Genomic DNA, 57,223 nt, shown 5'->3' with positions numbered 1-57,223 from the left:
GTCATGATCCGGGTGACCGGGACGGCCAGCAGCGCCCCGCCGACCACGGCGGCGCTCTGCGCCAGACCGGCCACCGCGGTGCCGGCGATCCGGGCGGCGAGCAGCGCGCCCACGGCGATGCCGATGGTGACGCCGATGCCGCCGATGATCTGGGTGGCGAAGAGCAGCCGCAGCGTCCGCCGCTGGATCGGCGCGACGTCCGGCCGGGTGTGGGCCGGGGCGGTCAGGTCAGTGGCCATCGGGGGCTCCTCGGTAAGGGGTGACCCATCCTCTCGCACCCGACCGGGTCACCGGCACCCGGTTTCCCTACAAGCCCAACCCTCGCCCGATGATCTCCTTCATGATCTCGGTGGTGCCGCCGTAGATGGTCTGCACCCGCCCGTCCAGCCAGGCCTTCGCCACCGGGTACTCGAGCATGAAGCCGTAGCCGCCGTGCAGCTGGACGCAGCGGTCGGCGACCTTGTTCTGCAGTTCGGTGGTCCACCACTTGGCCTTCGCCGCGTCGGTGACCGACAGCCGGCCGGCGTTGAACTCCGCCACGCAGTGGTTGACGAAGGTGCGGGCGATGGTGACCTCGGTGTCCAGCTCGGCCAGGAGGAACCGGTTGTGCTGGAACTTCCCGATCGGCCGGCCGAACGCCTTTCGGGAGCGGGCGTAGTCGAGGGTGACCGCGAGCAGCTTCTCCGCCGCCGCCACCGCGGCGACCGCGATGCTGAGCCGCTCCCGGGGCAGGTTGGCCATCAGGTGGTAGAAGCCGTGGTTCTCGGTGCCGATCAGGTTCTCCGCCGGCACCCGGCAGTCGTCGAAGAAGAGCTCGGCGGTGTCGTTGGCCTTCAGCCCGACCTTCGCCAGCCGCCGACCGCGGCTGAACCCGGGGGCGCCGGTCTCGACCGCGATCAGGCTCACCCCGTGCGCGCCCTGGTCGGTGGCGGTCTTGGCGACCACCAGCACCAGGTCGGCCATCTCGCCGTTGGTGATGAACGTCTTCTGCCCGTTGAGGACGTACGAGTCGCCGTCGCGGACCGCGCTGGTGCGGACGCCCGCCAGGTCGGAGCCGGCCCCCGGCTCGCTCATCGCGATCGCGGTGACCAGCTCGCCGGAGCAGAAGCCCGGCAGCCACCGCTTGCGCTGGTCGTCGGTGGTCAGCTCGGTCAGGTACGGCGCCACCACGTCGTTGTGCAGCCCGAAACCGAGGCCGGAGCAGCCCGCCGCGATGATCTCCTCGTCGAGCACCGCGTTGAACCGGAAGTCCCGCTGCCCGCCGCCGCCGTACTCCTCGTCGACATCCATGCCGAGCAGCCCGGCGGCCCCGGCCTTGCGCCACACCTCGCGGTCGACGATGCCCTCGGCCTCCCAGCGCTCGTGGTGCGGGACGGCCTCCCGGGCCAGGAACTCGCGGCAGAGCGCCCGGAACTCCTCGTGCACGGGCTGGTAAAGGTGCTGCTCCATGGCGATGAGTGTGCCCTGCCGGGCCGGAGGCGGGAAGAGCCGATGCCAAGGAAGCAGCGGTGAGGTCTTGACGACGGTATCCGTGCCGCCTTTATTCTCACGGCACGATTTCCGTGGACCTTGGTCCGCCCGCGCAACGTTAACCGTAGGACTGAGGAGCGCCCATGTCAGCTGGGCCGGCTACCCCCGCCATCGCCCTTCGTGGCCTGCGCAAATCGTTCGGCCCGGTGGAGGCGGTGGCCGACGTGGATCTGGAGATCGCCGACGGCGAGTTCTTCTCCATGCTCGGGCCGTCCGGCTCGGGAAAGACGACCGTGCTGCGCATGATCGCCGGGTTCGAGCCGCCGACCGCCGGGACGGTTCTGCTCGGCGGGCGCGACGTCACCCGGCTCGCCCCGTTCGAGCGGGACGTCAACACCGTCTTCCAGGACTACGCGCTCTTCCCGCACATGACGGTGCAGCAGAACGTCGAGTACGGCCTGCGGGTGCGGAAGCTGGGCCGCGCCGAGCGGCGCGAGCGGGCGGCGGAGGCGCTGCGCAGCGTACGGCTCGAGGGCCTCGCCGACCGGCGGCCGGCGGCGCTCTCCGGCGGGCAGCGCCAGCGGGTGGCCCTCGCCCGCGCCCTGGTCATCCGCCCGAAGGTACTGCTGCTCGACGAGCCGCTCGGCGCGCTCGACCTGAAGCTGCGCGAGCAGATGCAGGTCGAGTTGAAGGCCCTCCAGCGAGAGGTCGGCATCACCTTCGTCTTCGTCACCCACGACCAGGAGGAGGCGCTCACCATGAGCGACCGGGTGGCCGTCTTCGACAACGGACGGATCGCCCAGGTAGGGACGCCCGCCGAGGTCTACGAGCGGCCGGCCACGCCGTTCGTCGCCGGCTTCGTCGGCACCTCCAACCTGCTCACCGGCGCCGCGGCCCAGGCCCTGCTCGGCCGCGACGGCGTCTTTTCCGTACGGCCGGAGAAGATCCGGCTCGACGGCCCGCCCGCCACCGACGAGGAGACGGCGGCCACCGGACGGGTGGCCGAGGTCGTCTACGCCGGGGCGACCACCAGGTTCGTCGTCGACCTCGACGCCGGCGCCCGGCTGGTCGTGACGCAGCAGAACCTGACCACCTCCTCGGCCGACGTGGCGGCGCTCCGCGGCACCCCGGTCCGCCTGGCCTGGCGCACCGAGCACGCCGTGGCCGTCCCCACCCCCGTCGTGCCAACCCCTTCCGCTAAGGAGAGCGCACATGCGTACCGGTAGAACCCTGACCGCGCTCGCCGCCGTCGGCCTGCTCGCCGTGGCCGGCTGCGGCGACGGAGGCACCGACGCCGGTGGTTCCGGCCCCGGCGGCATCAAGCCGCCCAAGATCGACAAGCTTGCGTCACTGGGCTCCGGCGAGGGGCAGGTCAACATCGTCGCCTGGGCCGGGTACGTCGAGGACGGCTCCACCGATCCGAAGGTGGACTGGGTCACGGAATTCGAGAAGCAGACCGGCTGTCAGGTCAACGTCAAGGTCGCCGGCACCTCCGACGAGATGGTGACCCTGATGAAGACCGGCGAGTACGACCTGGTCTCCGCCTCCGGGGACGCGTCACTCCGGCTGATCTACGGCGGCGACGTCGCCCCGGTCAACACCGACCTGATCACCAACTACAAGGACGTCTTCGACGGGCTCAAGCTGAAGCAGTGGAACTCCGTCGACGGGGTGGCCTACGGCGTGCCGCACGGGCGCGGCGCCAACCTGCTGATGTACCGCACGGACGTCGTGAAGCCGGCGCCGACCTCGTGGGGGGCGGTCTTCGACGCCAACTCGCCGCACAAGGGCAAGATCACCGCGTACGACTCGCCGATCTACATCGCCGACGCGGCGCTGTACCTGATGAAGCACCAGCCGGACCTCGGCATCAAGAACCCGTACGCCCTGGACGACAAGCAGTTCGCCGCCGCGGTGGACCTGCTGAAGAAGCAGAACGAACTGATCGGCGAGTACTGGTCGGACTACACCAAGGAGGTGCAGGCCTTCAAGACCGGCAACTCCGTGCTGGGCACCACCTGGCAGGTCATCACCAACCTGGCGCAGGCCGACAAGGCCCCGGTCGAGGCGATCCTGCCCGAGGAGGGGGCGACGGGCTGGTCGGACACCTGGATGATCTCGTCGAAGGCGAAGCACCCCAACTGCGCCTACCGGTGGATGGACCACATCATCTCCCCGAAGGCCAACGCCGCGGTGGCGGAGTGGTTCGGTGAGGCGCCGTCCAACCGGCTCTCCTGCGCCCAGACGGCCGACAAGAACCACTGCGCGACCTTCCACGCCGAGGACGAGGCGTACTTCGAGAAGGTCTGGTTCTGGAGCACGCCGGTGGCGCAGTGCCTGGACGGACGTACGGACGTCAAGTGCAAGGACTACGCGGCCTGGACGCAGGCCTGGACGACCGTCAAGGGCTGAGGGTGAGCATCTCGACCCTGGACCGGCCCGCGGGCCCGGCGAAAGCCGCCCGCGGGCCGGTCCGCCGCCTCTCGGCGTGGCTGCACCGCCACGCCGGGGTCCGGCTCGCGGCCCTGCTCACCGCGCCGCTGCTCTGGCTGGTGGTCGCCTACCTGGGTTCGCTGGCCGTGCTGTTCGTCTCGGCACTGTGGACGGTCAACGGCTTCACCGGGGAGGTCGTGCGGCAGCCGACCCTGGCCAACTTCCGCACCATCGTCACCGACGAGGTGTACCGGGCGGTCGCGCTGCGCAGCCTCGGCACGGCCGCGGCGGTGACCGCGATCGACGCGCTCATCGCCCTGCCGATGGCCTACTACATGGCGAAGGTCGCCCGCCCCCGCCACCGGCGCTGGCTGGTGGTCGCCATCCTCACCCCGCTCTGGGCCAGCTACCTGGTCAAGGCGTACGCCTGGCGGGTGCTGCTGGCCAACGGCGGGCCGGTGGACTGGCTGCTCGGCGGACCGGGCAGCGGCCCGGGCTACGGGTTGACCGCGACGGTGCTGGTGCTGGCGTACCTGTGGTTGCCGTACATGATTCTGCCCATCTACGCGGGCCTGGAGCGCCTGCCCGACTCGTTGCTGGAGGCGTCGGCGGACCTGGGCGCCCGGGCGGGCCGGACGTTCCGGGCCGTGGTGCTGCCCGTGATCGTGCCGTCCGTGATCGCCGGGTCGATCTTCACGTTCTCGCTCTCGCTGGGCGACTACATCACCGTGCAGATCGTGGGCGGCAAGACCCAGCTCATCGGCAACCTGGTCTACGCCAACATCGGTGCCGCCAACAACCTGCCGTTCGCGGCCGCGCTGGCCACCATCCCGGTCCTCATCATGGTCATCTACCTGGTCGCCGTCAGGCGCTCCAAGGCTCTGGAGGAGTTGTGACGCTGTCCCGGTCGGCGCGCTGGCTGCTGCGCGGCGCGATGGCGCTCGGCCTGGCCTTCATCTACCTGCCGCTGGCGGTCGTACTGATCAACTCCTTCAACGCCGACCGCACGTTCACCTGGCCGCCGCCCCGCTGGACCACGGACTGGTGGGTTCGCGCCTGGGACAACGCGGGCGCGCGCGACGCGCTGTGGATGTCGGTCAAGGCGGGGCTGGGTGCCACCGCCATCGCGCTGGTGCTCGGCTCGCTCGTCGCGTTCGCGGTGCAGCGCTACCGGTTCTTCGGCCGGGGCACGGTCTCGCTGCTGGTCGTGCTCCCGATCGCGCTGCCCGGCATCGTCACCGGCATCGCCCTGGACACCGCCTTCCGCTCGGTGATGGCGCCGCTGGGCATCGGCAAGGGCCTCTTCTCGGTGATCGTCGGGCACGCGACGTTCTGTGTCGTGGTGGTCTACAACAACGTGCTGGCCCGGCTGCGCCGGCTCGGGGGCAACCTGCAGGAGGCCTCCGCCGACCTGGGGGCCGACGGGCTGCAGACCTTCCGCTACGTCACGTTCCCGGTGCTGCGCTCGGCGCTGCTCGCCGGCGGGCTGCTGGCGTTCGGGCTCTCCTTCGACGAGATCATCGTCACCACGTTCACGGCCGGCCCGGGCGTACAGACCCTGCCGATCTGGATCTTCAGCAACCTGTTCCGGCCGAACCAGGCACCGGTCATCAACGTGGTGGCCGCGGTGTTGATCCTCGCCTCGGTGGTGCCCATCTACCTCGCCCAACGGCTCTCGGACACGGCGAGCGGCGGCCGCCTCTGACCGCGACCGGCCGGCTTCAGCGCAGCACGGTGGCCGCGACCTTGAGGTCGCTGACCAACCCGTCGTACGCCACGTCCCGGTCGTCGGCGCGCAGCACGGCGGACGGGTGGATGGTGGCCACCAGTTGACCCTCCGGGACGTCGGCCACCTTTCCGGTGTTGTCCACCGGCACCCGCTTGAAATCCTCCGGGCGCTGCGCGGCGTCCGGCCAGGGCAGCAGCTCCCCGCGCTGCTTCGTCACCCGGAAGGCGGGGCCGAGCAGGGCCTTGGCGGCGGTCGCGCCGAGCACCACCACGACGTCGGGGTTCAGCCGGGCGAACTCCGCGACCAGCCAGGGTCGGCAGGCGGTGATGTGCACCCGGTCCGGGGACTGGTGGATGCGGCGCTTGCCGCGCAGCTCGAAGCGGAAGTGCTTGACGGCGTTGGTCAGGTAGATGTGGCCCGGGTCGATCCCCGCGTCGTCGACCGCCTTGCGCAGCAGCCGGCCGGCGGGCCCGACAAAGGGCAGCCCCTGCCGGTCCTCCATGTCGCCGGGCTGCTCGCCGACGAAGACCAGACGGGCGGTCTCGTCGCCGCGACCGAAGACGGTCTGCGAGGCGTCCCGGTAGAGCTCGCAGCCCCGGCAGCCGGTCGCGGCCGCGCGCAGCTGGTCGATCGTGTCGGCCTGCGGCGGGATGAACTTCTGGGCACCGGGTGCGCTCTCGGTTTCGGCCATGTCGATTGTTATATACCGGTTTCACCGCTGCCGCCGGATCCGGCCCCGCCGTACCGGCGCCCGGCATGGGCCGGTACCGCCGCGACCGCCGCCCGGCATGGGGTCAGTATCCTCCTCCGCCACCGCCGCCACCGCCGCGAGCGAGCGCGATCACCACGATCACCAGCACGATCGCGACCGCGATGGCGATCCAGAGACCCGTCCTCGACCTGGGTCCAGCCATGGTCGTCCACCTCCCGGCCGGGTTTACCCCAGGACGAGAGGGCCATGCCCGCCGGGGCGGGCCCGGTCATGCGGTGAAGCCGCCCGGCGCGGTGGGGCGCACCGCGCGGGCCACCGCGTCGGCCAGCGGCGCGATGTCGGCCTCGTCGAGCGCGCTGACGGTGATCCGCACGCCCGGCCCGGCGGCGATCCGGTTCAGCGCGCCGGGGGCGACCGACCAGCCGGCGTCGCGCAGCGCGGTGACCACGACGGTCTCGTCCGGCACGGGGACCCACACGTTGATCCCGGTGCGGCCCTGGGCGGGCACGCCGCGGGCGGCCAGGGCGGCCAGCAGCCCGTCCCGGCGCCGCTCGTAGCTCTCGCCCGCCCGGTCGACCAGCTCGGCGGTGGCCGGGTCGCGCCAGAGCGCCAGCACGAGCCGCTGCAGCACCGTCGAGACCCAGCCGGCGCCGACCCGGGCCCGGCCGGCGACCCGGGCCACCGTCGCCTCGTCCCCGGCGAGGACCGCCAGCCGCAGGTCAGGCCCGTAGGGCTTGCTCACCGACCGGACGAAGGCCCACGCCGAGGTCACCCCGGCGAGCGGGTGCAGGGGTACGCGGGCCAGCTCGGCGGCGTGGTCGTCCTCGATCAGCAGCAGGTCGGACCGGCCGGCGAGCAGGGCCCGCAGCGCTCCGGCGCGGTCGGCGGAGACGGCGGCGCCGGTCGGATTCTGGGCGCGGCTGGTGACGACCAGCGCGCGCGCCCCGGCCGCCAGGGCGGCCCGGACGCCGGGCTCGGTCGGCCCCTCGTCGTCGACCGGCACCCCGATCGTCCGCAGCCCGAGGGCGGCGACCAGGTCCAGCAGGTTGGCCCAGCCCGGGTCCTCGACCGCCACCGCGTCGCCGGGACGCAGGTGGGCCGCGAGCAGGCGCTCGATGCCGTCCAGCGCGCCGCCGGTCACGGTGATCTCCTCCGCCGACACGCCGTCGGCGACGAGCCGGTCCTGGGCGGCCTCGGCCAGCCCGGGGAGGACGGCGGCGGTGGCGTACCCGGTGGGCGGGCCGATCTCGGCGGCGAGCGCGGCCAGGTGCGGACCAAGCGGTGGCAGCAGCCGGCTGTCGGGCTGCCCGGCAGAGAGGTTGCGGGTGCCGGGCCGCGGCGGCGGCATCAGCCCGGCGCGGCGGGTGGCGACCGGCGGGCGGGGCCGGACCCGGGTGCCGTGCCGCCCGGCGGTGACCACCAGCCCGCGCTGGCGGAGCTCCTGGTACGCCTTCGCGACCGTGGCCGGGCTGACCGCGAGCTCGGTGGCGAGGGCGCGGACGGCCGGCAGGGCGGCGCCGGGCGGGAGGGCACCGCCGCGGATGCCGGTTTCCACGCTGGCCGAAATGGCGGCCGACGACGACCCGCTGATCTGATAATGTGCTGCCACAGTCTGGAGATTGTACTAGAACAAAAGGTGGATGTCACATGTACCCCCGGACCGAACGGACCACCGCCACCCGCATGCGGGACCGGATGAGCTATGACGAAGCCGCCGCGCACGCCGTCCTGGACGAGACGTACCACTGCGCGCTCGGGTTCATCGTGGACGGTGAGCCCCGGGTGCTGCCCACCCTGCACGTCCGCGTCGGCGACACCCTCTACCTGCACGGCTCCACGGGCAGCCGGCCGCTGCTCGCCGCCCGGGGCGACGCCGGGCTGCCGGTCTGCGTCGCGGTTACCCTGTTGGACGGGCTGGTCTACGCCCGTTCCCAGTTCAACCACAGCGCCAACTACCGGTCCGTGGTCGCGCAGGGGACCGCCCACCTGGTCACCGACGAGCGGGAAAAGGCCGAGGTGCTGACCGCGCTGGTGGAGAAGGTCGGTGCGGGGCGCAGCGCGGACAGCCGGCCGCCGAGCCGCCGGGAGCTGGCCGAGACGGCCATGCTGGCGCTGCCGCTGCGGGAGGTGTCGGTCCGGGCCCGCACCGGCGGGGTGAAGGACGACCCCGCCGACCTCGACCTGCCGTACTGGGCCGGGGTGGTGCCGCTGCGGCTGACCGCCGGGGTGCCGGAGCCGGACGCCGGGGTGATCGCGCCGGTGCCGGCGTACCTGCGACCGACCCGCTCGCCCTGGCTGGAGCCGGTGGTCATGCGCGGCGAGCACGTGGCGCTGGAGCCGCTCGACCTGTCCCACGCCGACGAGCTGTTCACGGCGACCGCCGATCCCGAGGTCTGGCGGCACCTTGGCGGCCCGCAGCCCGTCGACGCCGCCGAGATGGGCCAGGTCATCGCCGCCTACCTGGCCGCGCACCAACGGGGCGAGCGGGTGCCCTGGGTCCAGCGCTGCGCCGCCACCGGGGCCGTCGTCGGCACCACCTCGTTCTACGAGGTCGACCCGGACCGGCGGTCCGTCGCCATCGGTTACACCTGGCTCGGCCGGCCCTGGTGGCGGAGCGGGATCAACACCGAGGCAAAGCTGCTGCTGCTCACCCGGGCGTTCGAGGAGCTCGGCGCGGTCCGGGTGGTGTGGCACACCGACATCCGCAACGAGCGCTCGCAGCGTGCCATCGAACGGCTCGGCGCGACCCGGGAGGGGGTGCTACGGATGCACCGGCAGCGCGCCGACGGCTCCTGGCGGGACACCGTGCAGTACGTGATGACGGTCGATGAGTGGCCAAACGCACAGGTCAGCCTGCGGGAAAGGCTTCGCCGGCCGGCGGCCGTGGCGTGATGATGTCGGGCGTGCTGGGGATCACCGACATCTGGACATACGTGCTGGGCACCGTGGCGATCGTGCTGCTGCCCGGACCGAACTCGCTCTTCGTCCTCTCCACCGCGGCGAAGCGCGGCGTGCGGGCGGGTTACCGGGCTGCCGGTGGGGTCTTCCTCGGCGACGGCGTGCTGATGTTCCTCTCCGCCGCCGGGGTGGCGTCGCTGCTCAAGGCGTACCCGCCGCTCTTCCTGGTGATCAAGTACGTCGGCGCGGCGTACCTGGGTTATGTGGGGTTGACGATGCTGCGCGGCGCGTGGCGGCGTTGGCGCGACCGCAACGACCCCACCACCCCGCGGCTGATCGACGCCGCGGAGCCGGCGGCGCTGCGCAGCCCCTTCCGGCGGGCGCTGGTGATCAGCCTGCTCAACCCGAAGGCGATCCTCTTCTTCATCTCGTTCTTCATCCAGTTCGTCGACCCCGGGTACGCCTGGCCGGCGCTGTCGTTCCTGCTGCTCGGGCTGATCGCGCAGGTGACCAGCGCGCTCTACCTGAGCGCGCTGATCTTCGCGGGCACCTTCCTGGCGGCGCAGTTCCAGCGGCGACGCCGCCTCGCCGCGAGCGCCACCACCGGCGTCGGCATGCTCTTCCTCGGCTTCAGCTTGAAGCTCGCCACCGCCTCGGTCTGACGCCGTCCGGTCGGACGGACGGCGATCGTGGAGGTGCGGCACGCGCAAAAGCGCCCGATCGCGGCAGAACAGGCGCCACAATTCCATGATCGGCGCACAGCCCGGGCGTCAGGTGCCGGAGCTGCCGCCACCACCGCCGCCGATGCCGGCCCCACCGCCGGCCGTGCCGTGCAGCCCGTAACCGGGCGCGACCGGCTGATCCGGCGGGCGGCTGACGTGCGCCGACTCGGTGATCCGGGCCGACCAGTCGGAGTGCGCGGCGGCCGCGGCGTGCCGGTTGATGGCGTGCCGCAGCCAGCCGTCCACCGTGGCGACCCAGTCCCGCCGATCGGCGCCGGCGTGCCAGACCCGGAACCGGCTGATGCTCTGGTGGGTCACCCCGGCCAGGGAGAGCCGGCGGTCCATCCAGAGGACCACCTCCAGCCCCGCCGCGTTGGTCACGAAGATCAGCTCCAGCTCGGTGATCGGGCCGGCGTAGAGCGGCGCCACCCAGTAGCCGAGCCGCTGGTAGAACGGCAGCGTCTGCTCCACCCCGGGCAGCCGGCCCTGCTGCAGGCCCGCCTGGCGCATCACGAAGCCGAGGGTGTCCAGCGCGGCGAGGATGTGCTGCTGGGTGGGGAGCGGATGGACGAAGACCGGCACCATCGCGCCCTGGTCGAGGTACGGATCAAGGGAGACCTCGGTACGCAGACCGGTACGCAGGCTCATCAGCGGCACCCCGCCGAAGATCGTCACCGGGGTCTCCCAGGGCAGCGGCAGCGCGAAGTCCACCGCCCGCCGCCGCCCGGCCGGCACCGCGAACCGGCCGGCGACCGGGACCTGGTGGTACTGCACCAGGCGGCGTGGCGAGCCCGGGTCCTCCGGTTCGACCTGGGCGACCAGGCCGAGCCGGATGTGCCGGACCGGCACGTCGTCCGGCCCGGCGGTGACCGTCACCCGCCCCGGCAGGCGCAGACCGGGGCGGATGCTCGGATTGGTCAGGGTGGTGGTGACCGACAGCCCGGTCCAACCGGACTCCGACGACACCCCGGTCAGGCGCACCGCGCTCCCCCGTCCCGTCGACACCGACTTCGAGGGGTTTCCCGGCCGGGCGGGTTACGAACGCGACCGGCCGTCGGGTCCCCGGGGACCCGACGGCCGGTGGTGTCGGCCCGTCGGTCAGCGCATGCGCCGCCCGCGCGGCACCGGATCGGTCTCGTCGTCGAACTCGCCGATGACCTCCTCCAGCAGGTCCTCCAGCGCGACGAAGCCGATCGGCCGGGTCGGGCCGCCGCCGTTGCGGACCAGGGCCAGCTGGGCCTGCCGGCCCCGCATCGCCGCCACCGCCTGGGTGACCGAGGCCTGCGCGGGCAGGGTGAAGGCGGGGGACATCAGCTCGCCGGCCCTCGCCGGTCGACCCGTGGTGACCGCCCGAACCGCCTCCCGGACGTGCACCAGCCCGCAGACCTCGCCGGTCGGGTCCAGCACGGCCAGCCGGGACCGGCCGCTGTCCCGGGAGACCTGCTCGATCCGGTCGGCGGTGTCGTCCCGGCGGACCGAGACGATCCGGTCGAACGGCTCCATCACCTGCGCCACGGTGGTGCCCTGCAGCTCCAGCATGCTGGTCAGCAGCAGGTGCTGCTCCGCGCCGAGCAGCCCGTGCTCGCGGGACTGCTCCAGCAGGATGCGCAGCTCGTCCGGGCCGTGCACCTGGGCCAGCTGATCCTGCTGCCGCACCCCGACCAGCCGCAGGACGCCGTTGGCCAGCCCGTTCAGCGCGGAGAGCACCGGCCGGGAGACCCGAGCGAAGGCCCGGAACGGCAGCGCCAGCAGCATCGCCGAGCGCTCCGCGTCGATGATCGCCCACGACTTCGGCGCCATCTCGGCGACCACCAGGTGCAGGAAGGTCACCAGGCCGAGGGCGAGGAGCAGCGCCACCAGGTGGCTGACCGCGTCCGGCAGCCCGAGGGCGTGCAGCAGCGGGCTGAGCAGGTGCTCGATCGCCGGCTCGGCCAGGGCACCCAGGCCGAGCGTGCAGAGGGTGATGCCGAGCTGCGCGCCGGCCAGCATCAGGGACAGCTCCCGTACGCCGTCCAGGGCCGCCCGCGCGGCCCGGCCGCCACCGGCCGCCATCTGCTCCAGGCGGTACCGCTTCGACGCCACCAGGGCGAACTCGGCGGCGACGAAGAAGCCGTTCAGCGCCAGCAGCACCGCGGAGAAGAAGAGCGCAAAGCCGGGGCTCATGCCGCCTCCTCCCCGCGCGCGACCTCGGTCTTCCGGAGCCGGACGGAGTCGGCGACGTGCCGGTCCACGGCCAGCACCTCGACCAGCGCGCGCTGCTCGGCGTCGGGCGCCTCGCCGTCGACGACGAGGCTGATCTCCAGCCGGTCGCCGACCTCGGGCACCCGGCCCAGCTCCCGCATGACCAGCCCGGAGAGGGTGTCGTACTCGGGCGCCTCGGGCAGCGCGATGCCGGTGCTGTCGGCCACCTCGTCGATCCGCCAGCGCGCCGGCACCACCCAGGAGCCGTCGTCCTGCCGGGCCGGGGCGCGCTCCGGCGGGTCGTCCTCGTCGCGGATCGGCCCGACCAACTCCTCCGCGATGTCCTCCAGCGTGATCACGCCGGCGAAGCCGCCGTACTCGTCGACCACGCAGGCCAGCTGCCGGTGCCCGACCCGCAGCCGGTCCAGCACCGTCGGCAGCGGCAGCGTCTCCGGCACCAGCAGCGGGGCTGGGGCCACCGCGCCGACCAGGGTGGTCGACCGCTCGGCCGGCGGCACCGCGAGCACGTCGGCGATGCCGATCACGCCGACGAGATCGTCGACGCCCTCGGCCCCCCGCACGGGGAAGCGGGAGTGGCCGGTGTCGAGCAGCTCGACCACCCGGCTGACCGGCTCGTCGGCCCGTACCGTGTGCACGTCGACCCGGGGCACCATGGCCTCCCCGGCGGTCAGCTCCCGGAAGTCGAGGCCCCGGTCGAGCAGGGTGGACATCTCGGCGGTCAGGCGCCCCTCCTCGCGGGACTCGGCGATGATCTGCTCCAGGTCCGCCGGGGTGGCGCCGGTCGGCAACTCCTCGATGGGCTCGATGCCGACCCGGCGCAGCAGCCGGACGGCGGCCCGGTCGAAGAGCGTGATCGCCGGACCGGCGAGCTTCAGGTAGATGAGGGTGGATCGGCTCAGCGTCCGGGCCAGCGGTTCGGCGCGGGCGATGGCCAGGTTCTTCGGGGCCAGCTCGCCGAGGACCATCTGCACCACGGTGGCGATGATCAGGGCCAGCAGCACCGACAGCGGCAGGCTGACCGCCGCGGAGACCCCCGCGACGCCGAGCAGCCGGGCCAGCCCGGCGCCCAGGTACGGCTCGGCGACGTAACCGACCAGCAGGGCGGTCACGGTGATGCCGAGCTGGGCGCCGGAGAGCATGAACGAGAGCCGCCCGGTCACCTCCAGGGCCCGGGCTGCGGCCTGGTCGCCACCGTCGGCGAGCTGCTTGAGCTTGCCCCGGTCCACGGCGACGTAACCGAACTCCTGGACCACGAAGTAACCGGTGGCGGCGGTGAGCACGATGATGAGAACGAGACCGACGACGATCAGCACGGGAGGCTCAGGGCTCCCGGGGCCGTCGGGGCGAGGGGTTGCCGGGCACGACCCGGCTGGCTACTGCTGCCCTCCTGGGCAGAGGAGTCGATCATGTTGCCATTTTATCGGCGCTGCCTGGAAGTCCGCTGAAGGTGTGCGGAAGGGACTCCTGTTAATCTCTGCCGGCCAGCCCTGCAGAGCAGGTGCGGCGTACCGGACGGGCGTCCGGCGGCGGGGCTCAGCGGAGCGCGACGTCGCCGGCGGGCAGCCGACTGCTCCGGGTCGCGGCGCGGCGTCAGACGGGTCGCGCCGGAATGGTCGTAGCCGGCTGGCGCGACGGCCGCTCCCGACGGGTCTCCACCAGCAGGTCGGGGCGGCCGAGCTGGAGCACGGCCTTGTTGACCACCCGCTGCGCGGCGGCGAGGGACCGCACCGGAAGCAGCTTGCCCCGGCTCTCCCGCCGGAGAACGAAGTAGTGCACCGCGGCCCGGACCAGCCCCCGGTCGGCGGCGCTGGAGTGGGCGGTGGCGATGACCAGCTCCCGCAGGCAGCCGGCGAGCTGCTCGGCAAGCTCCAGCTCGGGGCCGTGCAGGCCGGCGCGGAGCGCGGCGAGGTGACCGTCGACCTTGCGGATGAGCACGTCACTCCCGGGCCCGGAGCCTCGCTCCTCGACGATCATCCAGGCCCTCCCCCAACGCTGCGTTGCGAGTGAAGTTACTTTATGTTGCTCGACGCAAGCAAGCAGTTAAGTAAGACTTAACGCATTCAAAATCGCATCCGTCGCGTAAGAGCCAGAGTCGGACAGAACCAGCGTCCGGCGGCGGCTGAATGTCACACCGACGGGGCAGTATGGGAGACGTGGCGGATGAGGTGACCGGCGGGGACGCGACGGTGCTGGCGGGGTTCGGCGCGCCGACCCGGGAGTGGTTCACCGCGGCGTTCGCCGCGCCCACCGCCGCCCAGGTCGGGGCCTGGCGTTCCGTCGCCGCCGGGCGCAACGCCCTGGTGGTCGCCCCGACCGGGTCCGGCAAGACGCTCGCGGCGTTCCTCTGGTCGCTCGACCGGCTGGCCAAGGAGCCGCCGCCGGCCGAGGCCCGGCAGCGCTGCCGGGTGCTCTACGTCAGCCCGCTCAAGGCGCTCGCCGTCGACGTGGAGCGCAATCTGCGCGCCCCGCTCGCCGGCATCCGGCAGGCGGCCACCCGACTCGGCGTCGCCCCGCCGGACATCGCCGTGGGGATGCGCACCGGCGACACCCCGGCCGACGAGCGCCGCGCCTTCGCCCGCACCCCGCCGGACATCCTCATCACCACGCCGGAGTCGCTCTTCCTGCTGCTCACCTCGGCGGCCCGCGACTCCCTGCGCGGCGTCCAGACGGTCATCGTCGACGAGGTGCACGCGGTGGCCGGCACGAAGCGCGGCGCCCACCTGGCGCTCTCCCTGGAGCGCCTCGACGAGCTGCTGGAGACGCCCGCGCAGCGGATCGGCCTCTCCGCCACGGTCCGGCCGATCGACGTCTGCGCCCGATTCCTCGGCGGCGCCCGCCCGGTGGACGTCGTCCAACCGCCCAGCAGCAAGACGATCGAGGTCAGCGTCCAGGTCCCGGTGGAGGACATGACCCGGCTGGACGAGCAGGAGCAGCCGGAGGACGACCTCGGCGGTCCCGGCCCGCGCCGGGCGTCGATCTGGCCGGCGGTGGAGGAGCGGGTCTTCTCGCTCATCCGGTCGCATCGGTCGACGATCGTCTTCACCAACTCCCGGCGCAGCGCCGAACGGCTCTGCGCCCGGCTGAACGAACTGGCCGCCGAGGAACTGGCCGCCGGCACGGGCGGGCCCGGCGGCACGCCGGGGGCCGGGGGCACCGCCCACGGCGGCGGGCCGGTGGGCGTACCGGAAGGGTCGGCGCGGGGGGACGGTCCGGCGGCCGCCGACGGCGGGCCCGGGCGCGGCGCCGACGCGTGGGCCGGTCCGGTGGGGCCGCTGCGGGCCCCGCGCCCGCCGGCGGAGGTGATGGCACAGGCCGGCGCGGCGGCGGGGGCGCCACCGGTCATCGCCCGTGCCCACCACGGCAGCGTCTCCCGTGAGGAGCGCAAGCACATCGAGGAGGCGCTCAAGTCCGGGCAGCTCCCGGCCGTGGTCGCCACCTCCAGCCTGGAGCTGGGCATTGACATGGGCGCGGTCGACCTGGTGGTGCAGATCGAGGCGCCGCCAAGCGTCGCCGCCGGTCTGCAACGGGTCGGCCGGGCCGGGCACCAGGTCGGCGCGGTCTCCCGGGGGGTGGTCTTCCCCAAGCACCGGGGCGACCTGCTCTCCTGCACCGTGGTCGCCGAGCGGATGGCCGAGGGCGCCATCGAGGAGCTGCATTACCCGCGCAACCCGCTCGACGTGCTGGCCCAGCAGATCGTCGCGATGGTCGCGCTGGAGCCGTGGCGGCTGGGCGACCTGGCCGTGGTGGTCCGCCGGGCCGCGCCCTTCGCCGAGCTGCCCGACTCCGCCCTGCACGCGGTGCTGGACATGCTCTCCGGCCGCTACCCGTCCACCGCCTTCGCCGAGCTGCGGCCCCGGCTGGTCTGGGACCGCGCCACCGACGTGCTCACCGGCCGCCCCGGCGCCCAGCGCCTCGCGGTGACCAGCGGCGGCACCATCCCCGACCGGGGGCTCTTCGGGGTCTTCCTGGCCGGCGCGGAACGCGCCGCCCGGGTCGGCGAGCTGGACGAGGAGATGGTCTACGAGTCCCGGGTGGGCGACGTCTTCCTGCTCGGCTCCTCCTGCTGGCGGATCGAGGAGATCACCCCCGACCGGGTGCTGGTCTCCCCCGCCCCCGGCCAGGCCGCCCGGATGCCGTTCTGGAAGGGCGACCAGCTCGGCCGCCCGGTCGAGCTGGGCCGGGCCATCGGCGCCCGGGTCCGGGCCCTGCTCCGGCGGGACGACGAGACCGCGATCGCGGCGCTGCGCGCCGGCGGGCTGGACGACTGGGCCGCCGGCAACCTGATGGCGTACCTGCGCGAGCAGCGGGAGGCCACTCGCTCCCTGCCCGACGACCGGACGGTGGTGGTCGAGCGGTTCCGCGACGAGCTGGGCGACTGGCGCCTTGCCGTGCACTCCGTGCTGGGTGCCCGGGTCAATGGCCCCTGGGCGCTGGCCATCGGCCGCCGGCTCGCCGAGCGGTACGGCGTGGACGCCCAGGTCATGCCCTCCGACGACGGCATCGTCGTACGCCTCCCCGACACCGCCGACGAGCCGCCCGGCGCCGACGTGGTGGTCTTCGAGCCCGACGAGATCGCCCAGCTCGTCGAGGAGTCGGTCGGCACCTCCGCGCTCTTCGCGTCCCGGTTCCGCGAGTGCGCCGCCCGGTCGCTGCTGCTGCCCCGCCGGGACCCGCGCCGCCGGCAGCCGCTCTGGCAGCAGCGCCAGCGCGCCGCCCAGCTCCTCGACGTCGCCCGCGAGTACGCCGACTTCCCGGTCACCCTTGAGGCGGCCCGGGAGTGCCTGCAGGACGTGTTCGACCAGCCGTCCCTGGCCGAGCTGATGCGCGACCTGGCGTCCCGCAAGGTGCGGCTGGTCGAGGTGGAGTCCGAGCGGCCCTCCCCGTTCGCCCGCTCGCTGCTCTTCGGTTACGTGGGCGCCTTCCTCTACGAGGGGGACGCCCCGCTGGCCGAGCGCCGGGCCGCCGCGCTGGCGCTGGACTCGGGCCTGCTCGGCGAGCTGCTCGGCCGGGTCGACCTGCGGGAGTTGCTGGATCCGGCGGTGCTCGCCGAGACCGAGCGGCAGTTGCGCTGGCTCACCGAGCAGCGTCGTCCCCGCGACGCCGAGGACGTGGTCGAGCTGCTCCGGGTGGTCGGCGACCTGAGCGAGGCCGAGCTGGCCGAGCGGGGCGCGCCGATCGAGTGGCTGGCCGAGCTGGCGGCGACGCGCCGGGTGCTGCGGGTCCGGATCGCCGGTGAGGAGCGCTGGGTCGGGGTGGAGGACGCGGCCCGGCTGCGGGACGCGCTCGGCGTGGCGCTGCCGGTCGGGGTGCCCGAGGCGTACCTGGCGCCGGTGGCGGATCCCCTCGGTGACCTGGTGGCCCGGTACGCCCGCACCCACGGCCCGTTCGCGGCGGCGACCTGTGCCGCCCGGTTCGGGCTCGGGGTATTCGTGGTGGAGCAGGCGCTGCGCCGGCTCGCCGCCACCGGGCGGGTGGTCTCCGGCGAGTTCGCCCCGGACACCGTCGGCATCCAGTGGTGTGACGCGGAGGTGCTGCGGCTGCTGCGCCGCCGGTCCCTGGCGGCGCTGCGCCGGGAGATCGAGCCGGTGCCGCCCCGGGCGCTGGCCGCGTTCCTGCCCCGCTGGCAACAGGTCGGCTCGTCGGCCCGGGGCGTGGAGGCGCTCGCCGCCACCATCGAGCAGTTGCAGGGGGCGGCGGTGCCGGCGTCCGCGTTGGAACGCCTGGTGCTGCCGGGCCGGGTGGCCGACTACTCCCCCGCCCAGCTCGACGAGCTCTGCGCCAGCGGCGAGGTGCTCTGGGCCGGGTCCGGGGCGATCTCCGGCGGCGACGGCTGGGTCACCCTGGCGTACGCGGATGTCGCCCCGCTGCTGCTGCCCCCGCCGGACGAGGCGCTCGCCCTCGCCCCGCTGCACGAGGCGGTGCTGGACGCGCTCGCCGAGGGGCAGGCGCTCTTCTTCCGCTCGCTGTCGGACCGGGTCGGCTCCACCGACGACGCCGCGCTGGCCGCCGCGATCTGGGACCTGGTCTGGGCCGGTCAACTCACCAACGACACCCTCGCCCCGCTGCGAGCGGTGCTCGGCGGGGGCGGCGCGCACCGGTCCCGCCCCGCCGCCCCGCGCACCCGCTACCGGCGACCCGGCCGGGTCGCGCTGCCGTCCCGCACCGGCCCGCCCACCGTGGCCGGCCGCTGGTCCCGGCTCCCGGAACGGGACCTCGACCCGACCCGCCGGGCCGCCGCCCTCGCCGACGTGCTGCTGGAACGGCACGGGGTGGTCACCCGCGGTGCGGTGCTGGCGGAGCAGGTGGCCGGCGGTTTCGCCGCCGTCTACCCGGTGCTCTCCGCGCTGGAGGAGCGCGGGGCGGCCCGGCGGGGCTACTTCGTCGAGGGGCTGGGCGCCGCCCAGTTCGCGGTGCCCGGCGCGGTGGACCGGATCCGCGCCCTGGCTGACCCGGCCGACGGCGGCCAGGGCCGGGGCGGTCCGACGCTGGTGCTCGCCGCGACCGACCCGGCCAGCCCGTACGGCGGTGCGCTGCCCTGGCCGGAGCGGGTGGTCGACTCGGGCGACGGCACCGCCCCGGCGACCGGCCACCGGGCCGGCCGCAAGGCCGGCGCACTCGTGGTGCTGGTCGGCGGCGACCTGGTGCTCTACGTGGAGCGGGGCGGGCGGACCATCCTCTCCTTCACCGACGACGCCGACGCGCTGGCCGCGGCGGGGAAGGCGCTCGCCGACGCAGTGCACTCGGGGGCGCTCGGGGCGATGTCGGTGGAACGCGCCGACGGCGAGGCGGTCCGCTCCTCGCCGCTGCGCGACGCGCTCACCGCCGCCGGCTTCCGGGCCACCCCGCGCGGCCTGCGCCTGCGCGGCTGACCCGACGCGCCCGCGGCACCGGATAGGGTGTCGCCGGCCCGGCGGGACCAAGGAGACGGTGTGATGGGCACGATCGACGTACGACCCGCGGAGCCCCGCGACCACGATGACGTCGCGGCCCTGCACCAGCGGGAGTGGGGCGGCCCGTACGTGGTGGTCCACGACACCCGCTACGACCTGCGTACGCTGCCGACGCTGGTGGCGGTGGACGACGCGGGCGGGTTCGCCGGCGCGCTGGCCTACCGGCTCGCCGACGGCGGGCTGGAGGTTGTCAGCCTGGCCGCCACCGCCGCGGCCCGGGGTGCCGGCAGTGCCCTGCTCGCCGCTGCCGAGGCGGTCGCCCTCGCCGCCGGCGCGGACCGGCTCTGGCTGGTCACCACCAACGACAACCTCGGGGCGCTCCGCTTCTACCAGCGCCGCGGGCTGCGGATCGTGGCGGTCGACGCGGGCGCGGTCGACCGGGCCCGGCAGGTGAAGCCATCCATCCCGTACCTCGGGGAGGACGACATCCCGCTGCACGACGAGCTGGTCCTGGAACGCCGGCTGGCGGCGGGGCGACGACCGTGACCGGCCCGTGGATCTCGCTGACCACCGACTACGGGCTCGCCGACGGGTTCGTGGCGGCGTGCCACGGCGTGATCGCCCGGCTCGCACCAGCGGCGCGGGTGATCGACGTGACCCACCTGGTGCCTCCGGCGGACGTGCGGCGGGGTGCGGCGGTGCTCGCCCAGACCGTGCCGTACCTGCCGGCCGGGGTGCACGTGGCGGTGGTGGACCCGGGCGTCGGCACCAGCCGTCGGGGGATCGGGCTGGCCACGCCGGGCGGGCTGCTGGTCGGGCCGGACAACGGGCTGCTGCTCGACGCCGCCGCGGCGCTCGGTGGGGTCACCGCGGCGGTCGAGCTGACCAACCCGGGGTGGCTGGCGCCGGCGGTCTCCCGCACCTTCCACGGCCGGGACGTCTTCGCCCCGGTCGCCGCCCGGCTCGCGCTCGGCGCGCCGCTGGCCGAGGCCGGTCCGGCGGTGGACCCGGCGACGCTGGTCCGGCTGCCGGCGCCGGTGGTCCGCCGCACCGACGACGGGTTCGCCGCCGAGGTGTTGACCGTGGACCACTTCGGCAACGTCCAGCTCGCCGCCCCGGCAGACCTCCTCGACGGGCTCCCGGTGCGGGTCCGGGTGGCCGGGCGGGAGGCGGCGCGCGGGCGTACGTTCGGCGACGCCGCCGTCGGGGAGCCGGTGGTGTACGCCGACTCGGCCGGCCTGGTCGCGGTGGCGGTCAACACCGGCCGGGCGGTCGACCTGCTCGGCGTACGCCCCGGGGACGTCGTGCCGGTGACCGGCGCGTGAGGCGGGCGCGCGCCTCGCCGTAAATGGCGACATATGCGAATCCCGCTCGGCGAGGCAGGATGGACGGGTGCCCGAAGGCGACACCGTCTGGAACACGGCCCGCGTCCTGCAGCGCGCGCTGGCCGGCGCCCGGCTCACCGGCTCCGACTTCCGGGTGCCGCAGCTCGCCGGGACCGACCTGACCGGCTGGACCGTCCGCGAGTCGGCCAGCCGCGGCAAGCACCTGCTGCTGCGGTTGACCAGCCCGCCGGAGCGCGGTGAGGGCGCCCGAGACTGGACGCTCCACTCCCACCTGCGGATGGACGGTGCCTGGCGGGCGTACGCGCCCGGTGAGCGGTGGGCGGCCCGGCCGGCGCACCTGATCCGGGTGGTGCTCCGCTCGGCCAGCGCGGTGGCGGTCGGCTACCACCTGCACGACCTGGCCCTCGTCCCGACGGCCGAGGAGGAGTCGCTGGTCGGCCACCTCGGGCCGGACCTGCTCGGCCCGGACTGGGACCCGGCCGAGGCGGTCCGCCGGCTCGCCGTGCACCCCGACGCCACCATCGGCGAGGCCCTGCTGGACCAGCGCAATCTGGCCGGGGTCGGCAACCTCTACAAGTGCGAGGTGCTCTTCCTGCGCGGCATTTCGCCCTGGACGCCGGTCGGCGCGGTGCCCGACCTGGCCGGCACGGTCACCCTGGCGCAACGGCTGCTGTCCGCCAACCGGGGCCGGTGGACGCAGAGCACCACGGGCTCGCTGCACCGGGGGCAGACCAGCTACGTGTACGGCCGCCGGGCGCAGCCGTGCCGCCGCTGCGGCACGGCGATCCGCAAGGAGGAGTTGGGCGAGCGGGTCACCTACTGGTGCCCGGTCTGCCAGCCGGAACGGTCCCGGCCCGCCGGCCCGACCACGTAGAACTTCCACGATCGGGCAAGATCACCCGAGACACGGACGAATGGGTAGTTCCCTGCCGGTCGTTGGCGTCGCATGCTGCGGTTGAGTGCTCACCGATCGTCAGCAGCGCGACCGCCCGCCACGCCGGGTGACGGCCGTCGCGCCCCGATCCCCGGGGGAGCCATGGCCCTGTTCCGCAGACTTCGGCCGAGCCGGGCGGACCGCGCAGTCCGCACCGGTGAGGACCACACGCCGACCGTGCCCGCCGCCCGGACCAGCGAGGAGAGCGACCCGGCGCCGGCCAGCCTGGACCCCGCCGCCGTGCCCCGCTGCTTCGGGCCGGTGCCGAACTTCGCCGGCAGCCCGCTGCCGGCGCTCGACCACGCCGGGCGGGTGGTCCCCGGCACCGGCATCCGCAAGTTCGTCGACGCGCTGCCGCTGCCCGGGCCGCTCGGTCGCAACGGGTTGGGCGCCCACCTGCCGGTGGCGGTGCCGGACACCATCACCTGGCCGGGCTGCGACTACTACGAGATCGGGTTGCAGGAGTACGCCCAGCGGCTGCACCGGGACCTGCCGGCCACCCGGCTGCGCGGCTACCGCCAGCTCAACCTCGGCACCGACCCGTCCGGGCACAACACGGTGAGCCCGCCGGACCGACCCTGGCACCTCGGGCCCCTGATCATGGCTCGGCGGGGACGGCCGGTGCGGATCAAGTTCATCAACCAGCTTCCGACCGGCCGGGCCGGCGAACTCTTTCTGCCGGTCGACGAGACCGTCGACGGCGCGGGGGTCGGGCCGCTGGACGGGCCGGCGCCGTACCCGCAGAATCGGGCGGTGCCCCACCTGGACGGGGCGCAGACCGCCTGGATCAGCGCCGGCAACCCGTGGCAGTGGGTCACCCCGGCGGGCGAGATCACCCCGTACCCGATCGGGGTGGGGCTGACCCCGGTGCCGGACATGCCACCTCCGGGGGCGGGCGCCACCACGCTCTACTTCCCGAACGAGCAGAGCGGCCGGCTGATGTGGCTGCACGACAACACCCTCGCGCTGTCCCGGCTCACCGTCTACTCCGGGCAGTCGGCGCTCTACCTGCTCACCGACCCGGCGGAGGAGCGGCTCGTCGCCGACGGCGTGCTCCCGGACGAGCAGCTGCCGCTGGTGATCCAGGACCGGACCTTCGTGCCGGACGACGCCCAGCTCGCCGCGCAGGACCCGACCTGGGACCGGGACCGCTGGGGCGCCAAGGGCAACCTCTGGCACCCGCACGTCTACCAGCCGCGGCAGAACCCGTACCGGGCGGCCGGGACGAACCCGACCGGCCGCTGGGACTACGGCCCCTGGTCGCACGACCCCGACGGCCCCGACAGCCCCTGGGTGGCGCCGGTGCCCAACCCGCACCACGACCCGGTGGCCGCGCCGGACGAGCCGCCGCTGGCGCCGGGCGTGCCGCACCCGTCGGCCGTGCCCGAGGCGTACGGCGACACGCCGTTGGTCAACGGCGTCGCCTACCCGTACCTGACGGTGGAGCCGAAGGCGTACCGGTTCCGGATCCTCAACGCGTGCGCGGACCGCGCCCTGAACCTCCAGCTCTACCGGGCCCGCTCGGACGGTCCGATGTGGCCGACCGATGGCGGACCGGCCGACCCGGACGCCGGGGAGGTCCCGATGGTCGAGGCGGTCCGGGCGGCGGACCGGCCGCCGTACTGGCCCACCGACGGGCGCGACGGCGGCGCGCCGGACCCCCGGGCGGCCGGGCCGGAGATGATCCAGATCGGCAACGAGTGCGGCCTGCTGCCCGCCCCGGTGGTGCTGCCGAACCGACCGATCGGCTACCGGTACGACCGGCGGGACCCGACCGCGCTCAACGTGGACGGGCACACCCTGCTGCTCGCCCCCGGTGAGCGGGCCGACGTGGTGGTGGACTTCTCCGCCCTGCCCCCGGGCGCCACGCTGATCCTCTACAACGACTGCCCGGCCCCACTGCCCCGCTTCGACCCCCGGTACGACCACCACACCGGCGCCCCGGACCGCACCGGGGTCGGCGGGCTCCCCGCCACCCGTCCCGGGTACGGCCCGAACACCCGTACCCTGCTCCAGTTCCGGGTGGCCGGCACCCCGGCCGACCGGTACGACCTGGCCCGGCTCGCCGAACGCCTCCCCGGGGCGTACGCGGCCAGCCAGCGGCCGCCGATCGTCCCGCAACCGGCGTACGACCGTGCGTTCGGCACCCGGACCCCGCTGGAGACGCTGGTGCCGGTGCACGCCACCTCGGTCAGCTTCACGCCGACCGGCGCCGCCGCCCCGGTCACCCTGCCGCTGGCGGTGAAGGCGGTCGGGCAGGTCTTCGAGTCGCGGCACGGCCGCGCGGTCGGGCGGCTCGGCGTCGGGCACCCGCACGCCGGCCCGCTCGACCCGGCGACCCTGCCGCTCGGGCCGGTCGACCCGGCGACCGAGGTGCTCTTCGTGACCGATCCGACGGTGCCGCTGGGCGCGCCGGCCGACGGCACCCAGCTCTGGCGGATCGTCGGCGATTCATCCCAGACCCAGGCCCTGCACGTCGGCGGTGGTGACGTGCAGCTGGTCAACCGGGTCGGCTGGGACGGCACGGTCCGCCCGCCGGACCCGAACGAGCTGGGCTGGAAGGAGACCGTCCGGGTCAACCCCCGGGAGGACGTGATCGTGGCGCTGCGCCCCGTCCCGCCCGCCCTGCCGTTCAAGATCGGCGACAGCGTACGACTGCTCGACCCGACCCGGCCGGCCGGCGTACGGCTGGACGCCACCCCGGTCAGCCCGATCGACGGGCGGCCGGCCATCGTGGTGAACCAGCTGGTCAACCTCGGCTGGGAGTACCGGTGGCACAGCCGGTCCGCCGGCCACCTTGACCAGGGGATGAGCCGACCGCTGGTGCTGCGGGTCTCCCCCAGGGCGCCGACCGGGCTGACCGCCACCCCGGCCCCCGGCTCGGCCACCGCGCTGCCGGCGATCGCGCTGGCCTGGACCGGCAACGGCCGGCGTCCACCGGCCACCAGCCACCTGCTGCAGCGGGCCACCAACGCCACCTTCACCGAGGGGCGGACGGAGATCACCGTGGCGGCCACCGCGACCCGGTACACCGACGCCTCGGTGACCCCGGGGGTGACCTACCACTACCGGATCCGGGCGGAGAACGCGGTGAGCTGCTCGGCCTGGTCGAACAGCGTCCCCGCGTCGGTGCAGCTCATCGGGCCGGCCAAGCTGACCGCGGCGGTGCCGCCGGCCGCGCCGCTGCGCGTCGCGCTGCGCTGGCTCAACCGCTCGTACGCCACCGGGATCGACGTGCAGCGGGCCACCAATCCGACCTTCACCAGCGGGCCGGGCACCACGGCCATCGCGGTTGGCGACAACCACGTCGACCCAGCCGTCGCCCCGGACACCACGTACTACTACCGGGTGCGGACCACCTACCTCGGCGCCGCCTCACCCTGGTCCACCGTGGCCACCGTGACGACCCCGCCCCGGCCCGGGGTGCCGACCGCGGTGAGCGCCACCGCCACCGCGCCGGCACCGGACACCGCGACGGTGATCCTGAGCTGGTCGGCCAGCACCCCCACCGGGCCGGGCTCCGGGTTCGTCGTCCAGCGCGCCACCGACCCGGCGTTCAGCCAGGAGCTGGCCACCTTCCGGGTCACCGGGCGGGGCTTCACCAACACCGGGCTCGCCCGTGGCGTCACGTATCACTACCGGATCCGCTCATACAACGTGGTCGGCAGCTCGACCTTCACCGGCCCCATCCCGGTCACCACCCCCTCCTGACCCGCGCCCCGACTCACCGTCCCGCACGCCTCGGGCCACCGCCCCGCACAAATTCACGGAATGAGGACTCATCGAGCGCCGATTGAGCCCTCATTCCGTGAATGTGGGAGCGGAGCGCGGGGAGCGGGCGGGTCGGGTCAGCGGGTGGGGGCGCGCAGCGGGTCGCCGACGGCGCGCAGCTCGGCCAGCGCCGAGGCCACCCCGTGCAGCAGGTCGGTCGCCTCCGCCAGCCGGGAGGCGGCCGGGTGTTCGGTGCTCGGGCGGGCGTCCTCGGCGACGTAGCTGGCCGCTGCGACGACCAGGCGCTCGTAGGCCGAGACGCCGTTCTCCAACTGGTCGACCAGGGTGCGGTGGGAGTCGGCGAGCGACGCCTGGGCCTCGGCCGGGGCGAGCTTGAGGGCGCGTTCCACGCTGGCCACCCGGCCGGCCAGGTCGCGCAGCGAGCGGTCGGCGGCGGCCGCCTCGAGCACCGCCGGCTCGGCCAGCCCGGTCAGCCGGCCGCTCATCCCGGCCAGGGTCAGCGCGGCGTGGTCCAGCCGCGCCCACGCCTCGGCCGCCGTGGTGCCGCGCAGCGCCAGCCGGGACCGGACCCGGCGTACCTCGGCCAGCACGCCCGGGCCGACGGGCAGTCGCTCGACGGCGGCGACAAGCCGGGCCCGGGAGCGGGCGGCGGCCTCGGCCGGGTCGAGCGCCGGCGGCGCCGGCGTGGCGGCCAGCGCGCGCAGGTCGATCCAGCGCCAGGCGGCGAACGCGATCGCGCTGCCGGCGGCGCCGGCCCAGCCCGCGTCGGGCAGTCCCAGCCCGGCGTACGGGGTCAGCACGGCGGCCGCGCCGCCGAGCCCACCGGCCAGGACGCTCCATCGCCGGGCGGAGCGTCGCAGCCGACGCAGCCGGCGGAAGTATCGGGCTCGCTCGTCTGCCATCCCCGTCTCCTCGCCCCGATCGCTCAGCCGGCGGCGGTGCTGTCCCCCGTGCCGTGTTCCCGGCTCATGCTGGCCCGGATCTCGTCGAGCCGGGCGGCGGCCGCCGGGTCGACCGCGGGCGCCGCCTGCCCGGCCTGCGGCACCGCCGGCCGCTCCTGCCGGCCGGTGAGCTGCTCGCCGGCCATGCTCGACCGGATCTGCTCCAGTCTGGCCGAACCCGCCGAGTCGAGCGTCGCTTTCTTGATCTCCAGCATCCGGCCCTCGACCGAGTTGCCGGCCAGCTCGGCGCGGCCCATCGCATTGGCGTACCGGCGCTCGATCCGGTCCCGCACCTCGTCCAGCGAGGGGGTGGTGCCGGGCGCGGTCAGCGCCGACATCGACTCCAGCGAGCGGGCCACGCTCTCCTGCATCTTGGCCTGCTCGAGCTGGCTGAGCAGCTTGGTGCGCTCGGCCAGCTTCTGCTGGAGGATCATGGAGTTGTTCTCCACCGCCTTGCGGGCCTGGGCGGCCGCGCCCAGGGCCTGGTCGTGCAGCGTCTTCAGGTCCTCGGTGGCCTGCTCGGCGGAGACCAGCTGGGTGGCGAGGAGCTGAGCGGACTGCTCGTACCGCCCGGCCTCGGCCTGGTCACCCCTGGCGCCCGCCTGGTCGGCCAGGACCAGGGCCTGCCGGGCGTTGGCCTGGAGCTGCTCGACCTCGGACATCTGCCGGGACAGCTTCATCTCCAACTGCCGCTGGTTGCCGATCACCGCGGCCGCCTGCTGGACCAGCGCCTGGTGCTGCCGCTGGGCCTCCTCGATCGCCTGCTGGATCTGCACCTTCGGGTCGGCGTGCTCGTCGATCTTCGCACCGAAGAGCGCCATCAGGTATTTCCAACCCTTGACGAACGGGTTCGCCATCTCCGCGTTGTCCCCTCAGTAGCGTCGCTCCGCCTCGACCGGGCCGGACGGGGCCGACCAGCGGGCCGCGGGGCATGCCCCCATCGTCCCAGTCGGACGCCAGCCCGGCTTCCGTACCGACGAGCGGGGGCAGTCACGCAACCCTGATCGACTCTACGCGGCGGGGGCCAGCCCGGCCACGGCGCGCGCCGCGCGGATCAGGCGTCGAGGCCGGCCCGGCCAGGGGCGCCGCAGATCAGGCGTCGAGGGCCGGCCCGGCCACGGTGCGCGCCGCGCGGATCAGGCGGCGCAGACCACGTCCCGGTCCGCGGAGCGGACCCGGGTGCTGCGCAGGGTCGCCTTGAGCGGCGAATCCTGCCGGACCTGGACGGAGACCGCGCCGTCCGAGGTCACCTGGCGGACGCCCCGGTTGGTGGCCTTGCGGACGGCGGCCGGAGCCACCGGCGTCGGCTCGACCGGCTCGTTGGCGACCGGGACCAGCACCCCAGGCATCTGCTCGGCCAGGGCTACGGTGTCGCTGACCTCGCGGAGCAGCTCGGAGAGACGGGCGCCGAGCGCGTCGCAGATCGCGGCCAGCAGCTCGCTGGAGGGTTCCTTCTGGCCACGCTCGATCTCCGAGAGGTAACCGAGACTCACGTTGGCGGCGGAGGAGACCTCGCGCAGGGTGCGGTGCTGCCCCTGCCGGCGCGCCCGTAGTGCGTCACCGATCACTCGGCGTAGCAGGACCATCGCACCTCCCCCTTTGACGGGACCATCTTCTCCGGCCGGACGTGCCGCGCCGGACGCGGCGGCCGCCCCCGGCGCCGGCGTCGACCGCCGGAGCCTTCCCGCAACCGTACCCGGTGCCCGCCGCCGCGACATCCCGCCCCGCCCCTCCGATCCGGCCGATCCCGTCACCGCCGCCCCGCCGCGGCAGGGTCGGCGGCATCCGCGTCGTCGGGCGTGTCGATGTCCGTGCCGTGAGCCGCGTCACCGGCCGGCCGGCGGAGGGCCGGGTCCTGTGCCTCGTCCACCTGGTGGGCGGGGTGCCGCGTCGCGTCGGCGGGTCGCGACTCGTCAGCCTGGTCCGCGGCGCGGATCCGCTCGGTCAACAGCCGCAGCGCCGCGATCACCGCGGCCGAGCGGATGTGGTCCCGCCCACCTTCCAGGTCGAGCTGCTCCACGCTTGTGCCGCCCGGGCCGGCGACCGCGACGTACACGAGGCCGACCGGCTTGCCGTCCTGGGGCTCCGGCCCGGCCACCCCGGTGGTGGCCAGCCCCCAGTCGGCCCCGCAGCGCCGCCGCCCACCCTCGGCCAGCGCGACCGCGACGTCCGGGTCGACCGGCCCGCGCTCCGCGAGCAGGTCCGCCGGTACGCCGGCCAGCTCCGACTTCAGCTCGGTGGCGTAGACCACCAGGCCGCCGCGGTACGTGCCGCTCACCCCGGCGATCTCCACGATCGAGGCGGAGAGCAGCCCCCCGGTCAGCGACTCGATGGTGGCCAGCGTCTCGTGCCGCTGCGAAAGGCTGTGCACGACCGCCGCGGCCGGGCTGCCGGCCGGCCGCTCCCCATTCGCATCCCGCTCATCCATGCCCCAAACCCTTCCCTCCCCGGCTCCGCCTACTCATCGTTCCCGGGACCCGTCGATCATGAAGTTATCGCCATGACACGCCGGTATCGAGGGAAATAACTTCATGATCACCCGTTCCCGGCGGGGGTGGGCCGGGGCGGGGTGGGGGTCAGGGGTGGGGGCGGCGGAGGCGGAGGGCCTGGGCGATGTAGTCGAAGCCGGTCACCACCGTGACCAGGACCGCGGCGCCCATGATCCACGGGCCGACCGGGGTCAGGGCGGCGGGCATCGGCCAGAGGTACCAGGTGATCGCCAGGATCTGGAGCACCGTCTTGATCTTGCCGCCCCGGTTGGCCGCGATCACGCCGAGCCGGATCACCCAGAAGCGCAGCGCCGTGATGCCCAGCTCGCGGGCCAGGATCACCGCGGTCACCCACCAGGGCAGCCGGTCGTACCAGGAGAGCAGCACCAGGGCGGCGCCGGTCAGCGCCTTGTCGGCGATCGGGTCGGCCACCTTGCCGACCGAGGTGACCAACTTGAACCGGCGGGCGATCCAGCCGTCCACCAGGTCCGTCACCGAGGCGACGACGAAGATCAGACAGGCGGCGATCCGCCAGCCGGCGTGGGTCATCCCCGAGACGACCACGGTCACCGCGAAGACCGGCACCAGCACCAGCCGCAGCGCGGTCAGCGCGTTGGCGGCATTGAGCACCGGCACCCGGGCGACCACGGGCGCCGTGGACTCGGCCCCGGTCATCGCCCGCTCCGTTCGCCGTGGCGTACCTGGCACCGCACCACCTGGCTCCCTCGCTCCGTCACGACCCGGCGTCACCGTGCCGCGCCGGGCGCCGCCGAGATCATCTCATCCGGTACGGCGACCAGGTCGACACCCTCGGTCGCGGTGACCGTGGCCCGGACCAGGTCGCCGGGGCGCAGCGCGGCCAGGTCGACGCCGCCGCCCTCCGGCGCGACGAGCGTGGTCGAGCCGTCGACCTCGGGGGCCTGGTGGGCGGCTCGGCCCTCGACCACGCCGTCGTCGACCGAGTCGACCAGCACCTCGACGGTGGAGCCGAGCCGCTCCTCGGCCCGCTGCGAGCAGAGCTCGTCGGCGAGCGCGCTGAGCTTGTCGTACCGGCGCTTGATGGTGGCCGCGGAGACCTTGCCGGGCAGACCCGCGGCCTCGGTGCCGTCCTCGTCGCTGTAGTCGAACATGCCGATCGCGTCGAGCCGCGCCTCGGTCAGGAAGCGGACCAGCTCGGCCACGTCGGCCCGGGTCTCGCCGGGGAAGCCGACGATGAAGTTGCTCCGCGCACCCGCCTCCGGGGCCAGCGCCCGGGCACCGGCCAGCAGCTCGAGGAAACGGTCGGTGGAGCCGAAGCGGCGCATCCGGCGCAGCACCGGCTCGCTGGAGTGCTGGAACGACAGGTCGAAGTAGGGCGCCACGCCGGGCGTGGTGGCGATCGCCTCGACCAGGCCGGGCCGGGTCTCGGCGGGCTGCAGGTAGCTCACCCGGACCCGGACGATGCCGGAGACGGCGGCGAGCTGCGGCAGCAGCTTCTCCAGCGCCCGGGGGTCGCCGAGGTCCTTGCCGTACGACGTCGAGTTCTCGCTGACCAGCACCAGCTCGCGGACGCCCGTCTTGGCCAGCCACTCCGCCTCGGCGAGCAGCTCGTCCGGGGTACGGGAGACGAAGGCGCCGCGGAAGGCGGGGATGGCGCAGAACGCGCAGCGCCGGTCGCAGCCGCTGGCCAGCTTGAGCGAGGCGACCGGGCCGGTGTCGAGCCGGCGCCGCAGCACCTGACGCAGGTGGGCCGGGGTGTGCTCGTCGGTCTCCGGGACCCGGGCCGGGCTGCCGTGCCCGGGCAGCGACACCGCGCTGTTCCGGCGGGCCACCGGGGTGAGCGGCAGCAGCTCGCGGCGGTCGCGCGGGGTGTGCGCGTCGATCGCCTCACCGGCGACCACGGCGTTCAGCCGGGCCGAGATGTCCGGGTAGTCGTCGAAGCTCAGCACCGCCTGCGCCTCGGGCAGGCTCTCGGCCAGCTCCCGGCCGTACCGCTCGGCCATGCAGCCGGCGGCGACCACCTTGGCGCCGGTGTCGGCGGCGGCGAGCAGCGTCTGGATGGAGTCCTGCTTGGCCTTCTCCACGAAGCCGCAGGTGTTGACCACCACCACGTCGGCGCCCTCGCCGTCGGTGGTCACCTGCCAGCCGTCGGCGTGCAGCCGGGCGGCCAGCTCCTCCGAGTCGACCTCGTTACGGGCGCAGCCCAGGGTCAGCAGGGCGACTCGGCGGCCGTCGGCAGCGTAAGGGGAGGTGGCAGACACCATCCGAGGGTACCGGGCCGGCCGGGCAACGCCGCGACGGCTGGCCGCGGGCATCGGCCGCCGCACACCCGGGCCGCCTCGTTTCCCCCGCCGGGGCCCCGCCGGGGCCCCGGCTTCTTGCGCTGGTCGTCGAGCCGGGGCGGGTCAACGCGCGGCGGCGCCGACCCGGGCCAGGCGGTCGAGCAGGAAGACCTCCGTGCCGGCCAGACCGGTCGAGCAGAAGACCGAGATCTGGTCCGCGCCGGTCCGCCCCGGGACCGCGCCCGCCAGCACCGCACCCAGGTCGCGCAGCCGGTCGGCGTACGGGGGCGCGGCGGCGAGCATCGGTGGGTCGTACGCGGCCGCCTGGGCCGGCGAGTCGGTGACCAGGACATCCGCGGCGTCCAGCAGGTCGGGGCCGAACTCGGCGCGGTTGCGTTGCTTGAAGCCCACGGTGTTGACGTGCGTCCCGGGGGCGAGGTCCCGGGCGTCCAGCACCGGGGTCCGGCTGGTGGTGGCGAGCACCACGATGTCCCGTCCGGTCACCGCCGCCGCGGCGCTGGGCACCGCCCGCGCCGGGATGCCCAGCTCGGCGCGGACCCGGGCGGCGAACGCCTCCCGGTTGGCCGCCGAGCGGCTGTGCACGGTCACCTCGCGCAGCGGACGGACCGCGGCGGCGGCCCAGACCTGGGTCCAGGCCTGCCGGCCGGAACCGACCAGGCCCAGCGTGACGGCGTCGGGGCGGGCCAGCGCGTCGACCGCGACCCCGCCCAGTCCCCCGGTGCGCCGGGAGCCCAGCTCCTCGCCGACCGCGATCGCCCGCACCGCCCCGGTACGCCCGTCGTGCAGCACGACCAGCTGCCCGCTCTCCGGGTGCCCGAAGGTGTCGTACGACCGGAAGCCGTACCACTCGCCGGTCAGGTGGCCGGCGGTGAGCACCATCCGACCGCCGCCGAGCGGGGCGGATGCCCGGGGCGGGGCGATCAGCCGACCCTGGTACGCGGCCAGCAGGGCGTCCCGCATCGCGTCGACCGTGGCGGAGGCGTCCAGCGTGGCCGCGACGTCGTCGTCGGAGAGGAGCAGGGTCATGAGCCCATGGTGCAACTTGAAGTTAACTTGAGATCCACCGAGGGTGGGCTTTCTCACCGCCCCGGCGGCCCGCCCCCGACGTGCTAGCGTCGGCCCCGGTGGCCGACGTTCCCTCGGGACCTCGGTCATCCCGGACGAGTCGTGGGCGTACCCGGTCAGGCCAAGACGCCCCGCGTAACCACAGACTCGTCCCGGCCCCGGTGGCCGGGCCGCATCGCAGAGGTGACTCCGATGGCCTGGATCGTGCTGGTGCTCTCCGGACTGCTCGAGACGGCGTGGGCGATCGCCCTCGACCGCAGCGCCGGCTTCAGCCGCCCCCTCCCCTCCGCCGTCTTCGCGGTCTCCCTCGTGCTGAGCATGGCCGGCCTGGCGTACGCGCTACGCGAGATCCCGGTCGGCACCGGCTACGCGGTCTGGGTCGGGATCGGGGCGGTGGGGACGGCACTCGTCGGCATGGTGGCGCTGGGCGAGCCCGCCAGCCTCCCCCGGATCGTCTGCCTGCTGCTGGTGGTGGCCGGCGTCGTCGGCCTGAAGCTCTTCCACTGAGCCGTCCGGTCCCCGGGAGTTCCCCCCGCTGCCCGGTATCGGACCCGATGCGTAGCGCGAGCGCGAAATGGGTAGACACCGGCCGACCCACCCAAGGGCCTACTTCACGGAGGACACCATGGCCGACATGCCCGCCACCACCCGACCGCGCGGCAACGCCGCCCGTATCTGCACGATCATCGGTTTCGTCTTCGCCGTCATCGCCCTCTTCTTTCCGTTCCTCGGCCTGGTCGGGCTGATCCTCGGCATCGTGGGCGCGGTGCTCGGCGACAAGCCGCTCGGCTGGTACGCCGCGGCCGCCAGCGTCGTCGGCGCCGTCATCGGCATGGTGATCGCCGCCGCGCTGCTGAACTCCTGACCGGACCCGTCACGGAAAGGGCTCGCCGGACCTCGGCGGGCCCTTTGTCGTCGCGGTCGACCTACTCCTCGCCCCCGCGCAGGCCGACCAGGACGTCTTCCAGCTCGTCCGGCTTGACCAGCACGTCCCGGGCCTTGGAACCCTCGGAGGGCCCGACCACGCCCCGGGTCTCCATCAGGTCCATCAGCCGGCCCGCCTTGGCGAAGCCGACCCGCAGCTTCCGCTGCAGCATCGAGGTCGACCCGAACTGGGAGGTCACCACCAGTTCGACCGCCTGGAGCAGCAGGTCCAGGTCCTCGCCGATGTCCTCGTCGATCTTCTTCTTGCCGTCGGAGGCCGGGGCGAGCACATCCGGGCGGAACTCCGGCTCGCGCTGGCCCTTGCAGAACTTCACCACGTCGGCGATCTCACGCTCCGTGACCCAGGCGCCCTGGATCCGGACCGGCTTCGACGCGCCCATCGGCAGGAAGAGGCCGTCACCGCGGCCGAGCAGCTTCTCCGCGCCCGGCTGGTCGAGGATGACCCGCGAGTCGGCCAGCGAGGAGGTGGCGAAGGCCAGCCGGGACGGGACGTTCGCCTTGATCAGGCCGGTGACCACGTCGACCGAGGGGCGCTGGGTGGCGAGCACCAGGTGGATGCCGGCGGCCCGGGCGAGCTGGGTGATCCGGACGATGGAGTCCTCCACGTCGCGGGGGGCGACCATCATCAGGTCGGCCAACTCATCCACGATCACCAGCAGGTACGGGTAGGGCCGCAGCTCCCGCTCGCTGCCGGGCGGGGCCTTGATCTCGCCGGTGCGGACCTTGCGGTTGAAGTCGTCGATGTGCCGGACCCCGTTGGCGGCGAGGTCGTCGTAGCGCATGTCCATCTCGCGGACGACCCACTCCAGCGAGTCGGCCGCCTTCTTCGCGTTGGTCACGATCGGGGTGACCAGGTGCGGGATGCCCTCGTAGCCGGTCATCTCGACCCGCTTCGGGTCGATCAGCAGCAGCCGCACCTCGTCCGGCGTGGCCCGGGCCAGAATGGACATGAGCAGAGAATTCAGGCAACTCGACTTGCCGGCGCCCGTAGCCCCCGCGATGAGGATGTGAGGCATCTTCGCGAGGTTGGCCACCACGTAGCCGCCCTCGATGTCCTTGCCGAGCGCCACCACCATCGGGTGGTGGTCGCTGGTGGCCGCCCGCGAGCGGAGCACGTCGCCGAGCGCCACGTTCTCCGGGTCGGTGTTCGGGATCTCCACGCCGACCGCGCTCTTGCCCGGGATCGGGCTGAGGATCCGCACGTCCGGGGACTTCACCGCGTACGCGATGTTGCGGGAGAGCTGGGTGATCCGCTCGACCTTGACGCCCGGACCCAGCTCCACCTCGTAGCGCGTGACGGTCGGCCCCCGGGTGAAGCCGGTGACCGCGGCGTCCACGTCGAACTGCTCGAACACCCCGGTGAGGGCGGCGATCACTTCGTCGTTGGCCTTGCTCCGCTTCTTCGGCGCGGCACCGCTGCTGAGCATGTTGGCCGGCGGCAGCGTGTAGTCGCCGGCCAGCCCGGTGAGCGCGAGCTGCTCGGCCCGGGTGGGCGCCGGCGAATGCTCCGGCGGCTCGACCGGCTTGCGGGTGGCCGGCACCTTCGTTGGCGGCTTGCGGGGCAGCGCCACGGTGTCCTGAAGGTCAACGCCGTCGTAGCCGTCATCGGGGTCGCCCGGATCCAACGGTGGCGGCAGGCGCTTGGCCGGCCGCTTCCGGGCCGGCTTCCCGGCCCCCTCGCCCTCGGCGGCCGGCGGCGCGACGAGCGTGCCGGCGAGCAGCCCGAGCCGCTCGGGGATCTTGTTGATCGGGGTCGCGGTGACCACCAGCAGACCGAAGACCAGCAGCAGGATCAGCAGCGGCACGGCCACCCAGGCGGTGATCGCCGTCTCCAGCAGGTCGCCGACGCCGGCGCCGATCAGGCCGCCCGCGTAGTCGCGCTGGATGGAGTCGACCGGGTCCTGTCCGATGTGCAGCAGCGCGGCGGTGGCGATCAGCATCGACCCCCAGCCGACCAGGCCGCGGCCGCGGTGCTCGGGGTCGGCCGGGGTCCGCATCAGCCGCCAGGCGCCGATCATCAGCAGCACCGGCACCACGATCGCGATCGCGCCGAGGAAGAGCCGGACCGTGTCGGCCAACCGCGCGCCGACCGGGCCGGCGCCGCCGAACCAGATGGCTACCCCGGTGAGGATGGCGAAGCCGAACAGCAGCAGGCCGGCGCCGTCGCGGCGGTGCTCCGGGTCGAGGTCGCGGGCCGAGGCGGCCTGCCGCCCGGCGGCCCGGACCGCCCAGCCCACGCCGTGCGCCAGCCCCATCCACAGCGCGCCGACCGCGCGACCGATGTAGACGGCCGGGCCCGGTCGGGCCGCCGTTCGCCGCCGGGCCCTCGCCCGGGTGGTCTTCTTCGCCGGCTGGCGGGCACGGCTGTTCGTGGTACCGCGCGGCGACGCGCCGCGCCGCCGGCTCGCCTGAGAGGTACGGCCCGCCATAGAGTCACCGTAACGGCGTCACCCGGCAGATCCCCGCTTTTCCGGGTCGTGTCCGCGCGTCGCAGCCGGGACCTGCGCCGTCGGTGTGTTATTCGCCGCAGAAGGGATGCCAATGGCGTCGCCGGGTTTCGAGGACGGTCCGGACGGCCCCCTGGCCGGACACCCGCAAGCGTTGCGGCCGCTGACCGGCGAGCTGATCGCCGCGGTGCTGGCCAACCGGGGGTACGCAGTCGCCGAAGACGCCGACGGCGACCTGGTCGGCCGCTGGGAGGAGAGCCTGACCTGGTTCTTCCGCCGGGGCGAGGCGGGCGAGCTGCTCCAGGTCCGCACCGTCGCCGCGCCCCGCTTCGGCGTGGAGCAGGTCCCGATCCTCCACGCCTTCTGCAACTCCTGGAACCACGACCGGCTCTGGCCCAAGGCGTTCGTGCACGTTTCGGACGACGGGTGGGCCCAGGTCAGCGGCGAGGTGATCACCGACCTGGAACGCGGGGTCACCCCGCACCAGCTCGACCAGCTGCTCGACTGTGGCATCTCGACCGGGTGCCAGCTCGCCGCCGAGGTGGGCCGACTGGCGGGCGGGCCGGCCCGATGACCACCTCAAGTGACCGGGGGCTGGCCGACGCCCTCGCCGACGCCCGTGACATGCCCGACGGCGAGGCCCGCTTCGCCGAGTTGGAACGGATCGCCGTCCAGGCCTACGCGGTGGGTGACCCACGTACCGCCCTGGCCGCCCGGTTCGCGCTGATCGAGGCGTACCTGCACCACGGGGAGCGGTGGCGGCTGCTCGAACCGGTCCGGCGCTGCCTAGCGGCGGTCGACCGGACGCCCGGCCTGCTGGACCCCGCCGACGCCCAGACGCTGCGCCGCCATCAGCGGCAGGCGGTGGAGGCGTTCTTCGGCACCCCACGGATCGGTCTGGACCAGGCCCGGTCCCTCCTGGACGACCTCGCCGGGCGGCTGGGCCCGGACGCCGAGGTGGTCGCCGAGCTGCGCTGCCGGCTCGCCGACCATCTCGGCGACGAGCCGACCGCCCGCCGGGAGTACGACCGCTCGCGCTACGACCATTCCGGCTCGGCGCGTCTGACGCCGCGCCGCGACCCGGAACAGTCGTACGACCAGTCCGGCTCGGCGCGTCTGACGCCGCGCCGCAACCGGGAACAGTCGGCCGCACCGGATCCGGTCGGCGGCTGCCCGGGCTGCGCTCCGGCCCGGCGGGCGGAGCTGCTGGCCGGGTGGGGCGAGCACGGTGCGGCCCTGGCGGAGCTGCGACCGGTGCTCGACGGGGAGGTCGGCTGCACCGACCAGCCCGAGCGGGCCCTCGCGGTGGCAATGCTGCCGTGGCTGCGCACGGGCGAGGCGGAGCGCGCCGGGCAAGCCCACGTACGGGCGTACCGGCGGCACCGTCGGGAACGGGCCGCCTTCCCGCAGCTCGCCGCGCACCTGCGGTTCTGCGCCCTGGGCGGGCACCTGGACCGGGGGCTGGACATCCTCGCCGAGCAGCTGCCGCGGCTGGACCACCCGTACGACGACCTGTCCGCGATGGAGTTCGCCGCGGCCGGCGCGCTGCTCTGCGGGCTGGCGGTCGAGGCCGGGCGGGGCGGGCGGCGAATCCACCGCCCCGGGCACGGTCCGCGCCCGGCGTCCGAGGTGGACGTGGCGACCCTCGGCGCGGACCTGTTCGCGCTCGCCACCGAGCTGGCCGGCAGTTTCGACGCCCGCAACGGCACCGGCCACCAGTCCGGCCGGATCGCCTCCTGGCTGGCGGAACGACCGTTGGGCGCCCCGGTGCCGCTGCCCGCCGACGCGCCGGACGACGGCTGGCCGGACGGCTCGGCGGAGGACCCCGAGCCGGCCGAGGAGGAACCGGCCCCGCTGAGCCTGCCGATGATCACCGCCGCCCTCGACCGGCGCGGCGACGGGTACGCGGTCGAGCCCGACGGCACGGTGGTGGGCCGGTGGGGCGAGGCGATGATCCAGTTCCGCCGGCTCGGCCAGCGCGGGGAGATCCTGCACGCCCGGGTGGTCGCCACCCGGCGGCTGCCGGTCGACCGGCTCGCCGAGGCGTACGCCTTCTGCAACGCCTGGAACCACGACCGGCTGCTGCCCAAGGCGTACGTGCACGACCCGGGCGACGGGGCGCTGGTGCTGGCCGGCGACGTCACCACCGACCTGGAGCACGGGGTGGCGCCCGCGCAGCTGGTCGTGCTGCTCACCTCGACCGTCACCACCGGCGTCGCGTACGCCGAGGCGGTGGCCGCCCTCCCCTGACCCGCCGCGTACCGGAAGGCCGGACGCGGCACCGCCCCGCCGCCGCCACCGGTACGCCGATGGCTGTCATCCGTCTGCGGTCCATCCGCCACGCTCCCCCCAGCGCCCGCCGGCACGGAAAACGTGGACGACCGACGATCGGTTGAGCGATCGACGGAAAGGTGCGTGCGGTCAGACCTCGACGACGGTCGGGATGATCATCGGTCGCCGGCGGTACGCGTCGTTGACCCAGCGCCCGACGGTGCGCCGGACGATCTGCTGGAGCTGGTGCGGGTCGGTGATGCCGTCCGCGGCCGCCCGGTTGAGCGCCTCGGTGATCAGCGGGACCACCGGGTTGAACGCCTCCGGGTCCTCGGAGAAGCCCTTCGCCGAGACGGTCGGGCCGCCGACCACCTTGCCGGTGACCGAGTCGACCACCACGGTGGCCGCGATGAACCCGCCGTCGCCGAGGATCCGCCGCTCGGTGAGCAGCGACTCGCTGACGTCGCCGACGGCGAGGCCGTCGACGTAGACGTACCGGCTCTTCACGTGACCGACCAGGCTGGCCCGCCCCTCCACCAGGTCGACCACGTCGCCGTCCTCGCAGAGCACCACCCGGTCCGGCGCGACCCCGGACTCGACGCCGAGGCGGGCGTGCGCACGCAGGTGCCGCCATTCGCCGTGCACCGGCATCAGGTTGCTCGGCCGAACGGTGTTGAGCAGGTAGAGCAACTCGCCGGCGGGGGCGTGCCCGGAGACGTGCACCTTGGCGACGTCCTTGTGCACGACGACCGCACCGGCCCGGGCCAGCCGGTTGATCACCCGGTAGACCGAGGTCTCGTTGCCCGGCACCAGCGAGCTGGCGAGCACGACGGTGTCGCCCGGTGCGATGGTGATGTGCCGGTGGTCGCCGCTGGCCATCCGGCCCAGCGCGCTCATCGGCTCGCCCTGCGAGCCGGTGGACATCAGCACGATCCGCTCCGGTGGCAGCGCGGTTGCCTCCTCCAGGCCGACCACCAGGCCCGGCGGGATGTTCAGCAGCCCCAGGTCGCGGGCGATGCCCATGTTGCGGACCATCGAGCGGCCGATCAGCGCCACCTTGCGGCCGTGCTCGGCCGCCGAGTCCATCACCTGCTGCACCCGGTGCACGTGGGAGGCGAACGAGGCGACGATGATCCGGCCGCGCGCCTTCTGGAAGATCGAGTCGAGGACCGGGCCGATCTCCCGCTCCGGCGTGACGAAGCCGGGGATCTCCGCGTTGGTGGAGTCCGACAGGAGCAGGTCGACACCCTCGGCGCCGAGCCGGGCGAAGCCGGCCAGGTCGGTGATCCGGCCGTCCAGCGGGAGCTGGTCCATCTTGAAGTCGCCGGTGTGCAGCACCAGCCCGGCCGGGGTGCGGATGGCCACCGCGAGCGCGTCCGGAATGGAGTGGTTGACCGCGAAGAACTCGCACTCGAACGGGCCGAGCCGCTCCCGGCCGCCCTCCTTGACGGTCAGCGTGTACGGCTGGATCCGCCGCTCGGCGAGCTTCGCCTCGACCAGGGCGAGGGTGAACTGGGAGCCGACCAGCGGGATGTCCGGCTTGTGGGCGAGCAGGTACGGCACGGCGCCGATGTGGTCCTCGTGGCCGTGGGTGAGCACGATCGCCTGCACGTCGTCCAGCCGGTCCAGGATCGGGCCGAAATCGGGCAGGATCAGATCCACGCCCGGCTGCTCGACGTCGGGGAAGAGCACCCCGCAGTCGACGATCAGCAGCTTGCCGTCGTACTCGAAGACGGTCATGTTCCGGCCGATGGCGCCGAGTCCGCCGAGCGGGATGATCCGCAGGCCGCCCTCCGGCAGCGGCGGGGGCAGTTCACCCTCGATGTGCGCCTCGGTCACGCGTCCACCTCATTCTGCGACGCCCTCATCCGGCGTCCGTCGTGTCGTTCGATCATTCGGGCAGTTCCAGGCCCGCCGCCGCGCAGTCGGCGCGCAGCTGGGCCAGTTCGTCGGCGGTGGCGTCCACCAGCGGCGGGCGTACCGGGCCGGCCGGCAGGCCCTTGGCCGCCAGGCCCGCCTTGACCAGGATCACGCCCTGGGCACGGAAGATGCCGGTGAACAGGGGCAGCAGCCGCCGGTGCAGGGTCCGCGCGGTCAGGGTGTCGCCCGCGTCGTACGCCTCGATCATCTGCTTGGTCGGCGCGCCGGTGAAGTGCGTCGAGGTACCCACCACGCCGACCGCCCCGACCGACAGCGCCGGCAGGGTCAGCGAGTCCTCGCCGCTGTAGTACGCCAGGTCGCTGCGGCTGAGCACCCATGAGGTGGCGGTCAGGTCGCCCTTGGCGTCCTTGACCGCGACGATCCGGCCGTGCTCGGCCAGCTTCACCAGCGTCTCGGTGGCGATCGCCGTCCCGGCCCGCTGCGGGATGTCGTAGAGCATGATCGGCAGCCCGGTGGCGTCCGCGACCGCGGTGAAGTGGCGCAGCAGCCCGCTCTGCGGCGGCTTGTTGTAGTACGGCGTGACCACCAGCAGGCCGTGCGCGCCGGCCTTCTCGGCCGACGCCGCCAGCTCGATGGTGTGCCGGGTGTCGTTGGTGCCGACCCCGGCCACGATCCTGGCCCGGTCGCCGACCGCCTCCACGACGGCCCGGATCAGGCGTTCCTTCTCCGCGTCGGTGGTGGTCGGCGACTCACCGGTGGTGCCGTTGAGCACCAGCGAGTCGTTGCCCTGCTCGTCGACGAGGTAATTCGCGAGCCGTACGGCGCCCTCGAGGTCCAGGGACCCGTCCCGGGTGAACGGGGTGACCATGGCCGTGAGCAGTCGTCCGAACGGGCGCGAGGCGCTCCGCTCGGGTACGGCAGGGTGGTCGTGCGTCATGTTCACAACCTAGCGGACGACCACCGGAGCCCCGGCGGGTAAGTGCTCAGGAGTCACTCGGCGTGCGGGCTGGCCGCCACCTCGGTCCCGTCGGGCAGGGTGGAGATCACGAAGTCGGCGAAGACGTTCGGCGCAACCTCCTGGAGCTGCCGCAGGCACTCCACGGCCAGCTCGCGGATCTCCACGTCGGCGTGCTCGGTGGCCCGCATCTTGATGAAGTGCCGCCAGGCCCGGTAGTTGCCGGTGACCACGATCCGGGTCTCGGTGGCGTTGGGCAGCACCGCCCGGGCCGCCTGCCGGGCCTGCTTGCGCCGCAGGGTCGGGTTCGGCTCGTCGGCGAAGCGCTGCTCCAGCCCCTCCAGCAGCTCGGTGTAGGCCCGGACGCTCGCCTCGGCGGCCTCCACGAACTTCTTGTGCAGCTCCGGGTCCTCGGCGATCACCGCCGGCTCCACCATGGCCGCGTCCCGCTCCGGCACGTAGCGCTGGGAGAGCTGCGAGTACGAGAAGTGCCGGTGCCGGATCAGCTCGTGGGTGAACGAGCGGGACACCCCGGTGAAGTAGAAGCTGACCGAGCCGTGCTCCAGCACGGACAGGTGGCCGACGTCCAGGATGTGGGCCAGGTAGCCGGCGTTGGTCGCCGTGGCCGGGTTCGGCTTCTTCCAGCTCTGGTAGCAGGCCCGGCCGGCGAACTCGGCCAGCGCCTGGCCGCCCTCGGCGTCGGTCGACCACGGCACCTCGTCCGGGGCCTGGAACTGGGTCCACGCAATGAGCTTGACCTGGGGCTGCACCATGTCCGGCATTCCTCGGACTGTAGTGGCCCCTGGGGTCTCGGCAAAGTTGGGCCCCGGCGGGTCGGAAACCCGCTGGACGGCCTCTGGAGCTGCCCGCACAGACGGGGCAGGCGCCGCATAACGGGTTACGGCGGCCCCTCGGGGTCGCCATTCGGTGCCAGCCACACCGGCCCGGCGGGCGCACAGCCGGGGCAGCTCCACAGCGACCCCGAAGCAGCCGCCGGCACGGCAGCCAACCGGCCGGATGCCGCGAAGAGCCGGGCCGGCCCCGGTGGAGGCTGGACCGGATCAGACGTAGAGCGCGGTGAAGGGGGCCCAGGGCAGGTTGCGCAGCACCGAGAAGGCGAGCCAGGCGGCGAGGAAGCCGCCGATCACCTTGGAGCTGATCCGCAGCTCCGGCAGTCGCCAGCCGAACGCCTGCTTCCCGGCCCAGGCGACGAAGAGGTAGGTCAGGAAGGGCAGCGCGAAGACGAAGAGGAAGTGGTGCCGGGCGGCGGCCGGCAGGTCGCCGTGCAGCACGTACCAGAGGGCGCGGGTGCCGCCGCAGCCCGGGCAGTCCAGCCCGGTGGTGAGCTTGAGCAGGCAGGTCGGCCGGGCGTCCGGGGCGCTCTGGGTCGGATCACTGATCAGCGCGTACGCCACGCCCATGCCGACGCAGCCGAGCGCGGCCAGCGGGACCGCCCAGCGCGGGGCCCGGTCGTAGAGCCGCATCACGAACCGGGTGAACCGGTCCGGCTCGACCGGCTGGTAGACCGGGCCCTGCGGCCAGGCGCCCGGCGGGACCTCACCCGCGGGCCACCCCCCGGGCGGGCCCTCCGCCTGCCCGCCGCCGGGAGCCGCCGGGGCGGTCGTCCCGACCTGCGGCGCGTCGGCGCTGTGCACCTGCGGGCCGGGCTGCGCGGCCGGCCGGTCAACGGTCGTCACGCGCTCACCGTACACCGGCCACGCCGGTCAGCGCGGCGGCCAGCGGGACCGCGAGGTCGCCGGCGGCCGGCGGGGCCACCGAGTCCAGGCCGAGCCAGCCGGCGAGCCGGTAGAGCTCCGCCGCCAGGGCGACGGCGGTCTCCCCCGGATGGACGCCCGGCTCGACCCAGGCCGCCGGCACCTGGAGCACCCCGGCCTTCCGGTCGGCCTTGAGATCGACCCGGGCGGTGAACCCTTCGCCCTGCAGGAACGGCAGCACGTAGTAGCCGTGCACCCGCTGCGGTGCGGGGACGTAGATCTCGATCCGGTAGCTGAAGCCGAAGAGCCGCTCGGTGCGGGCCCGCTCCCAGACCAGCGGGTCGAAGGGGCTGACCAGGGTGTTGCCCCGGACCCAGCGGGGCAGCCGGGCCTGCGCGTGCAGGTACGCCGGCTGCCGCCAGCCCTGCACCGTGACCGGCAGCAACTCCCCCGCCTCGACCAGCTCGGCAACCGCCCGCCGCGCCCCGGCCAGCGGCAGCCGGAAGTAGTCACGCAGCTCCGGTTCGGCGGCCACGCCGAGCGACCGGGCGGCGATCGCGACCAGGGCGCGGTAGGCGTCGGCGTCGCTCGGGGTGGGCGCGTCGAGTACGGCGGCCGGCAGCACCCGCTCCGGCAGGTCGTAGCGGCGGGCGAAGGAGGTGGTTCGCTCGGCGGCGGTCACCTCGCCGGACCAGAACAGGAACTCCAGCGCCCGCTTGACGGCCGACCAGTTCCAGCCCCAGTTGCCGGTCTCCCGGGGCGCGTCGTGCTCGATCTCGGCGGCGGTCAGCGGCCCCCGGGCGGCCACCTCGTCGCGGACCCAGGCGACCAGCCCCGGCTGCTCCTGGGCGATCCGGCGCATCCCGCCCCAGGCCTCCTCCTGGGCCTTGGCCATCCGCCAGCGCAGCGCGGGGTGCAGCCCGACCGGCACCAGCGACGCCTCGTGCCCCCAGTACTCGAAGAGCTCGCGGGGGCGGCGGTAGGCGGCGGCGTCGAGCAGCGTGGTCGGGTAGGGGCCGAGCCGGCTGTAGAGCGGCAGGTAGTGCGCGCGTTGCAGCACGTTGACCGAGTCCATCTGGATCAACCCGACCCGGTCGAGCACCCGACGCAGGTGCCGGCGGGTGGGCACACCGCTGGGCGCCGGGTCGGCGAAGCCCTGGGCGGCCAGCGCGATCCGCCGGGCCTGGGCGAGCGAGAGCGATTCCGGTACGGCCATCGTCGGGCACCCTAATCCAGTGGTACGACGCCCGGAGCGGGCGCTGGACCGATCGCCCGCCGAGGCATAGAACGGACGGATGCTCACCCTTCGCGGCGAGGAGCCGGACGACGCCGAGGCGATCGCCCGGGTGCACATCCGCAGCTGGCAGGCCGGCTACGCCGGGATCATGCCGGACGAGGTGCTGCGCCGGCTCAACGTCCAGGCCTGGGCGCAGCGGCGGCGGGACCTCGGCACCGCCCACCCGGAGCACCCGTTCACCACGCTGCTGGCCGAGGTCGACGGCACCGTCACCGGCTTCACCACCTTCGGTCCGTACCGGAACAACCAGGACCGCCGCGACCTTGACCCGGCGTACGGGGAGATCGTGGCCATGTACGTGGAGCCCGCGCGGTGGGGCACCGGGACGGGCCGGGCGCTGCTGGCGGCGACCCGCGCCGGCCTGGCCGGACGGGGCTGGACCGAGTACCGGCTCTGGGTGCTGGCGGAGAACGCCCGGGCCCGCCGCTTCTACGAGCGGGCCGGGCTGTCACCGGACGGCGCGGAGTCCACCTACCCCGTCCCGCTCTCCGGCGGGCGCCCGCCCCTCGACCTGCTCGAGCTGCGCTACGCCGCCCGGCTCGACGGCTGACCCGGCCGGCCCGCCTCCCCGGGCGACCCGTCGCCGGCCGGCGCGGCCCAGCGGCGGATCGGCAGGCCGAACAGCAGCGCCAGGCCGATCCATACGTAGGTGTTGCTGCCCAGGAAGCCGTCCACGCCGGTGAAGTCCTTTTCCCAGGCCCAGACGATCCGGCTGACCAGGAAGCCGTACCCGATGACCGCGGCGGCCAGCAGCAGGCGGCGCCGGCGGCTGCCCGCGGGCGCCGCCATGGCGTTGTCCACCAGCAGGATCAGCGCCGGGATCAGCCAGACCAGGTGGTGCACCCAGGTGACCGGGCTGACCAGGCACATCATCGCGCCGGTCAGCGCCAGCCCGGTGGCCTCGTCGCCGACGGCCACGGCGGCACGGGAGCGCCACACCCACCCGGCGAGGGTGGCGAGCACCAGCACCAACCAGGCCAGGGTGCTGGGATGCTCCGGGTTGAGCCGGGCCACCACCCCCCGCAGCGACTGGTTGGAGACGAACGCCAGCTCGCCGACCCGGGCGGTGTTCCACAGCGCCTCGGTCCAGAACTCCCGGGAGGCGTCCGGGAAGAGCGCGGCGGCGAGCAGGGTCGCCCCGGCCGCGGCGCCCATCGCGGTGAACGCGGCCCGCCAGCGACCGGTGACCAGCAGGTAGACGATGAAGACGCCCGGGGTCAGCTTGATCGCGGTGGCGAGCCCTACGCCCACCCCGGCCCAGCGATTGCCGGCCGGAAGCAGCCGCAGCAGGTCCACCGCGACCAGGACGAGCAGCAGCATGTTGACCTGGCCGAAGTTGATCGTCTCGCGCATCGGCTCGTACGCGGCGGCCAGGCAGAGCGCCACGGCCAGGGCGAACCAGCGGGTCCAGCCGGCGCGGCGGGAGATCGGGTCGACCAGCCACCAGATCACCACCGCGCTGCCCACCACGCTGGCGACCACGCTCACCGTGATGGCCGCCGGCCAGGGCAGGTACGCCATCGGCAGCATGACCAGCGCGGCGAAGGGCGGGTAGGTGAAGCCGTACTGGGTGAACGGCCGCAGGTAGTCGTAGAGCTCCCCGCCGTCGTGCACCCACCAGGTCAGCGCGCCGTAATAGACCTGGAGGTCGAAGAAGCCGTGCCGGACGGCCGCCACGGAGAGGAAGGCGGCCACCGCGACGGCGAGCAGGACCACGCCGACGACCTGCCCGAACGTCCGCCGGGTACCCTGCGCCACCGTCGCCTCCCTCGCCCTGCGTAGGCTCACGTGCCATGGCTCTCGGGTACGTCCGCCCGGCGCGTCCGGAGGACGCCGGCGAGATCGCACGCATCCAGCTCGCGACCTGGCGGGTCGCCTACCGCCGGATCCTGCCCCGGCACGTGCTCGACAACCTGGACGAGGCGTACCTCGCCCGGCGGTGGAGCGCGGCGGTGCAGGAGCCGCCCTCCGGCGCGCACCGGGTGCTGGTCGCCGTCGAACAGGCCGAGCGATCGTATCTGGTGGGTTTCGCCGCGTCCGGTCCGGCCGACGCGGAGGCGCTGGCCCCGGGCGAGCCGGCCGAGGCGCTCGGCGACGGCGTGGCCGCGGTGACCGACCTGCTGGTCGAGCCGCGCTGGGGGCGGCGCGGCCACGGCAGCCGGCTGCTCGCCGCCAGCGTGGACCTGTGGCGGGAAGACGGCTTCACCCGGGCGGTGGCCTGGGCGTTCGACGGGGACGCGGCGACCCGGAAGTTCCTGACCAGCACCGGCTGGGAGCCGGACGGCGCGGCCCGGGCCCTGGACGTCGACGACATGCTGGTCCCCCAGCTCCGCCTGCACGTCGCGGTCCCCACCGAGCCGGCCGCCGAGGCCTGAGTACGCGGCATTCGCGCATCGCCGGTGCGCCGATGTCGGAGGCTCGGCCTACGGTGGCCACATGACCACCGCGACGGCGACGACAGCCAGCGACCTGGAGGAGTTCCGGGTCGAGCTGACGGGCTACGCCTACCGGATGCTCGGCTCGGTCTTCGACGCCGAGGACGCGGTGCAGGAGACCCTGCTGCGGGCCTGGCGCGGGCTCGACCGCTTCGACGGCCGGTCCAGCCTGCGCACCTGGCTCTACCGGATCGCCACCAACGTCTGCCTTGATCAGCTCCGGGGGCGGGGGCGGCGCGCCCTGCCGGTGGACCTCGGCACCCCATCCGCGCCGGTGGCGGCGTCGCTCGGCTCGCCCGGGCCGGCCGGCGACTGGCTGGAGCCGGTCCCGGACGCGACGGTACTGCCCGCCGACCCCGCGGAGCTCGCGGTGGCCCGCGAGTCGGTCCGGTTGGCGTTCATCGCCGCGGTGCAGCACCTGCCACCACGGCAGCGCGCGGTGCTGATCCTGCGGGACGTGCTGCGCTGGCACGCCGACGAGGTCGCCGAGCTGCTGGACGCCAGCGTGCCGGCGGTCAACAGCGCGTTGCAGCGCGCCCGGGCGACGCTGACCGACCTCCGCGACACGGGCCGCCCCGCCGGCGGCGACCTGGCCGGCGAGCACCGTGACCTGCTCGACCGGTACGTGGACACCTTCGCCCGGTACGACATCGAGGCCCTGGTCGCGCTGCTGCGCGAGGATGCCGTGCACAGCATGCCGCCCTACCCGATGTGGCTGCGGGGGGCGGCCGACATCGGTCGGTGGCTGGTCGGGCCCGGCGCGGGCTGCCGCGGCTCCCGGCTGGTGCGGGTGGCGGCCAACGGCGGCCCGGCGCTGGCCCAGTACCGGCCGGATCCGGCCGGCGGTCACCGGGCGTTCTCGATCCAGCTGCTGGAGTTCTCCGGCGGTCGGATCGCCCGGCTCACCCACTTCCTCCAGCCGCGGCTCTTCCCGCTCTTCGGCCTGCCGCTCCACCTCGACCCCTGATCTCCCTCCGGCGGCGACGAGTTGCGGCCGGCCGCGTCGTCCACCCCTGCCACCCGCGCGGGACAATTCCGTCGCGGCACCCCCGTTCCACCCGAGAAGCATTTGGAGTCCCCCGTGATCGAACGTCACCTGCAACCCCTCCTGCACGACCTGGTCGGGGTGGTGTTCGCCCCGACCAGCGCGCTGGGTGACGAGTCGGGCCAGATCCGCCCGGCCGGCGTCCAGGGCGTCTTCCATGCCGACGCCCGGGTGCTCTCCCGGGCCGAGCTGCGCATCGACGAGCGGGAGCCCGAGGGGCTGATCCGGGGGCCGGTCGACCCGCACACCACCCGCTTCGTCGCCCTGGCCCGCTGGCTCGGCGACCCGGGTGCGGACCCCACCGTCCGCCTGGACCGGATCCGCCGGGCCCACCCCAAGGGCATCAGCGAGGAGTTGCGCATCGTCTCCACCGCCTCGGTGCCGGTACGCGCCACGGTCAGCGTCGACCTGGGCTGCGACCTCGCGCCGATCGAGGTGGTCAAGTCCGGCGGCGCAGCCACCGCGCTGGAGGCGAAGGCGGGCCAACCCGGCCAGCTGACCTGGGCCGCGGACGGGATCACCGTGACAGTCACCGGGGAGGCGGCCGAGGCCGACGCCGCCGGCGAGCGGGCGGTCGCGCCCCGGCTGAGCTGGCCGGTCGACCTCGCCCCCGGCGGCACCGCCACGCTGCGCTGGCGGCTCACGGTCGAGGACCCGAAGGCCGTGGTGATCGCCCCTTCTGGCGAGCCGGCCTGGTCCCGCCCGGAGGTACGCGCCGACGACCGCCGCCTGGCCCGGCTGCTCGACCGATCCCTGGCCGACCTGCGCGGGCTGCGGCTGGCCGACCCGGCCGCCCCGGAGGACGTCTTCCTCGGCGCCGGCGTGCCGTGGTTCCTCACCCTGTTCGGGCGGGACAGCCTCTGGGCCGCCCGGATGATGCTGCCGCTCGGCACCGAACTGGCGGCCGGCACGCTGCGGGTGCTGGCCCGCCGGCAGGGCGCCCGGGTCGACCCGACCACCGGCGAGGCGCCCGGCAAGATCCTGCACGAGCTGCGCCGACACGAGTTCAGCCTGGCCGGCGAGGGGCTGCGCCTGCCGCCGGCCTACTACGGCACCGTCGACGCCACGATGCTGTGGATCAGCCTGCTGCACGACGCCTGGCGCTGGGGCCTGGCCGCCGAGCAGGTCGAGCCGCTGCTGCCGCACCTGGAGGCCGCGCTGGGCTGGCTCGGCGAGCACGCCGACGCCGACGGCGACGGGCTGGTGGAGTACGTCGACACCACCGGCCACGGCCTGTCCAACCAGGGCTGGAAGGACTCCGGCGACGCAGTCCGGTTCCGCGACGGCCGGCTCGCGACGCCGCCCATCGTGCTGGCCGAGGTCCAGGGGTACGCGTACCGGGCGGCGATGGACGGTGCCGCACTGCTCGACGCCTTCGACCGGCCGGGTTCCGACCGTTGGCGGGCCTACGCCCACCGGCTGGCGGAGCGGTTCCGGGCCGCGTTCTGGGTGGACGGCCGGCACGGCCCGCACCCGGCGCTGGCGCTGGACCGGGACAAGCGCCCGGTCGACTCGCTGACCAGCAACATCGGTCACCTGCTCGGCACCGGGCTGCTGTCGGACGCCGAGTCGGCGCAGGTGGCCGCGCTGCTCACCGCCGACGCGCTGGCCGGCGGCTTCGGGCTGCGCACCATGTCCACCGACGACGCCGGCTTCAGCCCGCTGTCGTACCACTGCGGGTCGATCTGGACGCACGACACCGCGATCGTGCTCGCCGGGCTGGCCCGGGCCGGCTTCACCGACGCCGCGCTGACCATGGCCGAGGGGCTGCTCGGTGCCGCCGAGGCGTTCGACTACCGGCTGCCCGAGCTGTACGGCGGGGACGACCGGACGGTGATCGGCCGCCCGGTGCCGTATCCGGCGGCGTGCCGGCCGCAGGCCTGGTCGGCGGCGGCCGCGGTCCTGCTGCTCCAGGCCGGAGCCGGCCTCTACCCGGACGTGCCGGCGGGTCGGGTGCACCTGCGCCCGCTGGCCGGCCCGGAGCTGGGCGCGCTCGCGGTCGACCGGTTCCGCGTCGCCGGCGCCTCGGTCGACGTACACGTCGACCGAGCCGGAAACCCCACGATCACCGGCCTTCCGGCCACCCTGACCGTGACGGTCGAGCCCGCCGAGCGACTTGCCGCCGCCCCCGTCCCGACCCCCCGCACCCCGACCGCCGAGTCCCCCTTGTCCCGCTGACCCTCGACGCCCGCTGACGCCCTTCTGGGCCGATCATGGAGTTGTGGCGCCTGATCGGAGCCATTTGTGGCTTTTGGCGGGTGTCACAACTCCAAGATCGACGGAAGGCGGAGGTGGAGGTGGACGGGGTCAGGTGGCGCGGGCGGGGGAGAGTTCGGCGACGGCCTCGTCGTCCGCCATCGCACCGGTCCGCCGGCTCCACGGGCCCGGGGCCGGGCCTGGGCCGAGGTCCGGGCCCGCCGCTCGGCCGGCCGGTCGTCAGTCGAGCAGGGCGTCCAGGCCGACGGTGAGGCCGGGGCGGTTGCGCACCGCGCGGATGGCCAGCAGCACCCCGGGCATGAAGGAGGCCCGGTCGTACGAGTCGTGCCGGATGGTCAGCGTCTCCCCGGTGGTGCCGAAGAGCACCTCCTGGTGGGCGACCAGCCCGGTGGCCCGTACGGCGTGCACGCGTACCCCGTCGATCTCGGCGCCCCGCGCGCCCGGCACCTCGTCCTTGGTGGCGTCCGGCACCGGGCCGAGGCCCGCCGCGGCGCGGGCCTGCGCGATCAGCCGCGCGGTGTGCGTCGCGGTGCCGCTGGGGGCGTCCAGCTTGCGTGGGTGATGCTGCTCGATGATCTCGACCGACTCGAAGTGCCGGGCCGCGCGGGCGGCGAACTGCATCATCAGCACCGCGCCGATGCCGAAGTTGGGGGCGATCACCACGCCGACGCCCGGCTTGCGCTCCAGCCAGCCGCGCACCCGCTCCAGCCGCTGCTCGGTGAAGCCGGTGGTGCCCACCACTGCGTTGATGCCCTGGTCGATGCACCAGTGCAGGTTGTCCATGACGACGTCCGGGGTGGTGAAGTCGACGACCACCTCGGCGCCGGCGTCGGCGGCGTTGAACAGCCAGTCCCCCTGGTCGATCATCGCCACCAGGTCCATGTCGGGGGCGGCGTCGACCGCCTTGCACACCTCCATGCCCATCCGGCCGCGGGCACCCAGCACGCCGACCCGGATCGGCTCGTCCGTGGTCTTCTCCTGCGCGTCACTCACGGGGCACAACCTATCCCAATCGGGACGGCGTCACCCGTCGGCAGCGCCGCCGTTCCCGGATGATCGACTCCGATTGCGGCAAGTCGCGGCATTCTCGGCGGCGGAGACCGCCAGCTGCCGCATCTCGCCGGGCACATGGCCGGGTCAGACGGAGAAGGCGGACTGGTCGAAGGGGCCGACGACGGCCAGCGACATCGGCCGGGTGAGCAGCTCGGCGGCGAGGGTGTTGACGTCGTCCAGGGTGACCGAGTCGACCCGGGCGAGCAGCTCGTCCACCGGCATCAGGTCGCCGTAGAGCAGCTCCCCCTTGGCCAGCCGGCTCATCCGGGAGCCGGTGTCCTCGAGGCCCAGCACGAACGAACCCTTGGACATCCCCTTGCCCCGGGCCAGCTCGGCCTCGGTGAGCCCGTCGACGGCCACCCGGGCCAGCTCGGCCCGGGTCAGCTCCAGCACCTCGTCCACCTTGCCCGGGGCGCAGCCGGCGTAGACGGCGAACAGGCCGCTGTCGGCGTACTGACCGGCGTAGGAGTAGACCGAGTAGGCCAGGCCGCGCCGCTCGCGGATCTCCTGGAACAGCCGGCTCGACATGCCGCCGCCGAGGACGTTGTTGAGCACCCCGAGGGCGAAGCGGCGCTCGTCGGTGCGGTCGATGCCGGGGCAGCCGAGGATCAGGTGCGCCTGCTCGGTCTCCTTCGGCTCGACCAGCGTGGTGGCCGGCCTGGTGCGTACCGCCGGGGCGGCCGGGCGGCGCGGGGCCGGCGCTGCCGGGTCGGTGTCCAGCGGGGTGCCGCGCAGCGCCTGGCGGACCAGCTTGACCACGGCGGCGTGGTCGAGGTTGCCGGCCGCGGCGATGACGATCTGCGGCGCCGTGTAGCGGCGCCGGTAGAAGCTCTGGATCTGCCGCCGGCTCATCGGGGTCACCGTCTCCTCCGTGCCGGAGATCAGCCGGCCGAGGGGGTGCTCACCGTAGAGCGCGCGGGCGAAGAGGTCGTGCACCTCGTCGCCGGGCTCGTCGTCGTGCATGGCGATCTCTTCGAGGATGACGCCGCGCTCGGTCTCCACGTCGGCCGGCTTGAGGATCGAGTCGGCCACCAGGTCGCACATGACGTCGATGGCCAGCGGCAGGTCCTCGTCCAGCACGCGCGCGTAGTAGCAGGTGTATTCCTTGGTGGTGAAGGCGTTGGTCTCGCCGCCCACCGCCTCGATCTCCGAGGAGATCTCCAACGCGCCGCGCTTGCGGGTGCCCTTGAAGAGCAGGTGCTCCAGGAAGTGCGCGGCACCGGCCTGCGGCCCGGTCTCGTCCCGGGAGCCGACGGCCACCCAGATGCCGAACGAGACGCTGCGCATCGCCGGGATCGCCTCGGTGAGCACGCGCAGGCCGCTGGGCAGCACGGTACGGCGTACCGTGCCGCCCAGCGGATCGTCCTTCAGCGTGCGGGTGACCGCCCGGGTGGCGCCGCCGGCCCGCCCGGGCTCCGGCCCGTGCGGGACGGCGCCGGGCGACACCACCCCCCGTCGATCCGCAGGAAAAGACGAACGCCGGGCCCGACTCACGGAAACCTGCTCTCAGTTCGACGAGGGGTGGGTGGTGCGGTGTCACGGACCGGCCGGGTGGCGCCGACGGCGCCACCCGGCCCGGGCGAGGATCAGGTGTGCCGGGTCCGGCGACGCGGACGCTCGCCGCCCTCGCCACCCTCGCCGCCGCCCTGGCCGCGCTCACCACGGTCGGGGCCACGGCCGCCGCGCTCGCCCCGGTCACGCGGGCCCCGGTCGCCCCGGTCCCGGCCGGCCGGACGCTCGCCGCCGGCGGCCTCGCCGGCGGCCGGCGCCTCGGCGCCCTCCGGACGGACCTTGTCCAGGTAGATCTTGCCGCGCGCGTCGATGTCCGCGATCTCGACCTCGACCTTGTCGCCGACGTTGAGGTAGTCCTCGACCTTCTCGACCCGCTTGCCGTCGCCCACCTTGGAGATGTGCAGCAGGCCGTCGCGGCCCGGCAGCAGCGAGATGAACGCGCCGAACGCGGCGGTCTTGACCACCGTGCCGAGGAACCGGTCGCCGACCTTCGGCAGAGTCGGGTTGGCGATGGCGTTGATCCGCTCGACCGCGGCCTGGGCCGACGGGCCGTTGGTCGCGCCGACGTAGATGGTGCCGTCGTCCTCGATGGAGATCTCGGCGCCGGTCTCGTCCTGGATCGCGTTGATCGTCTGGCCCTTCGGGCCGATCACCATGCCGATCTTGTCGACCGGGATCTTGACGACGGTGACTCGCGGGGCGTAGTCGGACATCTCGGCCGGCGCCTCGATCGCCCGCTCCATCACGTCGAGGACGATGTGCCGAGCCTCGTTCGCCTGCTTGAGTGCGGCGGCGAGCACGTCCGACGGGATGCCGTTGAGCTTGGTATCGAGCTGCAGGGCGGTGACGAAGTCCCGGGTGCCGGCGACCTTGAAGTCCATGTCACCGAACGCGTCCTCGGCGCCGAGGATGTCGGTCAGCGTCACGTACTGGGTCTTGCCGTCGACCTCGTCGGAGATGAGGCCCATCGCGATGCCGGCGACGGACGCCTTCAGCGGCACACCCGCGGAGAGCAGGCCCAGCGTGGAGGCGCAGACCGAGCCCATCGAGGTGGAGCCGTTGGAGCCGAGCGCCTCGGAGACCTGCCGGATGGCGTACGGGAACTCCTCGCGCGACGGCAGGACCGGGATCAGCGCCCGCTCGGCCAGCGCGCCGTGGCCGATCTCGCGCCGCTTCGGCGAGCCGACCCGGCCGGTCTCACCGGTGGAGTACGGCGGGAAGTTGTAGTTGTGCATGTAGCGCTTGGACTTCTCCGGGGAGAGGGTGTCCAGCGACTGCTCCATGCGCAGCATGTTCAGCGTGGTGACGCCCAGGATCTGGGTCTCGCCCCGCTCGAACAGGGCCGAGCCGTGCACCCGCGGCAGCACGCCGACCTCGGCGGTCAGCGGGCGGATGTCGCGCGGGCCGCGGCCGTCGATGCGGACCTGCTCACGCAGCACCCGGGAGCGGACCTCGGACTTGGTCAGCGACCGGAAGGCGGCGCTGAGCTCCTTCTCCCGGCCCTCGAAGCGGGGGCCGAGCTCCTCCAGCACGCGGGCCTTGACCCGGTCCAGGGCCTCCTCGCGGTCATGCTTGCCGGCGATCCGCAGGGCCTCGGAGACCTCGCCGCGGGCCAGCCCGGCCATGGCCTCGTACGCGTCATCCTGGTAGTCGAGGAAGACCGGGAACTCGGCGACCGGCTTGGCGGCCACCTCGGCCAGCTCGCTCTGCGCCCGGCACAGCTCGCGGATGGCCGGCTTGGCGGCCTCCAGGCCGCTGGCGACGACCTCCTCGGTCGGGGCCGTGGCCCCACCGGCGATCAGCTTCACGGTGTGCTCGGTGGACTCCGCCTCGACCATCATGATCGCGACGTCGCCGTCCGGCAGGACCCGGCCGGCGACCACCATGTCGAAGGTGGCCCGCTCCAGCTCCTCGTAGGTCGGGAAGGCGACCCACTGACCGTCGACGTGGCCCATCCGGGTGGCCCCGATCGGGCCGGAGAACGGCAGGCCGGAGAGCTTGGTGGACATCGAGGCGGCGTTGATCGCCACCACGTCGTACGGGTGCTGCGGGTCGAGCGCGAGGACGGTCTCGACGACCTGGACCTCGTTGCGCAGGCCCTTGACGAACGACGGGCGCAGCGGCCGGTCGATCAGCCGGCAGGTGAGGATCGCGTCCTCGCTGGGGCGACCCTCGCGGCGGAAGAACGAGCCGGGGATCCGGCCCGCGGCGTACATCCGCTCCTCAACGTCGACGGTCAGCGGGAAGAAGTCGAACTGCTCCTTCGGCTGCTTGCCGGCGGTGGTGGCGGAAAGGACGACCGTCTCGCCGAGCTGGGCGGTGACCGAGCCGGCGGCCTGGCGGGCGAGCCGGCCGGTGGAGAAGGTGATCTGACGGGTGCCGAAGGACCCGTTGTCGATCACCGCGGTGGTGGATTCGGTGCCGAGTCTGCTCTCGGTCATTGCGCGGACTGCTCCTTCGCATCGGGGGCCCACGACGCTCAGGAGCTGTTCAGACGGCCGGTCTTCGATCGAAGCGCCCGGGTGGTCGGCGGGGTGCCGGAGTTCCCGGGGGCCACTACCGGAGACCGGTACGCTGACCGGCTCCCTGTCGGGTGGTCGCGCGGCCCTGTTCTTCTTTCAGGTGGCGGGACCGGAACGGGGGAGCGGCCGAGTGGCCACTCCCCCGTCACGTCACCGGCGCAGACCGAGCCGCTCGATGAGCGACCGGTAGCGGTTGATGTCCTTCTTCTGGACGTAGTTGAGCAGCCGACGGCGACGGCCGACCAGCAGCAGCAGCCCGCGGCGGCTGTGGTGGTCGTGCTTGTGCACCTTCAGGTGCTCGGTGAGCTCGGCGATCCGCTTGGTGAGGACCGCGACCTGCACCTCCGGCGAACCCGTGTCACCCTCGGCGGTCGCGTACTCCGCGCGGATCTTGGCCTTGGCTTCCTGGTCGAGCGCCATGTTCTCCCTGTTTCGGTGGGTTGATCACTGATGTCCGTCGTCGAGGTCCCGGGGGACCGGAGACGGACGAACCTCGCACCCGCGGCGTCGTGCAGGCACGCGAGGCCCCACGTCGGTCAGCCGACGTCCCCGCCAGACTACCAGTCCCCCGCGGAGCCGCCCGGTGAAGGGCCGGAGGCGGCTCCCCCGCGCGTCGTCGGGCGGGCTCAGTCGAGCGCCCGGCGGGTCCGCTCCACGTCCTCGGCGATCTGGGCGACCAGCGGCTCGATCGAGTCGTACCGGCGCTGCTCGCGCAGGTGGGCGACGAAGTCCAGGCCCAGCCGCTCGCCGTACAGGTCGCCGGTGAAGTCCAGGGCGTACGCCTCCACCCGGCGCTCCCGCCCGGAGAAGGTCGGGTTGGTGCCGATCGAGACCGCCGCGGCCAGCACCTCCCGCTGCCCTCGGCGCACCAGCCGGGCCGCGTACACGCCGTCTGCAGGGATCGCCGCGTACCGGTGGCAGAGCAGGTTGGCGGTCGGGTAGCCCAGCTCGCGCCCGCGCTGGTCGCCCCGGACCACCACCCCCTCCACCCGGTGCGGGCGGCCCAGCGCGGCGGCCGCCGCGGCCACGTCGCCCGCGTCGACGCAGGAGCGGATGTACGTGGAGGAGAAGACCGTGCCGGACTCGGCGACCAACGGGGCGGCCTCCACCCCGAAGCCGAAGGTTCGGCCGAGCCGCTCCAGCAGGGCCACGTCACCGGCGGCCCGGTGCCCGAAGCGGAAGTTGTCGCCGACCACGACCAGCGCGGCGTGCAGGTGCTCGACCAGGACGTCGTGCACGAACGCCTCGGCCGGCAGCCGGGAGAACTCCGGGGTGAACGGGATCACGCAGAGCACGTCGACGCCGAGCGCCTCGATCAGCTCCGCCTTGCGGGCCGGTTCGGTCAGCACGGCGGGGTGCGAGCCGGGGCGGACCACCTCCGCCGGGTGCGGGTCGAAGGTCACCACCACCGACTTGACGCCCAGCTCGCGGGCGCGGGCCACGGCGTGACCGATGGTCGCCTGGTGCCCCTTGTGCACGCCGTCGAAGACGCCGATGGTGACGACCGAGCGCCCCCAGCCACCGGGCGCCGCCTCGTACCCCCGCCACCGCTCCATACCGTCCTCCGCTCCTCCCCAACTCTCCCGCCGGTCGGCGGGTCGACCCCCGGCCGACCCTCGGCCGGCGGGCCCTCGCCCCGCCGTCAGGCCGGGGCGAGCACGATCTCCGCGCGGGCCCGCCCGTCCCGCTCGCTGACGATAGCGATCAGGCCGCCGTCGGGACCGAAGACGGCGTACGGCCCGGCGATGCCGACCGGGTCCAGCGGCCCACCGTGGGAGAGGACCTTCGCCTCCTCCCCGGTGGCGTCCCGGCGCGGGAAGAACCGGTCCGCGGCCACGTCGAGCGGCAGGTTGACCACCTCGGGCGCGTGCTGCTCCAGCTCGTCGAGGGTGGCCGCCTCGGCGAGGGTGAAGCTGCCCACCGCGGTCCGCCGCAGCGCGGTCAGGTGGCCGCCGACCCCCAGCGCGCGGCCCGCGTCCCGGGCGATGGCCCGGACGTACGTCCCCGACGAGCAGGTAACGTCCACGTCCACGTCCACCACGTCGGGGACGTCCCGCCGGATCGCGAGGACGTCCAGCCGGGAGATGGTGACCCGGCGGGCGGGCAGCTCGACGATCTCCCCCTCGCGCACCCGCTTGTACGCCCGCTGCCCGTCGATCTTGATGGCGCTGACCGCGCTCGGCACCTGCTCGATCTCGCCGGTGAGCGCGGCGAGCGCGGCGCGGATGGCCTCGTCGGTCACCGCGCCGGCCGGCGTGCTGGCGATCACGTCGCCCTCGGCGTCGTCGGTGATGGTGGCCTGCCCGAGCCGGATCGTCGCGGTGTAGCTCTTGCCGGCGCCGATCACGTAGGTGAGCAGCCGGGTCGCCCGGCCCACGCCGATCACCAGCACCCCGGTGGCCATCGGGTCGAGCGTGCCCCCGTGCCCCACCCGCCGGGTGCGCGCCAACCGCCGGGTCCGCGCCACCACGTCGTGCGACGTCATGCCGCCGGGCTTGTCGACCACGATCAGACCGTCTCTGCTCACGACCGCCAAGCCTGCCAGACCGGACAATGATCTTTACGGGGGATACCGCCGTGATCGGCCGTGGTGCCAAGATCAGCGCACGTCGCCGCACCAGTCCCGGGAACCCGATGACCGATCAGCAACCGCTCCCCGATCCGCACCGCCTCGACCAGCCGTTTCCGCCCGCCGACGGGCTGGGGACGGTCCCCGAGTGGCTGCGCCAACCCGTGGTGGAGGCCGAGCCGGACCGCGCCGACCGGCTGCGGATCTGGCTGGGCCAGCACTCCGCCAAGCTGCTCGGCGGCGCGGCGGCCCTGTTGCTGCTCACCTTCTTCGGGCTCGTCGGCACGGCCGGCTACCGGTCGTTCCAGCAGTGGGGCGAGCCGCCGGCGGCGTACCCGACCATCAGCCAGCCACCCGGGGAGCAGGCCACCACCTCGGCGTCACCGCCGTCGGCGGCCGGCCCGTTCGACGGCACCCCCGCCGAGTCGTTCCCCGAGGGTGCGGCGGGGATCGCCGTGCCCGCAGCGAAGCCGACCAACCCGTTCACTGAGAAGCAGGTGACGGCCGCGTTGTC

General features: G+C 74.0%; 47 protein-coding genes, 1 pseudogene and 1 riboswitch (2 of these 49 only partly in view). Of the genes and pseudogenes, 20 read left to right on the top strand and 28 right to left on the bottom strand.

Features of this window, described 5'->3' with window-relative positions; translation table 11 throughout:
• Both GA0070624_RS11985 and GA0070624_RS11980 read right to left on the bottom strand, forming a co-directional pair.
• Positions 1-239: the beginning of an MFS transporter gene (locus GA0070624_RS11985; RefSeq protein WP_091340378.1), read on the bottom strand. The gene continues 1,081 nt to the left of window position 1, outside the view; the window shows 239 of its 1,320 coding nt (coding positions 1-239); its start codon is at positions 237-239; the stop codon falls past the left edge of the window.
• A 67-nt stretch (positions 240-306) separates the two neighbouring features.
• Entirely contained in the window at positions 307-1,449 is a 1,143-nt protein-coding gene (locus GA0070624_RS11980) for an acyl-CoA dehydrogenase family protein (RefSeq protein ID WP_091340374.1), read from the bottom strand.
• Positions 1,450-1,613: 164 nt separating this feature from the next.
• On the opposite strand from GA0070624_RS11980, the gene GA0070624_RS11975 reads away from it, so the two are divergent.
• The 4 genes from GA0070624_RS11975 to GA0070624_RS11960 are packed head-to-tail and all read left to right on the top strand — an operon-like array spanning position 1,614 to position 5,608.
• Positions 1,614-2,696: an ABC transporter ATP-binding protein gene (locus GA0070624_RS11975; protein WP_091340369.1), complete on the top strand. Its 1,083-nt coding sequence runs from the start codon at positions 1,614-1,616 to the stop codon at positions 2,694-2,696.
• Entirely contained in the window at positions 2,683-3,882 is a 1,200-nt protein-coding gene (locus tag GA0070624_RS11970) for an ABC transporter substrate-binding protein (RefSeq protein ID WP_091340366.1), read from the top strand. Before GA0070624_RS11975 ends, GA0070624_RS11970 begins: the two co-directional genes overlap by 14 nt.
• A 2-nt stretch (positions 3,883-3,884) precedes the next feature.
• Positions 3,885-4,799, top strand: coding sequence for an ABC transporter permease (locus GA0070624_RS11965; protein WP_245718752.1), 915 nt, complete (start codon positions 3,885-3,887; stop codon positions 4,797-4,799).
• Complete coding sequence (locus tag GA0070624_RS11960) at positions 4,796-5,608, top strand: ABC transporter permease (RefSeq protein ID WP_091340363.1); 813 nt, start codon at positions 4,796-4,798, stop codon at positions 5,606-5,608. Before GA0070624_RS11965 ends, GA0070624_RS11960 begins: the two co-directional genes overlap by 4 nt.
• A gap of 16 nt (positions 5,609-5,624) precedes the next feature.
• On the opposite strand, the gene GA0070624_RS11955 is transcribed toward GA0070624_RS11960, so the two are convergent.
• Together GA0070624_RS11955 and GA0070624_RS11950 are read right to left on the bottom strand one after the other, a co-directional pair.
• A complete protein-coding gene (locus tag GA0070624_RS11955) occupies positions 5,625-6,323 on the bottom strand; it encodes a UdgX family uracil-DNA binding protein (RefSeq protein WP_091340359.1) in 699 nt (232 codons plus the stop codon).
• Between the two features lie 289 nt (positions 6,324-6,612).
• Positions 6,613-7,953 (bottom strand): aminotransferase class I/II-fold pyridoxal phosphate-dependent enzyme, encoded by a 1,341-nt coding sequence (locus GA0070624_RS11950; RefSeq protein WP_091340355.1) that lies wholly within the window; start codon positions 7,951-7,953, stop codon positions 6,613-6,615.
• Between the two features lie 38 nt (positions 7,954-7,991).
• Between GA0070624_RS11950 and GA0070624_RS11945 the strand changes: the two genes are divergently transcribed.
• Together GA0070624_RS11945 and leuE are read left to right on the top strand one after the other, a co-directional pair.
• Positions 7,992-9,236 carry a bifunctional pyridoxamine 5'-phosphate oxidase family protein/GNAT family N-acetyltransferase gene (locus GA0070624_RS11945; protein ID WP_091340352.1) on the top strand — a complete coding sequence of 415 codons (1,245 nt, stop codon included), beginning with the start codon at positions 7,992-7,994 and terminating at the stop codon, positions 9,234-9,236.
• Entirely contained in the window at positions 9,236-9,904 is a 669-nt protein-coding gene (gene leuE, locus GA0070624_RS11940; protein WP_091340349.1) for a leucine efflux protein LeuE, read from the top strand. Before GA0070624_RS11945 ends, leuE begins: the two co-directional genes overlap by 1 nt.
• Positions 9,905-10,012: 108 nt before the next feature.
• On the opposite strand, the gene GA0070624_RS11935 is transcribed toward leuE, so the two are convergent.
• From GA0070624_RS11935 to GA0070624_RS11920, 4 genes are all read right to left on the bottom strand, one after another.
• Positions 10,013-10,945 carry a sporulation protein gene (locus GA0070624_RS11935; RefSeq protein ID WP_091340345.1) on the bottom strand — a complete coding sequence of 311 codons (933 nt, stop codon included), beginning with the start codon at positions 10,943-10,945 and terminating at the stop codon, positions 10,013-10,015.
• Between the two features lie 117 nt (positions 10,946-11,062).
• Positions 11,063-12,127, bottom strand: a complete 1,065-nt coding sequence (locus GA0070624_RS11930) for a hemolysin family protein (protein WP_091340341.1) — start codon at positions 12,125-12,127, stop codon at positions 11,063-11,065.
• Positions 12,124-13,479 (bottom strand): hemolysin family protein, encoded by a 1,356-nt coding sequence (locus GA0070624_RS11925; RefSeq protein WP_091340338.1) that lies wholly within the window; start codon positions 13,477-13,479, stop codon positions 12,124-12,126. Before GA0070624_RS11925 ends, GA0070624_RS11930 begins: the two co-directional genes overlap by 4 nt.
• A 277-nt stretch (positions 13,480-13,756) precedes the next feature.
• Entirely contained in the window at positions 13,757-14,140 is a 384-nt protein-coding gene (locus tag GA0070624_RS11920; protein ID WP_091340332.1) for a hypothetical protein, read from the bottom strand.
• A gap of 170 nt (positions 14,141-14,310) precedes the next feature.
• Between GA0070624_RS11920 and GA0070624_RS11915 the strand changes: the two genes are divergently transcribed.
• The 5 genes from GA0070624_RS11915 to GA0070624_RS11895 all read left to right on the top strand — a co-directional run bounded on the left by GA0070624_RS11915 (position 14,311) and on the right by GA0070624_RS11895 (position 25,047).
• Entirely contained in the window at positions 14,311-19,035 is a 4,725-nt protein-coding gene (locus GA0070624_RS11915) for an Lhr family helicase (protein WP_091340329.1), read from the top strand.
• A gap of 63 nt (positions 19,036-19,098) precedes the next feature.
• Positions 19,099-19,602, top strand: a complete 504-nt coding sequence (locus tag GA0070624_RS11910; protein WP_091340326.1) for a GNAT family N-acetyltransferase — start codon at positions 19,099-19,101, stop codon at positions 19,600-19,602.
• Positions 19,599-20,381, top strand: coding sequence for an SAM hydrolase/SAM-dependent halogenase family protein (locus GA0070624_RS11905; RefSeq protein ID WP_091340322.1), 783 nt, complete (start codon positions 19,599-19,601; stop codon positions 20,379-20,381). Before GA0070624_RS11910 ends, GA0070624_RS11905 begins: the two co-directional genes overlap by 4 nt.
• A gap of 67 nt (positions 20,382-20,448) precedes the next feature.
• Positions 20,449-21,276 carry a DNA-formamidopyrimidine glycosylase family protein gene (locus GA0070624_RS11900; protein ID WP_091340319.1) on the top strand — a complete coding sequence of 276 codons (828 nt, stop codon included), beginning with the start codon at positions 20,449-20,451 and terminating at the stop codon, positions 21,274-21,276.
• Between the two features lie 162 nt (positions 21,277-21,438).
• The gene (locus GA0070624_RS11895) at positions 21,439-25,047 is read left to right on the top strand and encodes a hypothetical protein (protein ID WP_091340315.1); all 3,609 of its coding nucleotides are present in this window, start codon (positions 21,439-21,441) and stop codon (positions 25,045-25,047) included.
• Positions 25,048-25,184: 137 nt separating this feature from the next.
• Here GA0070624_RS11895 and pspM read toward each other — a convergent pair whose 3' ends face one another.
• The 7 genes and pseudogenes from pspM to GA0070624_RS11860 all read right to left on the bottom strand — a co-directional run bounded on the left by pspM (position 25,185) and on the right by GA0070624_RS11860 (position 31,806).
• Positions 25,185-25,970 (bottom strand): phage shock envelope stress response protein PspM, encoded by a 786-nt coding sequence (gene pspM, locus GA0070624_RS11890; protein WP_091340311.1) that lies wholly within the window; start codon positions 25,968-25,970, stop codon positions 25,185-25,187.
• A gap of 23 nt (positions 25,971-25,993) precedes the next feature.
• Positions 25,994-26,866 (bottom strand): PspA/IM30 family protein, encoded by an 873-nt coding sequence (locus GA0070624_RS11885; RefSeq protein WP_091340307.1) that lies wholly within the window; start codon positions 26,864-26,866, stop codon positions 25,994-25,996.
• A 279-nt stretch (positions 26,867-27,145) separates the two neighbouring features.
• Complete coding sequence (locus GA0070624_RS11880; RefSeq protein WP_091340302.1) at positions 27,146-27,595, bottom strand: helix-turn-helix domain-containing protein; 450 nt, start codon at positions 27,593-27,595, stop codon at positions 27,146-27,148.
• Between the two features lie 347 nt (positions 27,596-27,942).
• A pseudogene (locus GA0070624_RS11875) lies at positions 27,943-28,437 on the bottom strand (CinA family protein); the annotation flags it as partial.
• A 148-nt stretch (positions 28,438-28,585) separates the two neighbouring features.
• Positions 28,586-29,173: a CDP-diacylglycerol--glycerol-3-phosphate 3-phosphatidyltransferase gene (gene pgsA, locus GA0070624_RS11870; RefSeq protein ID WP_091340296.1), complete on the bottom strand. Its 588-nt coding sequence runs from the start codon at positions 29,171-29,173 to the stop codon at positions 28,586-28,588.
• Positions 29,174-29,244: 71 nt separating this feature from the next.
• On the bottom strand, positions 29,245-30,741 hold the full coding sequence (rimO, locus tag GA0070624_RS11865; protein WP_091348658.1) for a 30S ribosomal protein S12 methylthiotransferase RimO: 1,497 nt from the start codon (positions 30,739-30,741) through the stop codon (positions 29,245-29,247).
• 141 nt (positions 30,742-30,882) lie between these two features.
• Positions 30,883-31,806 (bottom strand): ornithine cyclodeaminase family protein, encoded by a 924-nt coding sequence (locus tag GA0070624_RS11860; RefSeq protein ID WP_091340293.1) that lies wholly within the window; start codon positions 31,804-31,806, stop codon positions 30,883-30,885.
• A 112-nt stretch (positions 31,807-31,918) separates the two neighbouring features.
• A riboswitch (guanidine-III (ykkC-III) riboswitch) is annotated at positions 31,919-31,981 on the top strand.
• A gap of 56 nt (positions 31,982-32,037) precedes the next feature.
• On the opposite strand from GA0070624_RS11860, the gene GA0070624_RS11855 reads away from it, so the two are divergent.
• Positions 32,038-32,352 carry a DMT family transporter gene (locus GA0070624_RS11855; protein ID WP_091340291.1) on the top strand — a complete coding sequence of 105 codons (315 nt, stop codon included), beginning with the start codon at positions 32,038-32,040 and terminating at the stop codon, positions 32,350-32,352.
• A 118-nt stretch (positions 32,353-32,470) separates the two neighbouring features.
• Positions 32,471-32,710, top strand: coding sequence for a hypothetical protein (locus GA0070624_RS11850; RefSeq protein WP_091340288.1), 240 nt, complete (start codon positions 32,471-32,473; stop codon positions 32,708-32,710).
• A 61-nt stretch (positions 32,711-32,771) separates the two neighbouring features.
• Here the strand turns inward: GA0070624_RS11850 and GA0070624_RS11845 are convergent, their stop codons facing one another.
• Positions 32,772-35,219, bottom strand: coding sequence for an FtsK/SpoIIIE family DNA translocase (locus tag GA0070624_RS11845; RefSeq protein WP_091340286.1), 2,448 nt, complete (start codon positions 35,217-35,219; stop codon positions 32,772-32,774).
• Between the two features lie 112 nt (positions 35,220-35,331).
• Here GA0070624_RS11845 and GA0070624_RS11840 point away from each other — a divergent pair, with 112 nt between their 5' ends.
• Together GA0070624_RS11840 and GA0070624_RS11835 are read left to right on the top strand one after the other, a co-directional pair.
• Positions 35,332-35,811 (top strand): YbjN domain-containing protein, encoded by a 480-nt coding sequence (locus GA0070624_RS11840; protein ID WP_091340282.1) that lies wholly within the window; start codon positions 35,332-35,334, stop codon positions 35,809-35,811.
• Complete coding sequence (locus GA0070624_RS11835) at positions 35,808-37,487, top strand: type III secretion system chaperone family protein (RefSeq protein WP_091340277.1); 1,680 nt, start codon at positions 35,808-35,810, stop codon at positions 37,485-37,487. Before GA0070624_RS11840 ends, GA0070624_RS11835 begins: the two co-directional genes overlap by 4 nt.
• Positions 37,488-37,658: 171 nt before the next feature.
• Here the strand turns inward: GA0070624_RS11835 and GA0070624_RS11830 are convergent, their stop codons facing one another.
• The 5 genes from GA0070624_RS11830 to GA0070624_RS11810 form a co-directional block, all read right to left on the bottom strand.
• Positions 37,659-39,347 carry a ribonuclease J gene (locus tag GA0070624_RS11830; RefSeq protein ID WP_091340274.1) on the bottom strand — a complete coding sequence of 563 codons (1,689 nt, stop codon included), beginning with the start codon at positions 39,345-39,347 and terminating at the stop codon, positions 37,659-37,661.
• Positions 39,348-39,399: 52 nt separating this feature from the next.
• A complete protein-coding gene (gene dapA, locus GA0070624_RS11825) occupies positions 39,400-40,326 on the bottom strand; it encodes a 4-hydroxy-tetrahydrodipicolinate synthase (protein WP_091348652.1) in 927 nt (308 codons plus the stop codon).
• Positions 40,327-40,379: 53 nt separating this feature from the next.
• Positions 40,380-41,117: an FAD-dependent thymidylate synthase gene (gene thyX / locus GA0070624_RS11820; protein ID WP_091340271.1), complete on the bottom strand. Its 738-nt coding sequence runs from the start codon at positions 41,115-41,117 to the stop codon at positions 40,380-40,382.
• Between the two features lie 288 nt (positions 41,118-41,405).
• Positions 41,406-42,041: a DUF2752 domain-containing protein gene (locus tag GA0070624_RS34685; protein WP_425413502.1), complete on the bottom strand. Its 636-nt coding sequence runs from the start codon at positions 42,039-42,041 to the stop codon at positions 41,406-41,408.
• A gap of 4 nt (positions 42,042-42,045) precedes the next feature.
• Complete coding sequence (locus GA0070624_RS11810; RefSeq protein ID WP_091340268.1) at positions 42,046-43,275, bottom strand: winged helix-turn-helix domain-containing protein; 1,230 nt, start codon at positions 43,273-43,275, stop codon at positions 42,046-42,048.
• 79 nt (positions 43,276-43,354) lie between these two features.
• Here GA0070624_RS11810 and GA0070624_RS11805 point away from each other — a divergent pair, with 79 nt between their 5' ends.
• Entirely contained in the window at positions 43,355-43,906 is a 552-nt protein-coding gene (locus GA0070624_RS11805) for a GNAT family N-acetyltransferase (RefSeq protein ID WP_091340265.1), read from the top strand.
• On the opposite strand, the gene GA0070624_RS11800 is transcribed toward GA0070624_RS11805, so the two are convergent.
• Positions 43,882-45,114, bottom strand: a complete 1,233-nt coding sequence (locus GA0070624_RS11800; RefSeq protein ID WP_091340262.1) for a glycosyltransferase 87 family protein — start codon at positions 45,112-45,114, stop codon at positions 43,882-43,884. The two genes, GA0070624_RS11805 and GA0070624_RS11800, sit on opposite strands and share 25 nt — an antisense overlap.
• A gap of 35 nt (positions 45,115-45,149) precedes the next feature.
• On the opposite strand from GA0070624_RS11800, the gene GA0070624_RS11795 reads away from it, so the two are divergent.
• The 3 genes from GA0070624_RS11795 (at position 45,150) to GA0070624_RS11785 (ending at position 49,014) form a co-directional block, all read left to right on the top strand.
• The gene (locus GA0070624_RS11795) at positions 45,150-45,731 is read left to right on the top strand and encodes a GNAT family N-acetyltransferase (protein ID WP_091340259.1); all 582 of its coding nucleotides are present in this window, start codon (positions 45,150-45,152) and stop codon (positions 45,729-45,731) included.
• A 61-nt stretch (positions 45,732-45,792) separates the two neighbouring features.
• Positions 45,793-46,758, top strand: coding sequence for a sigma-70 family RNA polymerase sigma factor (locus GA0070624_RS11790; RefSeq protein ID WP_091340256.1), 966 nt, complete (start codon positions 45,793-45,795; stop codon positions 46,756-46,758).
• Between the two features lie 114 nt (positions 46,759-46,872).
• A complete protein-coding gene (locus GA0070624_RS11785; protein ID WP_091340251.1) occupies positions 46,873-49,014 on the top strand; it encodes an amylo-alpha-1,6-glucosidase in 2,142 nt (713 codons plus the stop codon).
• Between the two features lie 258 nt (positions 49,015-49,272).
• On the opposite strand, the gene dapB is transcribed toward GA0070624_RS11785, so the two are convergent.
• The 6 genes from dapB to truB all read right to left on the bottom strand — a co-directional run bounded on the left by dapB (position 49,273) and on the right by truB (position 56,667).
• Positions 49,273-50,046 (bottom strand): 4-hydroxy-tetrahydrodipicolinate reductase, encoded by a 774-nt coding sequence (dapB, locus tag GA0070624_RS11780; RefSeq protein ID WP_091340246.1) that lies wholly within the window; start codon positions 50,044-50,046, stop codon positions 49,273-49,275.
• A 144-nt stretch (positions 50,047-50,190) separates the two neighbouring features.
• On the bottom strand, positions 50,191-51,600 hold the full coding sequence (locus GA0070624_RS11775; RefSeq protein WP_425413501.1) for a M16 family metallopeptidase: 1,410 nt from the start codon (positions 51,598-51,600) through the stop codon (positions 50,191-50,193).
• A 92-nt stretch (positions 51,601-51,692) separates the two neighbouring features.
• Positions 51,693-54,059 carry a polyribonucleotide nucleotidyltransferase gene (locus GA0070624_RS11770; protein ID WP_091340243.1) on the bottom strand — a complete coding sequence of 789 codons (2,367 nt, stop codon included), beginning with the start codon at positions 54,057-54,059 and terminating at the stop codon, positions 51,693-51,695.
• A gap of 231 nt (positions 54,060-54,290) precedes the next feature.
• A complete protein-coding gene (gene rpsO / locus GA0070624_RS11765; protein WP_043962418.1) occupies positions 54,291-54,560 on the bottom strand; it encodes a 30S ribosomal protein S15 in 270 nt (89 codons plus the stop codon).
• A gap of 206 nt (positions 54,561-54,766) precedes the next feature.
• On the bottom strand, positions 54,767-55,696 hold the full coding sequence (locus tag GA0070624_RS11760) for a bifunctional riboflavin kinase/FAD synthetase (RefSeq protein WP_091340240.1): 930 nt from the start codon (positions 55,694-55,696) through the stop codon (positions 54,767-54,769).
• Between the two features lie 86 nt (positions 55,697-55,782).
• Positions 55,783-56,667, bottom strand: coding sequence for a tRNA pseudouridine(55) synthase TruB (gene truB, locus GA0070624_RS11755; RefSeq protein ID WP_091340236.1), 885 nt, complete (start codon positions 56,665-56,667; stop codon positions 55,783-55,785).
• Between the two features lie 107 nt (positions 56,668-56,774).
• On the opposite strand from truB, the gene GA0070624_RS11750 reads away from it, so the two are divergent.
• Positions 56,775-57,223: the 5' portion of a hypothetical protein gene (locus GA0070624_RS11750; protein ID WP_091348641.1), read on the top strand. The gene runs 553 nt beyond the window's last position; only the first 449 of its 1,002 coding nucleotides appear in the window; its start codon is at positions 56,775-56,777; the stop codon falls past the right edge of the window.

Source organism: Micromonospora rhizosphaerae, assembly GCF_900091465.1.
Lineage (GTDB): Bacteria > Actinomycetota > Actinomycetes > Mycobacteriales > Micromonosporaceae > Micromonospora > Micromonospora rhizosphaerae.
Note: the sequence above shows the minus strand (reverse complement) of the source record. Positions and strands in the feature narration are given on the sequence as shown.

Excerpts from the sequence above, each read along its gene's own strand:
- GA0070624_RS11980 (WP_091340374.1), bottom strand. The coding sequence starts at position 1,449 with ATGGAGCAGCACCTTTACCAGCCCGTGCACGAGGAGTTCCGGGCGCTC.
- GA0070624_RS11975 (WP_091340369.1), top strand. The coding sequence starts at position 1,614 with ATGTCAGCTGGGCCGGCTACCCCCGCCATCGCCCTTCGTGGCCTGCGC.
- GA0070624_RS11970 (WP_091340366.1), top strand. The coding sequence starts at position 2,683 with ATGCGTACCGGTAGAACCCTGACCGCGCTCGCCGCCGTCGGCCTGCTC.
- GA0070624_RS11955 (WP_091340359.1), bottom strand. The coding sequence starts at position 6,323 with ATGGCCGAAACCGAGAGCGCACCCGGTGCCCAGAAGTTCATCCCGCCG.
- GA0070624_RS11945 (WP_091340352.1), top strand. The coding sequence starts at position 7,992 with ATGTACCCCCGGACCGAACGGACCACCGCCACCCGCATGCGGGACCGG.
- leuE (WP_091340349.1), top strand. The coding sequence starts at position 9,236 with ATGATGTCGGGCGTGCTGGGGATCACCGACATCTGGACATACGTGCTG.
- GA0070624_RS11930 (WP_091340341.1), bottom strand. The coding sequence starts at position 12,127 with ATGAGCCCCGGCTTTGCGCTCTTCTTCTCCGCGGTGCTGCTGGCGCTG.
- GA0070624_RS11920 (WP_091340332.1), bottom strand. The coding sequence starts at position 14,140 with ATGATCGTCGAGGAGCGAGGCTCCGGGCCCGGGAGTGACGTGCTCATC.
- GA0070624_RS11915 (WP_091340329.1), top strand. The coding sequence starts at position 14,311 with ATGGGAGACGTGGCGGATGAGGTGACCGGCGGGGACGCGACGGTGCTG.
- GA0070624_RS11910 (WP_091340326.1), top strand. The coding sequence starts at position 19,099 with ATGGGCACGATCGACGTACGACCCGCGGAGCCCCGCGACCACGATGAC.
- GA0070624_RS11895 (WP_091340315.1), top strand. The coding sequence starts at position 21,439 with ATGGCCCTGTTCCGCAGACTTCGGCCGAGCCGGGCGGACCGCGCAGTC.
- pspM (WP_091340311.1), bottom strand. The coding sequence starts at position 25,970 with ATGGCAGACGAGCGAGCCCGATACTTCCGCCGGCTGCGTCGGCTGCGA.
- GA0070624_RS11885 (WP_091340307.1), bottom strand. The coding sequence starts at position 26,866 with ATGGCGAACCCGTTCGTCAAGGGTTGGAAATACCTGATGGCGCTCTTC.
- GA0070624_RS11880 (WP_091340302.1), bottom strand. The coding sequence starts at position 27,595 with ATGGTCCTGCTACGCCGAGTGATCGGTGACGCACTACGGGCGCGCCGG.
- pgsA (WP_091340296.1), bottom strand. The coding sequence starts at position 29,173 with ATGACCGGGGCCGAGTCCACGGCGCCCGTGGTCGCCCGGGTGCCGGTG.
- rimO (WP_091348658.1), bottom strand. The coding sequence starts at position 30,741 with ATGGTGTCTGCCACCTCCCCTTACGCTGCCGACGGCCGCCGAGTCGCC.
- GA0070624_RS11860 (WP_091340293.1), bottom strand. The coding sequence starts at position 31,806 with ATGACCCTGCTCCTCTCCGACGACGACGTCGCGGCCACGCTGGACGCC.
- GA0070624_RS11855 (WP_091340291.1), top strand. The coding sequence starts at position 32,038 with ATGGCCTGGATCGTGCTGGTGCTCTCCGGACTGCTCGAGACGGCGTGG.
- GA0070624_RS11850 (WP_091340288.1), top strand. The coding sequence starts at position 32,471 with ATGGCCGACATGCCCGCCACCACCCGACCGCGCGGCAACGCCGCCCGT.
- GA0070624_RS11845 (WP_091340286.1), bottom strand. The coding sequence starts at position 35,219 with ATGGCGGGCCGTACCTCTCAGGCGAGCCGGCGGCGCGGCGCGTCGCCG.
- GA0070624_RS11840 (WP_091340282.1), top strand. The coding sequence starts at position 35,332 with ATGGCGTCGCCGGGTTTCGAGGACGGTCCGGACGGCCCCCTGGCCGGA.
- GA0070624_RS11835 (WP_091340277.1), top strand. The coding sequence starts at position 35,808 with ATGACCACCTCAAGTGACCGGGGGCTGGCCGACGCCCTCGCCGACGCC.
- dapA (WP_091348652.1), bottom strand. The coding sequence starts at position 40,326 with ATGACGCACGACCACCCTGCCGTACCCGAGCGGAGCGCCTCGCGCCCG.
- thyX (WP_091340271.1), bottom strand. The coding sequence starts at position 41,117 with ATGGTGCAGCCCCAGGTCAAGCTCATTGCGTGGACCCAGTTCCAGGCC.
- GA0070624_RS11810 (WP_091340268.1), bottom strand. The coding sequence starts at position 43,275 with ATGGCCGTACCGGAATCGCTCTCGCTCGCCCAGGCCCGGCGGATCGCG.
- GA0070624_RS11805 (WP_091340265.1), top strand. The coding sequence starts at position 43,355 with ATGCTCACCCTTCGCGGCGAGGAGCCGGACGACGCCGAGGCGATCGCC.
- GA0070624_RS11795 (WP_091340259.1), top strand. The coding sequence starts at position 45,150 with ATGGCTCTCGGGTACGTCCGCCCGGCGCGTCCGGAGGACGCCGGCGAG.
- GA0070624_RS11790 (WP_091340256.1), top strand. The coding sequence starts at position 45,793 with ATGACCACCGCGACGGCGACGACAGCCAGCGACCTGGAGGAGTTCCGG.
- GA0070624_RS11770 (WP_091340243.1), bottom strand. The coding sequence starts at position 54,059 with ATGACCGAGAGCAGACTCGGCACCGAATCCACCACCGCGGTGATCGAC.
- rpsO (WP_043962418.1), bottom strand. The coding sequence starts at position 54,560 with ATGGCGCTCGACCAGGAAGCCAAGGCCAAGATCCGCGCGGAGTACGCG.
- GA0070624_RS11760 (WP_091340240.1), bottom strand. The coding sequence starts at position 55,696 with ATGGAGCGGTGGCGGGGGTACGAGGCGGCGCCCGGTGGCTGGGGGCGC.